We start from the raw sequence: 57671 nt of genomic DNA on the forward strand, positions 1-57671 counted from the left end.
GCTGAACGCCCGAGCGCCAGCCGTCAAAAGGCCTACCGGCGCGGCCATCGCGGCGAATGGCTGGCGGCGGCCGCGCTGATGCTGAAAGGCTACCGGATCCTGGCGCGCCGCCATCGCACCCGCTTCGGCGAGATCGATCTGATCGCCCGGCGCGGCGATCTGGTGCTGTTCGTCGAGGTCAAGGCGCGCCGCACGCTGATCGAGGCCATGGAGGCGATCGGCCACGAATCGGAGCGCCGCATCGAGGGCGCGGCCGACATCTGGCTGTCGCGCCAGCCGGACTATGGCAGGCTGTCGATGCGCTTCGACATGGTCGCAGTGCTGCCCTGGCGCTGGCCGGTGCATGTCCCGAATGCGTTTTATGGACGAAGCTAGGCTCGTTGCCGGAGGCAATCCATTCGTTGAAGTTAGTGCTGCCCCTCATCGCCCTGCCGGGCACTTCTCCCCCTATAGGGACGGGGAGAAGTGAGCTGGCCGCAGCGACGGCGACCTTCTTGCAACCGCAGTAGTTGGCGAAATCGCGGATGACAGCGCCCCTCTCCCCGTCCCTATACGGGGAGAGGATGCCGGCAGGCAGGTGAGGGGCAGCGCTAACGTTCGGCGGCTCCAACCGAACCGGTCGCTGCAATCAACCCCAGATCATCAGCGCCACCAACCCGACGACACCCACCACCAGCCGCCACCAGCCGAACAGCGAGTAGCCGTTGCGCGAGACGTAATCGAGCAGGAGGCGCACCACGAACAGCGCCGTGACGAAGGCGGCGACGAAGCCGATGGCGATGATCGGCAGGTCGGCCGAGGTCAGCACGTTGCGGTTCTTGAACAGGTCGAAGGCGAAGGCGCCGACCATGGTCGGGATGGCAAGGAAGAAGGAAAATTCCGCCGCCGCCCGCTTGTCGACGCCCAGAAGCAGCGCGCCGACGATGGTCGAACCCGAGCGCGAGGTGCCGGGGATCAGCGACAGGCACTGGAACAGCCCGATCTGCAGGTAAAGCCTGGTCGGAAACCGCTCGACGTCGCGATAGACCGGTTTGAGATTCATGCGGTCGACGACCAGTAGCACCACGCCGCCGATGATCAGCATGATGCAGATCAGTCGTGGCGATTCGAACAGCACCGTCTTGATGAAATCGTGCGCCAGCGCGCCGATGATCGCCGCCGGCAGGAAGGCGATGAGGATGCCGATGACGAAATGCCGCGTCAGCCGGTCATGCGGCAGGTCGAGCAGCATCTGCCACAGGCGGCGGAAATAGACGCTGAGGATCGCCAGGATGGCGCCGAGCTGGATCAGGATCTCGAAGGCCTTGCCGGTCGACTGGAAGCCGAGGAAATGGCCGGCGAGCAGGATATGGCCGGTCGAGGATACCGGTATGAATTCGGTCAACCCCTCCAGCAGGCCGAGCAGCAGGGCTTCGACGATGGTCTGGCTTTCCATTTCTACCTCGGCATTGGCGTGATGGCTAACGGAATGGCTTGCTTGTCATGGCGCCGAAGTGCCCCTATAGGTCGCAACACCCCTGACGGCCCGCAAACCGGGCGGCCAAGACTTACCGGTGCGCCCGGCGATTCGCCAGTCCACACTCGTGCGCTTTATCATCGCGGAACCATGCTGACGCTTTTCCACCATCCCATGTTCGCCACCTGCCGCTTCGTCCGCCTCGCCTTTGGCGAGTATGGCGAGGAGCTGGCGCTGATCGAGGAAAAGCCGTGGACGCGGCGCAAGGAGTTCCTGGCGCTGAACCCGGCCGGCACGCTGCCGATCCTGCTGGCCGAGGGCGACGTGCCGATCATCGGCGCGACGGTCATCTCGGAATATCTCGACGAGACGCGCGGTGTGCTGAAGCGCGACAAGCGGCTGTTCGCCGAGGATCCGATGCAGCGCGCCGAAATCCGCCGGCTGATCGACTGGTATCTCAACAAGGCCGAAAGCGAGGTCACCCGCCACCTGGTGCGCGAACGCGTGCTGAAGCCGGTGATGCCGGAAACCGCGGGCGGCGGCTCGCCCGATTCAGGCGCCATCCGCGCCGCGCGCGCCAACATCCGCCAGCACATGAAATACACCAACTGGCTGGCCGGCACCCGCCACTGGCTGGCCGGCGGCAGGGTCACCTATGCCGATCTCGCGGCTGCCGCGACGCTGTCCGTACTCGACTATCTCGGCGAGATCGACTGGCGCGAACATCCCGCTGCGCGCGAATGGTACACGCGGGTGAAGTCGCGGCCTTCGTTCCGGCCGCTCTTGACCGACCGCGTGCGCGGCCTGTCGCCGGTGTCGCACTATGCGGACCTCGACTTCTGACGCGGCAAAACTGCGTGCGCTGATCGACGCGGAGGCACGGCGCGCCGGCTTCGATGCCGTCGCCGTCACCACTCCCGATGCGATCCCGCTGGCGCCGGCGAGACTCGCCGAATTCGTCGCCGATGGCTTTCACGGCTCCATGGACTGGATCGCTGAGACGATTGCGCGCCGCAGCGAGCCCTCCACGCTTTGGCCCGACGTGCGCTCGATCGTCGTGCTGGCGATGAACTACGGGCCTGACCGTGACCCGCGCGACCTGTTGTCGAAGCACGACCGTGGCGCGATCTCGGTCTATGCGCAAAACCGCGACTATCACGAGGTGATGAAGGGCCGGCTGAAAGAAATCGCCGGCAAGATCGTCGCACGCGCCGGCGGCGACGTGAAGGTGTTCGTCGACACCGCACCCGTCATGGAAAAGCCGCTGGCCGAGGCAGCAGGGCTGGGCTGGCAGGGAAAACACACCAATCTGGTCAGCCGCGAGCACGGCTCCTGGCTGTTCCTCGGCACCATCTTCACCACGGCCGAACTGGCACCCGACGAGGCCGAGATCGACCATTGCGGCTCTTGCCGCGCCTGCCTCGACGCTTGCCCGACCGACGCGTTCCCGGCGCCTTATAGGCTCGATGCGCGGCGCTGCATCTCCTACCTCACCATCGAGAATAAGGGGCCGATCCCGCATGAATTCCGCGAGGCGATCGGCAACCGCATCTATGGCTGCGACGACTGCCTCGCCGCTTGCCCGTGGAACAAGTTCGCCAGTGCGGCTTCGGAGGCCAAGCTCGCCGCGCGCGACGATTTGCGCGAGCCTGCGCTCGCCGACCTTTTGACCCTCGACGATGCTGCCTTCCGTGCCTTCTTCTCCGGCTCGCCGATCAAGCGCATCGGCCGCGACCGCTTTGTCCGCAACGTGCTGATCGCCGTCGGCAATTCCGGCGAGGGCGCGCTTGCCGGCATCGTTCGGGATCTGCTCGGCGACGCCTCGCCGCTGGTGCGGGGCGCGGCAATTTGGGCGCTGGCGCGGCTGGTGCCGGAAACCGAATATGCCGAACGGGCCGCGAACGGCCTGGAAACCGAGGATGACGCTATGGTGCGCGACGAATGGCGCCTGGCGCGGCCAACCAGGACGCATGCATGAGCGAAAAGCGGATCTTTATCTTCGGCGCCGGCTATTCGGGCAAGGCTTTTGCCCGCGCCAACCCGGATGGTGCCAAGATCATCGGCACGACGCGATCGGCGGAGAAATTGGAGGCGCTGCGCCAGGCCGGCATCGCCCCGCTGCTGTTCGACGGCAAGTTGACGAGCGACATCGGCGAAGTGCTGGAGAAAACCACGCATCTGGTGATCTCGGTCGCCCCGGAAGACGCCGGCGATCCTGTGCTGAATGCCGCCCGCGAGGCAATCGCAGGGATGCCTGAGCTGGAGTGGATCGGCTATCTCTCGACCGTCGGCGTCTATGGCGATCATGGCGGCGCTTGGGTCGACGAAACGGCCGTGTGCCGGCCGGTATCAAAGCGTTCGGTCATGCGGGTCGAGGCCGAGCAAGCCTGGCAGAAGCTCGGCCGGGAAATCGACCGGCCGGTGGCGATCCTGCGGCTCTCCGGCATCTACGGTCCGGGCCGCAACGCGCTGGTCAATCTGGAGAACGGTACCGCGAGGCGGCTGGTCAAGCCGGACCAGGTGTTCAACCGCATCCATTGTAACGACATATCAGGCGCGCTCTGGCATCTGATCGCCGGCAATAGGGGTGGCATCTTCAACGTCACCGACGATGAGCCGGGACCGCCGCAGGATGTCGTCGCCTATGCCGCATCGCTGATGGGGATCGAGGCGCCGCCCGAAATTCCCTTCGAGACCGCCCAACTTTCGCCCATGGCGCGGTCCTTCTATGGCGAGAACAAGCGGGTCGCCAATGCAGCGCTCAAGGCGGCGGGCTATCGGTTTCGCTTTCCCGACTACCGAGCCGCTTTCGACCATTTGTGGGCAAGCGGCGACTGGCGCGACGGCGCGCCGCGCAGCCCGATGAAGGGACAAGCAATTCCAGGAAAAGTGTGAAACGGTTTTCCGTCCGGAATTGCGCCAAAAGGTTAGAGCGATCGAAGCGTCGCATGTTGCGTGCTATGATTCGGGCTTGGGGTTTGGTGGGATCCGATTTCATGAAGACAGCGACGCGGTCGTCTTTTGGCAAGAGATCACTGCTGGCGGCCGCCCTTGGCTTGCTTGCCCTGACCGGTCTCGCGCAGCCGGCAGCGGCCGAGGAGCGGGCGAAAGACCTGTTCGGTGCGGAGAAGCTGCCGACGGCCACCGCCCCGCAATCCTTCGGCTTCTATTCCAAGGGCTGTTTTGCCGGCGGCGTCGCCATTCCGATGGATGGCCCGACCTGGCAGGTGATGCGGCCTTCGCGCAACCGCCGCTGGGGCCATCCGGCGTTGATCGCGCTGATCGAGAAACTGTCGCGCGATGCCGTCGCCGATGGCTGGCCGGGCCTGCTGATCGGCGACATCGCGCAGCCGCGCGGCGGCCCGATGCTGACCGGCCATGCATCGCACCAGATCGGGCTCGATGCCGACATCTGGCTGACGCCGATGCCCGACCGCACGATGACCAGGGCGCAGCGCGAAAACATGAGCGCCACGCTGATGGTCGACGACAAGACTCATCTGGTGAAGGACGCGCTGTGGACGCCGGCGCACACGGCTTTGCTGAAGCGGGCCGCGAGCTACCCGCAAGTCGAGCGCATCCTGGTCAATCCGGGCATCAAGAAAAAGCTCTGCGACACGGTCAAGGGCGACCGTACCTGGCTGCGCAAGATCCGGCCGTTCTGGGGCCATGACTACCATTTCCACATGCGCATCGGCTGCCAGCCCGGTTCGCCCACTTGCAAGGGGCAGGAAGCGACGCCGGATGAGGACGGTTGCGGCAAGCCGCTGGCCTGGTGGTTCACGCAGGAGCCCTGGCGGCCCAACAAGAACCCCGATGCGCCCAAGGCCCGCGACCTGATGACGATGGCCAACCTGCCCAAGGAATGCCGCGCCGTGCTCGACGCGCCCGGGCCCGCCTCGGCCGAGGCGGCGACCTATAACGGTAGCGCTGTGCCGGTCGCGGTGGCGGCGCCCGAACCCGAAGCGCCGTCGCTGCCCGCCACCACGGCCAGCAGCACGGAAGGCCTGCCAAGCGCGTTGAACGCCTTCACCGCGACACCCGAAGTAGGCGTGCCGGTGCCGCGTCCACGGCCGCCGGGGAATTGACGATTGATTGCCGAGGTCGGTGCTGCCCCTCATCGCCCTGCCGGGCACTTCTCCCCGTATAGGGACGGGGAGAAGGAGGCTGGCCGCAGCCTTGGCGCCCTCCTTGCCACGTCAGCGATTGGCGAAACCATCGATGACAGCGCCCCTCTCCCCGTCGCTATACGGGGAGAGGGTGCCGGCAGGCAGGTGAGGGGCGGCGCCGACGGCGCAAGGATCGGATTCAAATTTGAAGCGATTGTCTGGAACTGAAAGCAAGCGCCTTTCCCTTTGCAAGGCCATGCGCTAGTCAACGGGCAAACAGCGGCACGTAGCCCGGACGGGGAACGGACGAGAGCATGCCAAGCACAGCCGATGACGACACCTTGCTGCGGTTTCCGATCCTGATCGGCGATATCGGCGGCACCAATGCGCGCTTTTCGATCGTGCTCGACGCCAATTCCGAGGCCGGCGAGCCGACCATCGTCCAGACCGCCAATTACAACACCATCGACGAAGCGATCCAGGCGGCCGTGCTCGACCGCTCCTCGGTCCGGCCCAATTCGGCGGTGCTGGCGGTTGCCGGTCCGGTCGACGGCGACGAGATCGAGCTCACCAACTGTCCCTGGGTCGTCAAGCCGAGGCAGATGTTCGCCAATCTGGGCTTGAGCGACATCGTCGTGCTCAACGATTTCGAGGCGCAGGCGCTGGCCGTCGTCGCGCTCGGCGAAGAGCATATGGAAAAGATCGGCGGCGGCACGCCCGAGCCCAATGCCGGCCGCGTGGTGCTGGGTCCGGGAACCGGTCTCGGCGTCGCCGGGCTGGTCCACGCGCTGCATCACTGGATTCCCGTACCCGGCGAAGGCGGCCATATGGACATCGGGCCGCGCACGCCGCGCGATTTCGAGGTCTTCCCGCATATAGAGAAGCTCGAGGGCCGCATTTCGGGCGAGCAGATCCTGTGCGGACGCGGCCTCGTCAACGTCTACCGCGCCGTGGCCAAGGCCGACGGCAAGCCATCGCCCTTCACCACGCCGGCCGAGGTCACCGCCGCGGCGCTGGCCAAGACCGATCCGGTGGCGCAGGAAGCGCTGGAGACCTTCGTTACCTGTCTCGGCCGTACCGCTGGCGACCTTGCCTTGGTGTTCATGAGCCGTGGTGGGGTGTTCCTCACCGGCGGCATCGCGCAAAAGATCGTGCCGGCGCTGAAGGAGGGCAATTTCCGCGCCGCCTTCGAGGACAAGGCGCCGCACAGCGCGCTGATGCGCACCATGCCGGTCTATGTCATCACCCATCCGCTGGCCGCCCTTCTCGGCCTCGCCGCCTATGCCAGGAACCCCTCGCTGTTCGGCGTCCAAACCTCGGGCCGGCGCTGGCAGGCCTAGCTCCTCGACGGGATGTGCCTATTGCCGCGTGGGCGCGCTTGAGCCGCCCGCGACGAAGTTAATCAGCCGCGGGCATAGGCAAGCCGGCCTCATGGCGCTAAGAGGAGTGCCGAATTGCAGCCCGGTCCCAGGCGGAAAACCCACGAAGCTCCCGATTTGACACTTCAAGCTCCAAACAAGCAGAAAGCCAGCATTGGCGAGGTCAACGCCGTGCTGCGCCGCATCCTCTCCGAAAATGGCCGCGATCATCGCTGGTCCTATGTCGTCGCCGTCACCTGCTTGCTGATTGTTTCCGGCACCACTGCCTTCACGGCGTGGATCATGGCCCCGATGATCAACCAGATATTCTACGAACGGCGCGGCGACATGATCGTCTGGATCTGCGCCGGTTTCATGGGAGCTTCCCTGCTGCGCGGCTTCGCCGGTTACGGCCAGGCCGTGGCGTTGGCCAAGATCGGCAACAATCTGGTCGCGCGCTACCAGAAGCGCAGCTTCGACCATCTGATGAAGCTCGGCGTCAACTTCTTCAACGATACGCGTTCCGGTCGGCTGGCGGCACAGGTCAACGAGAATGTCGGCGGCGTCCGCGATCTACTGTCGCTGACACTGACCTCCATCAGCCGCGATGCGGTCACGCTGGTCGCTCTCGTCGGCGTCATGATCTACCAGGATCCGGTGTTGTCGCTCAGCTCGCTGCTGATCGGCCCGCCGCTGATCTGGGCCGTCGTCTACATCACCCGCCGATTGCGGCGTATCAACCGGGAATCCGTGCTGATCAATTCGCGGCTGAACGGTTCCGTGCAGGAGGCCACGCAAGGCATCGCCATCGTCAAGGCCTTCACCCTGGAGCAGGAGCTGGCGCGCCGCATAGGCATCATGGCGGATACGGCCGAACAGCGTAACAACAAGATCGCCCGCGTCTCGGAGCGGCTGTCGCCGATTTCAGAGATTCTGGGCGGTCTCGCTATTACCGCCGTGCTTGCCTATTCCGGCTACCGGGCGCTGGTGCTTGGGCAACCACCGGGCGCGGTGTTTTCCTTCATCACCGCGCTGATCATGGCCTACGACCCGGCAAGACGCCTGGCGCGCACACAGGTGGGCATGGAACGTGCGCTGGTCAACGCGCGCATGATCTACGAGTTGCTCGACCTGGAACCGAAACAGGGCGACGCGCCCGATGCGGTCGAGGCCAGGATCACCACAGGCGAGGTGCGCTTCGAAAATGTGACGTTCGGCTACAACGCCGACATGCCGGTGCTGAGGGACCTGAGCTTTACCGCCGCCGCCGGCAAGGTGACGGCGATCGTGGGTGCGTCGGGCGCCGGCAAATCGACGCTGGTGGCGCTCTTGCAGCGCTTCTACGACGTCGACCAGGGCGGTATCGTGGTCGATGGCCTGGACATCTCGAAGGTGACCAAGCATTCGCTGCGGCAGTCGATCGCCTATGTAGCGCAGGCGCCCTATCTGTTCGAGGGCACGATCCGCGACAACATCCGCTACGGCCGCCTGTCGGCCACGGACGCCGAGATCGAGCAGGCGGCAAAACAGGCGGCAGCCGACGAGTTCATCCGCCAGCAGCCGCAAGGTTACGACACGCCGGTCGGCGAAGGTGGCTCGACCCTTTCCGGCGGCCAGCGCCAGCGCGTCTCGATCGCCCGCGCCATCGTGCGCCAGGCGCCGATCCTGCTGCTCGACGAGGCAACCTCGGCGCTTGACAACGAGGCCGAGGCGCGCGTCCAAGAGGCGCTGACGCATGTCATGGAAGGCCGCACGACGATCGTCATAGCGCATCGGCTGTCGACGGTGGTCAATGCCGACCACATCATCGTGCTGGAAGAGGGACGGCTGGTCGAGGAAGGCACGCATGCGACGCTGATGGCCGATCCGAACAGCATCTATGCCCGCTTCCACCGCATACAGGGCGTCAAGGGTCTGGGGCTTGTCGACGACAGCGCGCCGATCCAAACTTCGATTCAGGAATTAGAGACCCAGAACATCGCCGGGAGCACGGCATGAGCGAAACATCGGCAACATCAGGCGCGCCGGCAAGCGATATGGGCCTTGTGGTGGTCGGCGCGGCCGGCCGCATGGGCCAGACCTTGATCCGCGCCATCCACGCCATTCCGGGCGCCCGCGTCATCGGCGCGGTCGAGCGCGCGGATTCGCCCCATCTGGGCAAGGATGCGGGCGAACTGGCCGGCGTCGGCCGCATCGACGTGCCGATCGGCAGTGATCCGCTGCCGGTCTTCGCCAAGGCCGATGGCGTGCTCGATTTCACCACACCGGCCTCGACGGTTGCGTTCGCCGGCTACGCGGCGCAGGCGCGCATCGTCCATGTCATCGGCACGACCGGCTGTTCAGCCGACGACAATGCGAAAATCGCTGCGGCCGCGCGCCACGCGACCATCGTCAAGTCGGGCAATATGAGCCTCGGCGTCAACCTGCTGGCGGTGCTGGTCGAACAGGCGGCGCGCGCGCTCGACGCCGATGATTTCGACATCGAGATCCTCGAAATGCACCACAGGCACAAGGTCGACGCGCCTTCGGGCACGGCGCTTCTGCTCGGCGAGGCCGCAGCCGCCGGGCGCGGCATCGCGCTTGCCGGCAATGATGTGCGTTCACGCGACGGCCATACGGGTGTGCGAAAAACCGGCTCGATCGGCTTTGCCACGCTGCGCGGCGGTTCGGTGGTCGGTGACCACAGCGTGATCCTGGCCGGCACCGGCGAGCGCATCACGCTGTCCCACCATGCCGAGGACCGCGCCATCTTCGCCCGCGGCGCGGTCAAGGCCGCACTGTGGGCGCGGGGGAAAAAACCGGGCCTTTACTCAATGCGGGACGTGCTTGGGCTTGCCTGAAACGACCCTGAACCATCTTCGTCTTACGCAAGTCCTGCGGGAAAGCCGCTACGCACCTTTCCTGGAATTGCCCAGACCCCAGAGGAGCAAAAATGTCGAGAACCCTCGTGCTCGTGCGCCACGGCCAGAGCGAATGGAACCTGAAAAACCTGTTCACCGGCTGGCGTGACGTCGACCTGACCGAGCAGGGCCATGCCGAGGCCAAGGCCGCCGGCCAAAAACTCAAGGCGCGCGGCCTGAAATTCGACATCGCCTTCACCTCCGCGCTGGTCCGGGCGCAGAAGACGTGCCAGCACATTCTCGACGCGGTCGGCCAGAGCGACCTGCAGACCATCCGCGACCAAGCGCTGAACGAACGTGACTATGGCGACCTCTCCGGCCTCAACAAGGACGACGCGCGCCAGAAATGGGGCGAGGAGCAGGTGCATGTCTGGCGCCGCTCCTACGATGTGCCGCCGCCCGGCGGCGAAAGCCTGAAGGACACCGGAGCCCGCGTCTGGCCCTATTACCTGCACGATCTGCAGCCGCATGTGCTGCGCGGCGGCACGGTGCTGGTCGCCGCCCACGGCAATTCGCTGCGCGCGCTGATCATGGCGCTGGACGGCAAGTCGGGCGAGGAGATCGTCAAGCTGGAGCTCGGCACAGGTGTGCCGGTCATCTACACGCTCAACGCCGATTCGACGGTGGCGTCCAAGGAAGTGCTGGAAGGCTGAGAGCGTTCCTCTCCCCGTCACTATACGGGGAGAGGATGCCGGCAGGCAGGTGAGGGGCGGCGCCGACGCGCGAAACTGAGCCGGCGAGCATCAGCCCTCGAAAAAAGCGCGTTGACAGCAATCGCTTGCCCGCTTATTGAGCCCGCACCAGCCCAGATGGCGGAATTGGTAGACGCGCACGGTTCAGGTCCGTGTTCCGCAAGGAGTGGAGGTTCGAGTCCTCTTCTGGGCACCAAATTCCCGTTTCGAACCAAATGTTCGGTTCAGAAATTTTGAGAAAAGCCCGGTTCGCCCGGGCTTTTTTCTTGCGCGATGACCTCGCCTCCTGGCCAGTCCCGAACAAACCGCTTCAAACCGCGCGCCCGCTTCGCTACGTTCGCAACCATGTCTCAATCCAGCACCGCGATCTTCGGCGCCCGCCGTGACCAGGCCTTCCCAACGCTGGCCGAGGCGGACATCGATCGCATGCGTCGGTTCGGCGAGGCCAGCGCCTATGCCCCCGGCGAGCACATTTTCGAGGCCGGCAATGTGTCCCCGGGGCTGATCGTCATCCTGTCGGGCAAGGTTGACATCACCCAGGACGGCAAGCTCGGCAGACGCGAAACGATCGTCACCCATGGCCCTGGCAGCTTCGTCGGCGAGCTGGCGCAGCTTTCGGCCCGCCCCTCGCTGGTCAATGCCGAGGCCGCCGAGCCGGTCGAGGCGTTCGTCATTCCCTCGCAGAGGCTGCGCGACCTGATGGTGCAGGAGGCCAATCTCGGCGAGCGTATCATGCGGGCGCTGATCCTGCGCCGCGTCGGGCTGCTCGAGAGCGGCACGATCGGTCCCATCATCGTCGGGCCGGCCGACAATGGCGATGTCCTGCGCCTGCAGGGGTTTCTCGCCCGCAGCGGTCAGCCTCACCGCGTGCTCGATTCCAAAACCGATCCTTGCGCGAAGACCCTGTTCGAGCACTTCCATGTCGATCCGCACCACTTGCCGGTCGTGCTGTGCCCGAACGGCAGGCTGCTGCTCAATCCGGCGGAGAAGGACCTCGCCCGCTGCATTGGCCTGCTGCGGCCGGTTGACGCCAGCAAGGTCTATGACGTCGCCATCGTCGGCGCCGGCCCGGCCGGGCTGGCGGCGGCGGTCTACGCGGCCTCGGAAGGGCTGTCGACCATCGTGCTCGATTGCCGCGCCTTTGGCGGCCAGGCCGGCGCTTCCGCGCGCATCGAGAACTATCTCGGCTTCCCCACGGGCATCACCGGCATGGCGCTGATGGCGCGTGCCTACAACCAGGCGCAGAAATTCGGCGTCGAGATGGTCATCCCCGACGAGGTGAAGCTGCTCGGTGCCGCCACTGGCGGCGCGCGCTACCAGCTTGCGGTCGGCGACGGCGAGACGGTGCGCACGCGCTCGGTGGTGATCGCCAGCGGCGCGCGCTACCGCCGCCTCGATGTCGCCAACCTCGCCGAGTTCGAGGGCACGTGCGTGCATTATTGGGCCTCGCCCATCGAAGCACGGCTTTGCGGCGGCCAGGAGGTGGCGCTGGTCGGCGCCGGCAATTCGGCCGGCCAGGCGGCTGTCTACCTGGCCAGCCATGTCAGGAAGGTGGCGCTGCTGGCGCGTGGCGGCAGTCTCGAGGCCTCGATGTCGCGTTACCTCGTCGAGCGCATCAGGGCGCAGCCGAACATCGAGGTGTTGACCGGCGCCGAGGTCGAGGCGCTGGACGGCGAGGAAGGCAATCTCGCCACTGTCCGCTGGCGCGACCGCTCGAGCGGCGCGGTGACGACGCGCCCGATCCGCCATCTCTTCCTGTTCATCGGCGCCGATCCGAACACCGATTGGCTCGCTCAATCCGACGTGGCGCTGGATGCCAGGGGTTTCATCCGCACCGGATCGGACATAGCATCGGCGCATGGCGTGATGGAGACGAGCCGCAGCGGCGTGTTCGCCATCGGCGACGTGCGCTCCGGGTCGGTCAAACGCGTCGCAGCTGCCGTCGGCGAAGGCGCCCAGGTGGTGGCGGCATTGCATGCATTTCTCGCGCGGGAAGGCAGCTATGCCGACGCGCCTCAACCTATGGGAAGAGTGTGATGGCTGACGAGTGCAGACACGCGGCTGATGTCAAGGACGTGACGCCGAGCGCGCTTGGCTGCGAGGAATGCCTGAAGAGCGGCTCGTGGTGGGTGCATCTGCGGCTCTGCCGCACCTGCGGCCATGTCGGTTGCTGCGACGACTCGCCCAACCGCCACGCCACCAAGCATTTTCATGCCACCAGCCATCCCGTCATAGAGGGCTATGACCCGCCGGAAGGCTGGGGCTGGTGCTATGTCGACGAGATCTTTCTCGACCTCGGCGACCGTACCACGCCCCAGAACGGTCCGATCCCGCGCTTTTACTGAGCGCCCGGAGAGCTGGGAAAAAGCCGGTTCGGCCCGATTTACCGCACCGACCCGGTAACCGTTCGGTCGACGTCGGGAACCGACTTGCGATCGTTGCCGGCAAGCGCGGCGATGAGCAGCAGGCTGGCCACAACGGGGACAAACAGCACGGCAATACGGGCCTGCACGTGAAGAATGGCGCGCCATTCGCTGCGCTTGTCGGGGCTGTTGCTCATCATACTCACTTTGCCATGGACCCCCCGGAGGTCACATAGCGGCGAACGGTTAAGCAACTCCTTCCGGAAGCGTTAACGGGGGCCGCTCAAGCCTGAGATCAGCCGAGCCCGATCCGCCTGGCGCCTTGCCGGAACAGCGCCTCGGCGTCGGGCTCGAAGCGGAACGTGCCGATGAAGTCGTCGGCGCGGTAGTCCGGCAACGTCTTGCGGATGGCGGCGGCGAAGCCGCGTGCCTCGTCGAGCCGGCCGGCAAGCGCCAGGCAGTGCGCGGCGATCGCCAGGATGATGGTATGGGCATTGGGCCGCGCCGCCGCCTTCAGCGCCCATTCGGCCGCCTCCTCGAACTGGCCGAGCCGGACATGCGACATGGCGCGTGACCCCAGCATGCCGAACAGCAACGGGTCGAAGGGGCTGAGATGCCGCGAATGATCCGACGAGCTTATCGCCGCCCGCGGGTCGCCCGATTGCGAGTGGACGAAGGACAGCGCGTAATGGCCGAGCGCGAAATTCGGGCTGAGATCCACGGCCCGCCCCAATTCGGAGAGCGACCCGTCCTGTTCGCCGCGCAGCCACAGCGCCCGCCCCATCGCCCAGTGCGCGGCCGGATTGTGGTCGTCGACCAGCAGGCTCTGGCCGGCGCTCTCGAAGGCCAGCGCGCTTTCGCGGTCGCGGTCGCCCCAGCGCTGGAAGGCGTTCTGCCAGTGGGTGAAAGACAGGCCGGCATAGGCGCGGGCGAAGGTCGGATCGAGCTGCAAGGCCGTGGCAAAGAAATGCCGCGCCGTTTCGTTCTCGGCCTGGGTGAAGCGGTACATGTGCCAGAGGCCGCGGTGATAGGCCTCCCACGCATTGAGCGAGTTGGGCGCCTTCAGCAGGGCGCGGTTGCGCTCGACCGTTTCGATCTCGGCCGAGATCGACGACACGATGCTGTCGCTGATATCGTCGAGCACGGCGAAGGTGTCGTCCGGCCGGCGCTCGAAGGTCTCGGCCCAGACGATCCTTGCCGTGCGCACCTCGATGAGTTCGACGCTGACGATAAGACGGCCAGCGGGGCTGCGCACCGTGCCGGCGGCGACATAGTCGACCTTCAGCCGGCGGCCTGCCTCCTCGGGCGCGATACCCCTGTCGGCCAGCGCGAACACCGATCCGCGCGCGATGACGAAGAAATCCCGCAGCTTGGCGAGACGGGTGATGATGTCGTGGGTGAGGCCGTCGGCCAGCCCACCGCGCAGGCCGGATTCCTCGACGAACGGCATCACTGCCAGCGATGCATGGCTCGGCTCGACCGGGCCAGTGTCGCCGGGGGACGCCAGTTGCGCCGCCGTGGACCGGCAGGCCGGCTGTACCCGCGGCCAGGCAGCCGGCTGCTCGTCACGGATCATCCGCCAGGCTGACCGGAGCGGCGCGAAATCCAGGTCTTCCGATTCGAACAACCGTGCCGCCGCCGCCAGGTGCTTTTCGGCCGCGGCGATCTCGCCGCGCCTGGCGAGGCTCGCCAGCAGCCTCGCATGCGCGCGCCCGTCGAAAGGCGCGAGTTCCACCCATCTGTCGAGATGCGCGATCGCCTCGTCGCAGTCCGCTGGCAGGCTCGCCACGAGCTGTTCCAGCACCGCCGCGTGGGCGGACCGGAAGCGGCGGCGCTGGCCGATCAGCCAGCTGTTGAAGTGCGGGCTGCGTTCGAGCTCCAGCCCGTCGAGGAAATCGCCCGCGAAGAGTTTTGCCAGCGCTCGCAACCGCTCCGCATCCAGCGCGTCGATCCCCTGCGTGGCGGCATGGCCGATCTCCAGTACATCGACGAGGCAGCCGCTGAGATCGAGCGCGACAGTATCGTCTTGCGAGCGGACACGGCGCCGGTCCGGCGTGTCGAGAGCGCCGCGCAACTTGCTGAGGCACCAGCGCAACTCGCCGCGCGGATCGTTGGGCACATCCCACAGAAGCTCGCACAGGCGGCCGCGCCCTACCGGATGTGGCGCCAGCACCAGATAGGCAAGCAGCGCCCGCAGCTTGCGCGACGCCGGCAGTGCCATCGGCACGCCGTTATGCGTGATCGTCAGCGGTCCGAGCAGCCGCACCAACAGGCACGGCATGCCACCGTCCTGTCTCGATGGTGCGGATTCCACGTCCGTTTCCACGCCTGCTCCCACGCTGGCCTGTCGGCCCTTGCTCTATCACCAAACACGACATGGCGCATCCGGCGGCGAATTTCGCGCCAGCCGCGCTCATTGCCGCATCGCCGGCACGTCAGTCCTAGCGCGGCAAGGTCTCGAAACCTCGCCGCCCAACGCGCCGGTTTGTAACCGGCCCGTGAAGATGAACACGATCGAGGAGATCAACGATGTTGAACAAACAGAAAATCAGGACCACTGCCGGGCGCGGTCGCCTGTTCGACAGCATTCTCGACACGGTCGGCGACACGCCGGCGGTGCGCATCAACAATCTCGCGCCGGCCCATGCGACCATCTATGTCAAGGCCGAGTTCTTCAACCCCGCGGCCTCGGTGAAAGACCGGCTGGCGCTCAACATCATCGAGGAGGGCGAACGCAGCGGCGCGCTGAAGCCGCGCCAGACCGTGGTCGAGGCGACCAGCGGCAACACCGGGATTGGCCTTGCCATGGTCTGTGCGCAAAAAAACTATCCGCTGGTCGTCACCATGGCCGACAGCTTTTCCGTCGAGCGCCGCAAGCTGATGCGCATGCTCGGCGCCAAGGTGGTGCTGACGCCCCGCGCCGAAAAGGGTTTTGGCATGTACAAGAAGGCGGTCGAGCTGGCCGAGGCCAATGGCTGGTTCCTTGCCCGCCAGTTCGAGACGGCCGCCAATGCCGCCATCCACGAGGCGACGACCGCACGCGAAATCGTCAACGATTTCGCCGGCTCGCGGCTCGACTGTTTCGTCACCGGCTATGGCACCGGCGGCACCGTCGTCGGCGTGGCGCGCGTCTTGCGCCGCGAACGGCCCGATACACGCATCGTGCTCTCCGAGCCGGCCAACGCGCAACTGATCGGCAGCGGCAAGGCGCAGCCGCGCGGTGCCGATGGCGCTCCCGCCGCCAGCCATCCGGCCTTCGAGCCGCATCCCGTCCAGGGCTGGACGCCGGACTTCATCCCCAATGTCCTGCAGGAAGCGATCGACGCCAGCCTCTATGACGAGGTCATGCCGATCGCCGGACCGGAGGGCATCAAATGGGCGCGGGCGCTGGCCCAGAAGGAAGGCATCTTTACCGGCATTTCCGGCGGCGCCACCTTCGCCGTTGCGCGGCAGGTCGCGGAGAAGGCGCCGGTCGGGTCGGTGATCCTGTGCATGCTGCCCGACACTGGCGAGCGTTACATGTCGACACCATTGTTTGACGGCATCGAGGCCGAAATGGACGCCGGTGAGATGGCGCTGTCGCGCTCGACGCCCGGCTGCCAGTTCCCGGCGGCTTGACGGGGGGGTGTCATGGACGTCGCGCACGAACAACTCGACATGGTGGCCGAGGAAACGCTCGACCCCGCCGACTGGGCCGATGTCCAGGCCCTGTCGCATCGGGTCGTCGATGATGTCGTCGACTATCTGCGCGAGCTGCGCGACCGCCCCGTATGGCGGGAGATGCCCGGCCAGGTGCGGGACTTTTTCACCGCCCCGTTGCCGCGCTCGCCGGCACCGCTTGCCGCTGTCTACGAGGATGTCTCCCGCACCGTGATGTCCTACCCCATGGGCAACATCCACCCGCGCTTCTGGTCCTGGTACATGGGATCGAGCAACTTCACCGGCGCGCTCGGTGATTTCCTGGCGGCGATCCAGGGCTCCAATCTCGGCGGCGGCAACCATGCCGCCGGGCTGATGGACAGCCAGGTGGTGAACTGGTGCAAGGAGATGCTCGGCTTTCCGGCATCGGCCTCCGGCACGCTGGTCAGTGGCGGCTCGATGGCCAACATCATCGGCCTGACGGTGGCGCGCAACACCAAGGCGGGCATCGACGTGCGTGAGCACGGCGTCGCCGCGATCGAAAAACCGCTGCGCTTCTACGGCTCGGACCAGATCCATTCCTGCCACCGCAAGGCCATGGAAGCGCTCGGCTTGGGCAACCGGGCGCTGCGCCGGATTGCGACCGATGCCGGGCTGCGCATCGACATATCGGCCCTGCGCAGCGCGATATCGGAGGACCGGGCAGCCGGGTTCACGCCGGCCTGCGTCATCGGCAATGCCGGCACGGTCAACACCGGGGCGATCGACGACCTCAAGGCGCTGGCCAAACTCGCGCATGAGGAAGGCCTGTGGTTCCATGTCGACGGTTGCATCGGCGCGCTGATCGCCATCGCGCCTGACAACAAGCATCGCGTCGCTGGCGTCGAATGGGCCGATTCGATCGCGCTCGATCCGCACAAATGGCTGCATGCGCCCTTCGAGGTCGGCTGTGCGCTGGTCAGGGATGCCGCCGCGCACCGCCGGACCTTCGCGGTGACGCCCGAATATCTGGAATCGACGCCGCGCGGCCTGGCCTCCGGCGAGTGGCTGCACGACTATGGCCTGCAGACCTCGCGCGGCTTTCGCGCCCTGAAAGTGTGGATGGCGTTGAAAGAGCATGGCGTCGAAAAATTCGGCCGCCTGATCGACCAGAACATCGCGCAGGTCTCCTATCTGGCCGGGTTGATCGAAGCCGAGCCGTCGCTGGAGCTGGCGGCGGCGCCGACCATCAACATCGTCTGCTTCCGCTACCAGCCCGGTTTGGCGGGCGAAGCGCTCAAGGCGCTCAACATCGAGATCATGCTGCGGCTGCAGGAGCAAGGCATCGCGGCACTCTCCGACACCACCGTGCATGGTGGGCACTGGCTGCGCGTGGCGATCACCAACCATCGCACCCGACGTGACGATCTCGATCTGCTGGTGCGTGAAGTGGTGAGGCTCGGGCGTGAGATCACTACGCAGGGCCCGGTGTCTTCCTAGTTCCGGGCGGCCGTGCGAACCTGCGCGCGATGATTCGGGGAGGTCGGCGGTGACGCTGTTTCGCATGGTTGCGCTGGCGGCACTGGTCCTGGCCAATTCGGCCGAGGCCGCCGACATGGCCTTCTTCATCAAGAACCTGCGCAAGGAAGGGGTCGCGGTCGAGCTGTTCAGCCGCGACCGCGAGACCGTCTGGCCGGGCAACGACAAGGTGTTTCTCGTCGATCCGGGCTCGCAGAAATCAGTGCCGATCTCCTGCAATCAGGGCGAACGCATCTGCTATGGCGCCTGGGTCGAGGGCAATGACAAGATTTCCGCCGGCGTCGGGCCGGACAACGACCAGCCTTGCGATACCTGCTGCTTCATTTGCGTGGAACACACGACAGAGACGATCGACCTGGTGCCGTGATCAGGGATCTCGTGCAGGCGGTTATTCCGACGCGTCAGTCTGGAAGGCCGGCCTTGTGGAAGCCCTCGATGAAATGCGCGCGCGTCGCGTCGTCGCGGAAGGGCTCGGTCCAGACCCAATGGCTGGTGGTGAAATGCGGGTTGCCGACGAGGAACAGCTCGACCTCGGCGCGCGCCTCGTCGAGCCGGCCAAGTTGCGCAAGGCTCGCCGCCAGGAAGCGGCGTGAACTGGTGCGGTAGGTCTCGTCCCGGCGCAGCGTCTCGATGGCTGCTTCATAGTCACGCGCCGCATATTGCGCCTGGCCGAGCGTCAGATAGTACCAGCTCGCCGGAAACGGGTTCAACCGGAACGCCTTGCGAATGTGCTCAAGGCCTTGCTCGACCCGCCCGGCGAGCGTCGTTATATCGGACAATGTCGCCCAGGCGTCGGCCTCGTTGGGGTCGAGTTCGAAGGTCCTGGCGAATTCGGCATCCGCCTCGGTGAAATCATGCTCATAGGCAAGCAGATTGCCGAGCACCCAGTAGCAGCCGGCATCGTTGGGATCGATCGCGACCGCCTTGCGCGCCAGATCCAGGGCAATGCGGCGGTTGGGGTCGACCGGAGCGCCCCAATGCACCCATCCCATCCAGTGGTTCATGGCGAGCCAGCGATAGGCCTCGGCGTAGCCGGGATCGAGCGCCAGCGCACGCGTCAGCATCAGATGCGCTTCCCGCGCCGTCTGCGGCGAATCGTCGATCAGCTTGCGCGCCCGCACGCACAGATCGTAGGCGTCGAGATTGGTGGGCCGGTTGCGTGGCGGCGGCGCGCGCAGCCGGCCGAGCAGCGCTTCCACGATCTTGGCGGTCACCTCGTCCTGGACGGCAAAGATATCGTCCAGGCCGCGGTCGAAGCGCTCCGCCCACAGATGATCGCCGCTCGCCGCGTCGACCAGCTGCGCGTTGATGCGCACGCGCCCCGCATCGCGCCGCGCGCTGCCCTCCAACAGATAGCGGACGCCAAGCTCCCTGGCGATCTCGCGCACGTCCATCGCCTTTCCCTTGTAGGCAAAGGTTGAATTGCGCGCGATGACGAACAGGCCGGAGATCCTCGACAGGTCGGTGATCAGGTCTTCGGTCAAGCCGTCGCAGAAGGCGTCCTGCCCGGCATCGTTGCTGAAATTGACGAAGGGCAGCACCGCTATCGATGGCTTGTCAGGCAGCGGCAACGGCTTTCGCTTCGTGCCATTGAGGTGTTCGACGGCCGCCGTGAAACGATAGCCGACGCGTGGAACGGTGGCGATCCATTCGCCGCTCCCTTCACCCGCAATGCCGGGCGGGCCAAGCAGCTTGCGCAGCTGCGCGATCTGGACGGTGAGGTTGCCTTCCTCGACGGCCGTGCCGGGCCATGCCGCGTCCATCAGTTCGGCCTTCTCAAGGATTTCGCCGGATCTTGCGACCAGCGCCGCGAGCAGCTTCAGCCCGCGGTAGCCGATGGCCACGGGGACATCGTTCCGGAGCAGCGTTCCCGCACCGGCATCGAGCACGAACGGGCCAAAGGCAAAGCGCTCTCCCTGCATCGGCGCATCTATAGAGCAATTCGAGGCAAAACGCGAAGCGGAGAAGCGTGTAGCGCATTGCCAGGGAATTGCGTGAAAACAAAGCGTTAGACGCCGGTTTGGAACTTTTGAGAACTATTTGGGAGGGTTTAATTACGGCAGCGTTCGTATCCGGCAGAATTCAACCTCTTTCAGCTCGAGGGCCATCAAGTCCGGCCCCACGGAGGTTGTCATGAACCATATCCTTGCTTCGGTCCCGCAGGCACTGCGGCCGGGAATGCCCGCAAGTTCCACGCACGCGCCGCGTCGGCGCTACAGCCTGGCGAGCTTGCGAAACGCCATCGCTGCCTGGCGCGAGCAGGCACATTTTCGCTGGCAGCTGAAGCAGATGGCGCAAGCCAATCCGCATCTGATCGACGACATCGGCTTGACGACACGGCAGGTCGAGGAAGAGATCGCCAAGCTGCCCTTCTGGCAGCGATAAGGCGACCAAGCTGCCCTTTTGGCAGCGATAAGGCGAAATGCCGCGATGATTTGGCAGGGATTGCCGGCATCATCCCTTTAGCGCCGGCCCGCGTCATGCCATGATCCCCCCATCGGCCGTGGGGGCCGATTCAACATCGGGGGTTTCCATGTCTTTCACATCCGCGCGCCGGCTTGCCGCCGCGTTTTCGCTTGCCGTCCTGTTTGTCCCAGCCGCCCATGCCGGCGACGTCACCTTCGCCGTCAAGAACAGCCACCCCAATGCCATGCGCCTCGAGCTCTACAGCCAGGACCGCGACTATGTCTGGCCGGGCGATGGCAAGGATTTCTATCTCGACGACGGCGAGACCAAGCAGCTGCCGATTTCCTGCAACGAAGGCGAATCGATCTGCTATGGCGCCTGGGTCGACGGCGACGAAGGCACCTATTGGGGCGTCGGCCCCGGCAACAAGGAAAAATGCGAGGATTGCTGCTATACCTGCAGCGGCGGCGAGACCGAGGAGATCGATCTGGTCCCCTGACCGCTTTGCCAGCTTGACGGTTTTCCTGCTGGGAGCCATAGCCTGTCCAAATACCCAAGGCACGCCGCGTATTCAGGCGCGGCGTGCTCCAGGCAAACAGGGAGCACGCCAGTGGCCGGCACGGTCGAAAGCGACAAGATCGACGTCGGATTTTCCGGCAAGCGCTGCATCCATTCGCGCAATTGCGTGCTGGGCGACCCGCATGTCTTCGTGCCCAATGCGCCGGGCCAATGGATCCATCCCGAGGCGGCCAGCGTCGAAAAGATCGTCGCGCTGGCCGAGAACTGCCCCTCGGGCGCCATCACCTATGTGCGCAAGGATGGCGGGCCGCAGGAAAAGCCACCAGTGGTCAACACCGTGCGGCTACGAGAAAATGGTCCGCTGGCGGTGCATGCCGAGATCGTGCTTGGTGACGAGACTTTTTATCGCGCCACGCTCTGCCGCTGCGGCGCCTCGCAGAACAAGCCGTTCTGCGACAACAGCCACATCAAGGCGGGCTTTGCCGCCACCGGCGAACCGGCGCTGAAGGACACGCCCGCGCTGGAGACCCGTGACGGGCCGCTGAAGGCGACGCCGACCCCCAACGGTCCGCTCAAGCTCGAAGGCAATGTCGAGATCGTCACCGGCACCGGTCACACGGTCGACCGCACCACCAAGGTCTTCCTTTGCCGCTGCGGCCATTCCGCGAATAAGCCGTTCTGCGATGGCAGTCATAAGAAGGTGGGGTTTGTGGGATAGGTGAGTAGCCAATCTCCCCCCTCGTGGGGGAGATGTCCGGCAGGACAGAGGGGGGCGCCGTAGAGCGCTGCCTCCAACACGCAGCGAATAGTGCAACGCCTCATACGCCTTTGCCTCCAAGACATCGCGCAAACGCCAGATCGATGCGCAAGGTCATGACACCAGCTGAATTGAAGCTGTGGAACGAGCTTCGCGCACTGTTTGATGGGGCTTGGCTTCCGCCGGCAATTTCCAATCGCCGGCTACATTGTCGACTTTGCTTGTCCGGAGAAGAAACTTGTCGTCGAAGTCGATGGCTCCCAGCATGCGGACCCAATCACCGGCGACCAAGCCAGGACATTGCGCCTGGAGCAAGACGGCTGAATCGTTCTGCGCTTCTGGAACGACGACGTCATTCGCGACATCGATAATGTGTGCCAGCATATTGTTATGGCGGCCGGGCTCGGCTGATGCTGCCATAACCGCGGCAAGGTCGGCGGGACAGCGCCCCCCTCTGTCCTGCCGGACATCTCCCCCACGAGGGGGGAGATCGCTTGTGGCCCATCTCTCCCGGCTTTATCCGCAAGCCCGTATCCGCTAAGGGCAGGCAACCAAACAATCTGCCCGGACCCCGCCCCAAAATGACCAAGCCAAAACCTCTCTTCCTCGGCATCGACACCGGCGGCACCTACACCGATGCCGTGCTGTGGTCCGAGACCGAAGGTCCCCAGCAGGGAGCGAACAAGGGCAAGGTGCTGGCCAAGGCCAAGGCGCTGACCACGCGGCATGATCTGGCCGTCGGCATTTCTGGCGCCGTCGATGCGGTGCTGGAGAAAGCGGGCACCGATCCGGCTGACATCAAGCTGGTCTCGATGTCGACGACGCTCGCCACCAACGCACTGGTCGAGGGTCAGGGCGGCCGGGTGGCACTGGTCATGATCGGCTTTTCCGAGGCCGATCTTGCCCGCGATGGCTTGAAGACCGCACTTGGCACCGACCCGGTGGTGTTTTGTCCGGGCGGCCATGATGTGCATGGCAATGCGGCAAAGCTCGACCTGTCCGGGCTGGAGGCGATGCTGCCGGAACTCGGCGCCTCGGTGTCCGGCTTTGCCGTCTGCGCCTATTTCGCCACCCGCAATCCCGCGCATGAGATCGCGGCCCGCGAGCTGATCCGCGACAGGACCGGCCTGCCGGTCACGGCCAGCCATGAATTGTCGGCCAAGCTCGGCGGTCCGCGCCGGGCGCTCACCACGCTGCTCAACGCCAGGCTGATCTCGATGATCGACCGGCTGGTGGCGGCGACCGAGGGCTTTCTCGCGGCGCGCGACATCGCCGCGCCCCTGATGGTGGTGCGTGGCGATGGCGCGCTGGTTTCGGCGGCGTTTGCCCGCCAGCGGCCGATCGAGACGATCCTCTCGGGCCCCGCCGCCAGCCTCGTCGGCGCCCGCCACATGACCGGGCTCGACAATGCGGTGGTGTCCGACATTGGCGGTACCACCACCGACGTCGCCGTGCTCGATGGCGGCCGGCCGCGGCTCGATCCGGAAGGCGCCACCGTCGGTGGCTTCCGCACCATGGTCGAGGCGGTCGCCATGCGCACTTTCGGCCTCGGCGGCGATTCCGAGGTGACGCTGGAGGATGGCGCGCTCAACCCGAAAATCCTGCTCGGGCCGCGCCGCCTGGTGCCGCTGGCGCTGGCCGGCATGGCGCATGGCGAGGCGGTGACGGCGGAGCTCGAACGCCAGCTGCGCGCCCCCAACACCGGCCGCATGGATGGCCGCTTCGCGGTCCGCACCGGCGTGCCGGACCGGCTCGCGGCGGGGCTGACCGCGCCGGAGGCGAAGCTCTACGAGGCGATCGGCGCGACGCCGCTTGCCCTCGACAGGCTGCTGACCTCGAACGCCCAGAATGCCACCCTGAACCGGCTGGTCTCGCGCGGGCTGGTGCATATCTCGGGCTTTACGCCGTCGGATGCCGCGCATGTGCTCGGCAAGCAGGCGAACTGGGATGCCGCCGCCGCCCGCCTTGGCGCCGAACTGTTCGCCCGCAGGCGCGATGGCCGTGGCCAGCCGATCGCGGCCTCGCCGGAAGCGATTTCGGAGCGGGTGCTGGTGACGCTGACGCGCTGGTCGGCCGAATACATCCTGGAAACCGCCTTTGCCGAGGACGGGCTCGATGGTGCGGCCACGGTGGCGCACGCGCTGGTGCAGCGCGCCGTCGATGCGCATCCAGGCATCGCTCGCCTCAGCGTCGCGCTCGACCGTCCCGTCATTGGGCTGGGCGCTTCGGCCCCTCTGCATTACGCCGGTCTGGCGCCCTTGGTCGGCAATGACTGCGTGGTGCCCCGGGATACCGATGTCGCCAACGCGCTCGGCGCCGTCGTCGGCCAGGTCAGGGTTTCGGCCGAGGCCCGCGTCAGCCAGCCCAAGGAAGGCCTGTTCCGGCTTGCCTCGGGCGAAACGGTGCGCGACTTTCTCGACGAAGCGGCGGCGATCGCGGCCGCCGAGGCCGACGTGCGGGCGATTGTCGCCCAACGCGCCCGCGATGCCGGCACCGACAGCGCCGAGATCGAGGTCGCGACGGAGTTCCGTGTCTCGACCGTCGAAGCGCAGCGCATGTTCATCGAAGCGCATGTGGTGGCGGTGGCCTCGGGCAGGCCAAGGATCGCGGTTTAGATTCAGGTGAGGCCGGCCTGCAAATGGCGGCGTCCTGTGCTTCCGGTGCTCACGTCCCTTAAGTACGCTCCGCTCCGGTTCTCGGACGCCACCATTTTCGACTCGGCCTGACCTGAATCCTGCGCCTTCGTCATCCTAGGGCGGAGCGGGAGCGAAGCGACGTTGCGGAGACCCTAGGATCCATTCCGTGACGTTGGAGGTAGAGCGAACGGTTCAGAATGGCGCACGCAAACAGATGAAGAACACTCCGCACGGATGTGTCTTCAAAGAAGGCCTAAAATGCCCCACCTTCACCCTAAGCTGAATTGACCCTGCACCCCTGACATGCCAAACGCCCCGCAAAGCCTTTCATCTGGAGTAGCCTGATGACCGATCGCATCGAGATCGCCGGATTGCGCATTGCCCGCGAGCTACATGACTTCGTCGTCGACGAAGCGTTGCCCGGCACTGGCATCGAAGCGGCACGCTTCTGGAACGGCTTGTCCTCCATCGTCCATGATCTGGCGCCCAGGAACCGGGCGCTGCTGGCGAAACGCGATGCCATGCAGGAGAAGCTCGACGGCTGGTACCGCGACAAGGGCGCGCCGATCGACATGGGCGCCTACAAGGCGTTCCTGAAGGAGATCGGCTATCTCGTTCCCGAAGGTCCGGCCTTCAGCGTCTCGACCGAAAATGTCGATCCGGAAATCGCCGTCGTCGCCGGGCCGCAGCTCGTCGTGCCGGTAATGAACGCGCGCTATGCGCTCAACGCCGCCAATGCGCGCTGGGGTTCGCTCTACGATGCGCTGTACGGCACCGACGCCATTCCCGAGACCGGCGGCGCGCAGAAGGGCAAGGCCTTCAACCCCGCGCGCGGCGCCAAGGTGATTGCCTGGGCAAAGGACTTCCTCGACCAGTCGGCACCGCTGACCACGGGCAAATGGGCAGGCGTCAACGGGCTCTCGATCGCCAATGGCGCGCTGAAGCTCGGCGAGGGCGCCGGCGCCACCACCCTTGCCGACCCGAAACAGTTCGCCGGCTATCGCGGCGATGCCGAGAATCCGGAAGCCGTGCTTCTGGTCAAGAACGGCCTCCATATCGAAATCCTGATCGACCGCGCCAACCAGATCGGCCGCACCGACCCGGCTGGAATCGCCGACGTCATCCTGGAATCGGCTTTGACCACCATCCAGGACTGCGAGGACTCGGTCGCCGCTGTCGACGCTGAGGACAAGGTCGTCGTCTACCGCAACTGGCTCGGCCTGATGAAGGGCGACCTCGCCGAAGAAATCAGCAAGGGCGGCAAGAGCTTTGTCCGCAAGCTCAACCCCGACCGCGCCTACACTGGACCCGCCGGCGGCCAACTCACCGTGCCTGGCCGCTCGTTGATGCTGGTGCGCAATGTCGGCCACCTCATGACCAATCCGTCGATTCTGGACCGTGACGGCAACGAGGTGCCGGAAGGCATCATGGACGCGGCGATGACGGCGCTGATCGCGCTGCACGATGTCGGGCCGAAGGGGCGGCGGATGAACTCCCGCGCCGGTTCGATGTATGTGGTGAAGCCGAAGATGCACGGACCGGAGGAAGTCGCCTTCGCGGTCGAGATCTTCGACCGCGTCGAGGCGCTGCTCGGCATGGCGAAGAACACCATCAAGATGGGAATCATGGACGAGGAGCGGCGCACCACCATCAACCTCAAGGAAGCGATCCGCGCGGCACGCGAGCGCGTGGTGTTCATCAACACCGGCTTCCTCGACCGCACCGGCGACGAGATCCACACCTCGATGGAAGCCGGCCCGATGATCCGCAAGGGCGACATGAAGCAGGCCGCCTGGATTTCCGCCTACGAGGCCTGGAATGTCGACACCGGTCTCGAATGCGGGCTGGCCGGTCATGCCCAGATCGGCAAGGGCATGTGGGCGATGCCCGATCTGATGGCGGCGATGCTGGTCGAGAAGATCGCCCACCCCAAGGCCGGCGCCAACACTGCCTGGGTGCCGTCGCCGACGGCCGCGACGCTGCACGCCACGCACTATCACAAGGTCGATGTCCACGCCGTCCAGGCGGCGCTGAAGAGCCGGCCGAAGGCGAAACTCGACGATATCCTGTCGGTGCCGGTGGCCGTGCGGCCGAACTGGACACCCGACGAGATCCAGCGCGAACTCGACAACAACGCGCAAGGCATTCTGGGCTATGTCGTGCGCTGGATCGACCAGGGCGTCGGCTGCTCGAAAGTGCCCGACATCAACGATGTCGGCCTGATGGAAGATCGCGCCACGCTGCGCATCTCCTCGCAGCACATCGCCAACTGGCTGCGCCACAAGGTCTGCTCGGAAATCCAGGTCAGGGATTCGTTGCAGCGCATGGCGGCCATCGTCGATCTGCAGAATGTCGGCGATCCGCTCTACCGGCCGATGGCGCCGGATTTCGACAGTTCGATCGCCTTCCAGGCCGCCTGCGACCTGGTGTTCAAGGGAACCAGCCAGCCGAATGGCTACACCGAGCCGGTGCTGCATAAGCGGCGGCTGGAGTTGAAGGCGAAACAGGGCTGAGCTGGCGCAAGCTTGGACCGGAACCGGCCCACGGACCCTCCTGAATGGGCTCAGTTCAGCCCAAGCGCATCGCGCAGCTTCGAAACGTTATCTGCCAGCCGTCACCGGCCCGGCCGGTGCCTCGAGGTCGCCTCGCGAGCGTAGAGCCGGCAATGTTGTGCCCAGTGCTGCGGTCTCTACGCCGCCTGCGCCACACGCTCCGCGCTCATGCGATAGGAAATCGCCTCGGCCAGATGGATGCGGCCGACGGTTTCGCTGGCGTCGAGGTCGGCCAGCGTGCGCGCCACTTTCAACACCCGGTGGTAGGCGCGGGCGGAAAAGGCGAGTTTTTCGCTGGCGTCCTTGAGCAGCGACAGGCCGGCGGCATCGGGCATGGCGATCGCCTCGATGACAGCCGGCGCGCAATGCGCGTTGGTGGTGGCGCTGTTGACGCCGAGCCGTTCGAAGCGCTCGCGCTGGAGCGTGCGCGCGCGGCCGACGCGGAGTGCAACGTCAGCACTCTTCTCCGCCCTGTCGGGGCGGATCAGGTCGCTGGCCGAGACCGCCGGCACTTCAATACGAAGATCGATGCGGTCGAGCAGCGGTCCTGAGATGCGCGCTTGATAGTCGGTGCGGCAGCGTTCGCCGCGTACGCACCGATAACCCGGCTCGCCGGCCATGCCGCAGCGGCACGGGTTCATCGCCGCCACCAGCTGGATGCGTGCCGGATAGGTGACGCGGTGGTTGGCGCGCGCGATCATGCAGTCGCCGGTCTCAAGCGGCTGGCGCAGCGCATCGAGCGTCTGCGGCGTGAATTCGGGGAACTCGTCGAGGAACAGCACGCCGTGATGCGCTAGGGATACTTCGCCCGGCCGGGCGCGCATGCCGCCACCGACCATCGCCGCCATCGAGGCCGAGTGGTGCGGAGCGCGGAACGGTCGCCGGTCCGTCAGCTTGCCTTCGCCGAGCTCGCCGGCCACCGAGGCGATCATCGAGACCTCCAGGACTCCTTCGGCGCCAGCGGCGGCAGGATCGAAGGCAGCCGCTGCGCCAGCATCGATTTTCCAGAGCCGGGCGGACCGACCATCAGCAGGTTGTGGCCGCCGGCAGCCGCCACCTCCAGCGCCCGCTTGGCGGTCTCCTGGCCCTTGATGTCGGCGAGGTCGGGCAGGTCGCGCGGCGCGGCGCGGATGCCGGCCTCGGGCCGCGACAGCACCTGCGTGCCGCGGAAATGGTTGGCGATGGCAATCAGGCTGCGCGGCGCCAATATGTCGAAATCAGCGCCCGCCCAAGCAGCTTCCGGTCCGCAGGCGAACGGGCAGATCAGGCCCTTGCCCTCGGCATTGGCGCCGATCGCCGCCGGCAGCGCGCCGGCCACGGCGGTAATCGTGCCGTCGAGCGACAATTCGCCAAGCACGACATAGCCGGCCAGCATGTCGCCCGGAATGGCGCCAAGTGCTGCCATCAGGCCAAGCGCGATCGGCAGATCGTAGTGGCTGCCTTCCTTGGGCAGATCGGCCGGCGCCAAGTTAACGGTGACCTTCTTCGACGGCATCGACAGGCCCGACGCATGCAGCGCCGCCTGCACTCGCTCGCGGCTCTCGGCCACCGCCTTGTCGGGCAGTCCGACGATCTGGATGCCGACCTTGCCGGGCGCGATCATCACCTGCACGTCGACCGGCACGGCCTCGATGCCCTGGAAAGCGACCGTACGAACCCGCGCCACCATTCTTTGCCCCCGATGCCGTCTCTCCCCAGCCTTTGTGAGCCGGCCGCGAGCGACGTCAACGCGAGACAACCACAGATTTTAGCCCAAGGCAAGAACAATACAGGAACAAAGAGAGGCGTGCGCCTACCGTCGACGGGCTCGCAACAGCCTGCAAGGCGCCTCACCGAGCGCGTGACGATGCGAGCCGCGCAGGATGGAGGCGAATGTTCCGGGAAGATCACGACGGCTTCACCGCCAGAAAAGTGTTCCACCCTCGCTCCTTCCTGCCGACGCGGAAGCTGTGGCTGACAAGCTCCATGCCGGCGGCCTCGATGCGCGCCGCGAAGGCGTCCTTGCGCCAGTCGACCGTATGGTATCTGCCGCTCGTTTCGCCGCCGCCGTCGCGCATCGAGACGACAGAGGCACCACCGGGCCGCAACGCCCGCGCGATCTTCTCCAGAACCGGGTCGATCTGGTCGCGCGGCACATGGATCAGCACGGCAAGCGCCACCACCGCGTCATAGGGACCGCCAAGCTCGTCGGTGATCACATCGAGCAGATCGCCGGTCTTGCCGCGTGCTGCCTGCAGTTCGAGAAAGCGCCGCGTCGCGTCGGTCCGCCGGACCTTGACGCCGAGGCCCTCCAGGAAGTCCGCATCGCGGCCAGGTCCGGACCCGATCTCCAGGATTCGGCCGCCCGGCCCGGCGATCGCCGCGGCGCGCTTGAGCGCGGCCTGGTCGTTCGGGTGGGGAACATGTCCGACAATCTCGTCATAACGGACCGCGTAGTCCTCATACGACTCGACCGTCCGACGGCTCTGCGCCAGGGCTTTCGCGGGCACGGTCATCATTCTCTCTGTCTCCGTGCGCCAATCGTGTCTAGCGGATGCTGCCATAAGGCGCGTGGCCGTCGAGCAGGCCGATGTCGCGCTTGAAATGGTCGGACAGCGCGCGCTGATCGAGCAGGCGGCGCGACCGCGATCGGAAGGGAGCAACGAAGAGGTCCAGCATCGGATGACGGACTGTGAGGCGCCGCGTGGAAGTGTTCATGGCCATGTCCTTTCGGGTTCGGTCGATGGTTTGAGTGTGCGCTTGCCGGCTCTTGGCTTCCAATCGAACGTCGCTTATCATGCATCAACAGGATTGATGTGTGATGAGCTGGGACCTGCCGCCATTGGGCGCCATCAGGGTGTTTGAAGCCGCATCGCGGCTGGGCAGCTTTACCAAGGCGGCCGAAGAACTCGGCATGACCCAGTCGGCGGCGAGCTACCAGATCAAGGTGCTGGAGGAACGCGCCGGAACACCGCTTTTCATAAGAAAAACAAGGCAGATCGCCTTGACCGAGGCCGGCGAGCAGCTGGCGCCGCACGCATCGGGTGCCTTCTCGGCGCTGGCCGATGCGTGGGTGGCGACCAAGGGCGGCGCCACCGGCGTCTTGTCGGTCACCACGGTCCAGACCTTCGCATCGACCTGGCTGGCCGTGCGCCTTGGAGCATTCCAGCTGATGCATCCGGACCTTGCGGTGAAGGTCGACACATCGTCCCGGCTGGCCGATTTCGCTCGCGATGGCATGGATATCGGCATTCGCACCGGCACCGGGAAATGGCCGGGCCTGGCAGCCCACTATCTGTTCAAGGCGGATTACACGCCGATGCTCAGTCCGAGGCTGGTGCGGAGCGTGGGAGGCATCCGCCATCCCGAAGATCTCTACAAGCTGCCATTATGCTGTTCGACCGATCCCTGGTGGAAGATCTGGTTCGAAGCAGCCGGCGCCCGCTTCGAGCCCGATCGCATCATAGCCGGCCCGGAACTTGGCACGCAGGCCTACGACGCGATGGCGGCGCTGACCGATCAGGGCGTCGCCATCCTCACCCGCAACCTCTACAGCTCGTTGCTGGCGACAGGACAGCTCATTCAGCCGTTCGAGGCCATGGGGTCCGACGGCGACGGCTACTGGCTGGTGCATTCCGAAAGCCGCCGCAACACCCCGAAGATCAGGCTGTTCAGGGACTGGGTGCTGGCCGAGACGGCTGATGTCAGGGAGCGCGAACAGCGCCGGGTCGAAGAGCCTTGATCAAATCAGGAACATCAGGGGAACCGGTAACCGGACCGGTTGCGCCCCGGTTGTAGCCGGCTGCAAAAAGCGGAACATGGTTAACACAAAATGAAAACGGATTATGTCCGCTTCGCTTCGACCGCATCCCAGAACAGGGCGGCAATATCCGCCCCGCCGAAGCGATGCACTTCGCGCACGCCCGTCGGCGAGGTGACATTGATCTCGGTCATGTAGTCGCCGATGACATCGATGCCGACCAGGATGAAGCCGCGTTCCCTGAGCGACGGCCCGATGCGGGCGCAGATCTCGCGCTCGCGCGCCGTCAGCTCGGTTTTCTCGGCACGGCCGCCGACATGCATGTTGGAGCGGGAATCGTGCTCGGCCGGCACCCGGTTGATGGCGCCGACCGGCTCGCCGTCGATCAGGATGATGCGTTTGTCGCCCTTGCGCACATCTTTCAGGTAGCGCTGTACGATATAGGGCTCGTGGAACAGCTGGCCGAACATTTCGAGCAGCGAGGCGAGGTTGCGGTCGGCTTCCAGCAAATGGAAGATGCCGGCGCCGCCATTGCCGTAGAGCGGCTTGACGATGATGTCGCCGAATTCCTTGCGGAAGGCGGCCACCTCGAGCGGATCCTTGGTGATCAGCGTCTCCGGCATCAGATCGGAAAACTCGGTGACGAAGATCTTTTCCGGGCTGTTGCGCACCCAGGCCGGGTCGTTGACGACCAGCGTCTTCGGATGGATGCGCTCGAGGATATGCGTGGTGGTGATGTAGTTCATGTCGAAGGGAGGGTCCTGGCGCAGCAGGATGACGTCCATCTCCGATAGGTCGGTGCGAACCTTTTCGCCCAGCGAGTAGTGGCTGCCCTTTTCGTCGCGCACCTGCATCTCCTCGATGCGGGCAAACACCTTGCCGTCGCGCAGCGACAGCCGGTCGGGCGTGTAGTGGAACAATTGATGGCCGCGCCGCTGCGCTTCCAGCGACAGCGCGAACGAGGTGTCGCCGGCGATCGACACGGTCGAGACATGGTCCATCTGGACGGCGATTTTCAGCTTCATGGCGGATCCCCAGCGCAGTCAACGCAAGCGATATAAGGGTCCCTGCGCCTTCTGCCAATCGGGCCACGCCGTTAACGGTCGAAGACCAGCCGCGAGTAACCCAGGAAGGACAGCGTCATGGCCACCAGCGAAGCGATGGCAAGCGCCGCCAGTGGTGGCGCCGCCGGCAGCACCAGCAGGATGGCTGAGTAGACGGCATAGTTGACGATGCTGGTGGCGACGCCGACGCCGCCATAGCGGGCGCCTTCCTGTGTCACGCCTCTGCTCGACGGCGAGAAGGTCAGGTGCCGGTTGATCTGCCAGGTGACGAAGAGCGCGAAGCCGATCGACAGCATGCGGGCGACGAAGGGTCCGAGCGGCGTGACGGCGAGCAGCAGCCACAGCGCCGCCGCGTCGGCGACGAAGCCGATGCCGCCGGCGAAGACAAAGCGGACGATGCGTTGCATCGGTCAGGCCGCACGCGAGGCCTTGCCCGGTTGCGGCTTCCGAACCACGTCGCCGGTGCGGCGCTCGACACGGCCCGAAGGCATGGAGAGATAGAAGATCCGCTTCTGCTCGGCGCGCCCACGCGAGACCGAATCGAGGATCAGTCCGGTCACCGCCGCCAGCATGGACAGAAGCAGCAGGCCGACCGACAGCACCCAGGTCGGCATGCGCGGTACCAGGCCGGTCTCGGCGAATTCGACCAGCACCGGCGCCATCAGGAACAGGCTCGAGGCCAGGAAGAACAGCGAAAAGGCGCCGAAGAAGCGCAACGGCTGCGTCTCCTTCATCAGCATGGCGAACATCCACAGGATCCTGGCGCCGTCGCGGAAGGTCGACAGCTTCGACGACGAGCCTTCCGGCCGGCGGCCGTAGTCGAGCGCAATCTCGCTGACCGGCAATTTGAGCTGCGAGGCGTGCACCGACATTTCGGTCTCGATCTCGAAGCCGCCGGAGACGGCGGGGAAGCTCTTGACGAAACGCCTGGTGAAGACGCGGTAGCCGGAGAAAATGTCCGTGAAATCGCTGCCGAACAGCCATTTGTAGAGGCTGTTGAAGGCCCGGTTGCCGAAGGCATGGCCGGCCCTGCCGGCATCGTCGGTGACGCCGCGCCTGGTGCCCACCACCATATCGCAACGCTCGGTCAGGAGCGTGTTGATCAATTGCGGCGCGTCCTCGGGCGCGTAGGTGCCGTCGCCATCGGCCATCAGGTAGATGTCGGCGTCGATGTCGGCGAACATGCGCCGCACCACATTGCCCTTGCCCTGGCGCGGCTCGCGAACCACGATGGCGCCGGCCGCGCGGGCGCGCAGCGCCGTCAGATCCTTCGAATTGTTGTCGTAGACATAGATGGTTGCCGCGGGCAGCGTCTCGCGGAACCGCCGCACCACCTCGGCGATGGTCAGCTCCTCATTATAGCAGGGCAGGAGCACGGCGATGACGGGTTCATGGCTGATGTCTTGCGGCATTTTCGTCTCCGAATGCCTTGTCGACCATGCGGTCGCGCTCCGGAAACCGGCCGCGTTCAGGCGGTTTTACTATTTATTGAAGCCGTTAAGGCTAGGTTTAAGACCGACTTCACGAGTGTCGATTGGCCTGGAAAGGCCCGGCATTCCCGCCAAGGGCGATCGGCATGAGCACAGCAACGGGAACTTCCACAGGGAAGTCCGATATCGCGTTCGCGTTGCTTGCCGCCTTGCTGCTGCTCGGCCTCAATGCCCAGCAGGGATTCCCGCAACTGGCCAATCCGGCGGGCGACAATGACAGCCTGCTGCAACTGGTCGAAGTCCGCGACCTGCTGGCGGGCCAAGGCTGGTTCGACTTGCACCAATACAGAATGGGGCTGGAGGGCGGCTTCGTCATGCACTGGTCGCGGCTGCTCGACGCGCCGCTGGCGCTGAGCATCCTTGCCGTTTCGAGCCTGACTGGCAGCGCCGCCCTGGCCGAACAGATCGTGCAAATAGTCTGGCCGGCCCTGCAGTTCTTTATCGCCGTCTTCTTCATCATCCGCGCTGCGCGCGCCTTCGCCGGCCCGCCCGCTGTGCTGCCCGCCGCCGTCGTCGGCGGGGCGGCCTTGTATTACATCGGGATTTTTTCCCCAGGCGCGCTCGATCATCACAATGTCCAGCTGATGCTGACGCTGGCGAGCCTCGCCTTGCTGCTCGAGGCGCCCACGTATCGGCCGGCTGCCCTTGTCGCGGGCATCTGCGCCACGCTGACCCTGGCCATCGGCATGGAAAGCGCGCCCTATGCCGGGGCCCTCGGCGCCGTCGTCGCTCTGCTGTTTCTCGGCAATGGCGACGCCGAAAGGCTGATCGCCAGGGATTTCGGCCTCGGCGTCGCCGGCGTCTCGGCTCTGGTTTTCGCCGCCACCATTCCGGTGTCGTCCTGGGGCCAAGCCCAGTGCGACACGTTCTCGCTCGTGCAGTTCGCCGTTACCGCGCTTGCCGGCGCCGGTCTGGCAATCATTGCTTCGTGGAAGGCCGCCAACGCGACGGCCGCCCGGCGCCTGATGTCGCTTGGCCTGCTTGCCGTCGCTCTCGCACTGGTCGTGGTGCTCTTCTTCCCGCAATGCCTGGCGGCGCCCTATGCCCATCTCGACCCGCGCCTGCAGCAGATGTGGCTCGGCTATATCGAGGAGGCACAGTCGATCGTCCAGCTTGTCGCCGACGATCCGGCAAGGGCCGTGGCGCGTTTTGCGACGCCGCTGGTGGCGATCGTGCTGATGGCGCTCCATTTCAGCCATGGCGGCTGGCGGCGGCAGGACAGCCTCGTCGCCGCACTGCTGGTCGTGGCGGTCCTGGTCAGCGCCTGGGAAGTGCGCGGCTCGACCTTCTCCATCGCCTTCGCGGTGATCCCGCTTTCGGCCTGGATCGCCAAATGGCGGCAGCGAGCCGAAGCCAGCCCGTCCAGCGGCTCGGTACTCAGGATGGCGGCGGCCTGGCTGATCTCGGTCAATGCCATCTGGTCGGGTGCCGCCGAGGCCGCCTCGAGCGCCTTCGCAACCGCTGCACCCGCCAGGGACGCCAGCATCGATGCGCCCTGCAACAGCAAGGCCTCGTTCGCCGTGCTTGGCGCGATGGCCCCCACCACGGTGCTTGCCATCTCCAATCTTGGCTCGCCCATCCTCGCCTTTACCGGTCATCGCGTGTTCGCCGGGCCCTACCATCGCAACGTCGCCGGAAACCTGCTCGTGTTCGATGCCTTGCTGGGCTCGGCCACCGACGCCAAAGCCATCGTCGAAAGCCACCATGTCGGCCTTGTCGCGCTCTGCCGCGACAACCCTGAAAGCCGGCTGTTCGCTGCCAGGGCGCCGGACGGTTTTCTGGCCGGGCTGATGCGCGGCAGCGTGCCGGAATGGCTGGAGCCGGTGGCGGAGACCCGTGGCGCTCCTCTGGAACTGTACCGCGTCCGGCTCGGCGGCTGATCCAGCCGGCAGACGCTACTCCTTCCGATACAAGATCATGCCGCCGTGATGCAGCACGCCGTCGATGAACGTGCCATCGGCGGTGAATCCGGTATCGTCCCAATAGTCGATGTGATGCCCCCGGACTTCGTAACGCCCCCGATACGCGCTCTCCCGGGTTCCACGCGCTTCGTCGTACCGGCCATTTGGAAGCAGCTTGTGACGGACATGGCCATCGGCTGTCACCCACATGCCTGCATAGGGATGGCTTTGAGCAATGATTTGCTGGTCGGGATTCATCTGGGCGAGACCTTTCTGCACGGGGACCGCGCCAAAGAGAAGCATGAGCGATGCAAGCAGGGAAAACGACGACGTCATGGCCGCTACCTTGTGGCCGTCGGCCGAATGACGATCTCGTTGACATCGACGTCGTCGGGCTGCTCGATGGCGAAGCGCACCGCGCGGCCGATCGCGTCCGGCTGCAAGGCGATCGCCCGGTAGGTCTTCATGGCTTCGGCCGCCAGCGGATCGGTGATGGAATGGGCCAATTCACTCTCGACCACGCCGGGATGAATGCAGGTCACCCGAATGTCGTCGTTCTCCTGCCTGAGGCCGTCGGAAATCGCCCGCACCGCGTATTTGGTCGCGCAATAGACCGCTGCCGTTGGCGCGACCGAGAGCGCGCCGACCGAAGCGATGTTAATGATGTGGCCGGAGCCTCTCGCGGTCATCTCCGGCAGCACCGCGGCGATCCCGTGGAGCACGCCCTTGATGTTGACGTCGACCATGCGGTCCCATTCGTCGACCTTGAGGGAGGCCATCAGCGAAAGCGGCATCACGCCGGCATTGTTGACGATCACGTCGACGCGTCCCCAGGCTTGTCGCGCCGCCTCGGCAAAGGCAGCGACATCGTTACGGTCGGTGACGTCGAGGCCGCGGATCCTGGCCTCCCCACCGTGCGCGGTGATCTCCTCGGCGAGCGCCTCCAGCCGGTCTGTGCGCCGCGCGCCGAGCATGACTTTCGCCCCGGCGGCGCCGAGTTCGCGGGCAATCCCCGCGCCGATTCCGCTTGATGCGCCGGTAATGAGGACGGTCTTGTCGAGGGGCATGCTTGTCTCCTGTTCCTGGATTGACCGCCGCCTTGCGTCGGTTGCCAGGAAGATAGAATTGCCCCATTGTCGCGTTAAGACAGCCATTTCTTGACGCTATGGAAAGCCACGCTAACCAATGGATCTCAACGCGCTCTCCGTTTTTGCGCTTGTCGCCGAGGAGCGGAGTTTTCGCGCCGCCGCCGACCGGCTGGGTGTCACCCGCTCGGCCGTCAGCCAGACGATCAGGCGGCTGGAAGAGACCATCGGCATAGCGCTTGTGCGGCGCACGACGCGCAGCGTCAGCCTCACCGAGGCGGGGGAGCGGCTCCGCGCCGAAATCGCGCCGGCCATCGCGGACATGCGTGCCGCGGTCGAGGCCGCCGGCAGCTTGCGTGGGCGCCCGCGCGGGCAGTTGCGGCTCGCTGTTTCGTCGATCGCCGAGGGCTTCCTGTCAGGGCCGTTCCTGGCAGCCTTCGCCGAGGCCAATCCGGAGGTTCAGATCGACATCACGGTGACGGACGATGAATTCGATATCGTTGCCCAGGGATACGATGCCGGCGTCAGGCTGGGCGAAGTCATCGAGCAGGACATGATCGCGGTTCCCGTTGCCGGTGACGAGCGGCAGCTGGCTGTCTGCGCGCCAGCCTACCGCGATCGATTTGGTGAGCCTGCGCATCCGAGCGAGCTTGCGGCAAGTCGCTGCATTGGTTGGCGTCCCGCTCCCGGGGTTGCGCCCTACCGATGGGAATTCGCGGTCGACGGCAAGGAGTTCAGCGTCGCCGTCGCCCCGGAGATCACGACAAACGACATGACGTTGATGATCAGGCTCGCTGTCGCCGGCGCCGGCATCACCTTCGGCATGGAACGGAGCTTCCGTCCCTGGCTCGACCGGGGCGAGCTGGTGCCCATCCTGGAGTCCTACTGCCCACGCTTTGCCGGCTTCTATCTCTATTATCCCGGCCGCCGCAACTTGGCGCCGAAGCTGCGCGCGCTTGTCGATCACCTGCAGCGCTTCAGATAGCGTCGTGGGATCGTTGGCGGGTCTCGAAAAATCGATTCAAGCGATACGTTTCCTAAAGGGTTTGCTGCCAGTCTCGAAATAAATTCCGACGACAAAACAGGGACGAACAGGGACACCGATGCAAACTCCGTTTGGCACCGGTCAGGCAAACAGGGAAAGCACGGATCTGGCGTTCACCGATCCGTTGACCGGGCTTGGCAATCATCGCCGCTTCTTCGACAAGGTCGACCGCCTGATCAGCGACCGCGCCGACGATCCCGCGCCCTTCACCGTCGGCATTCTCGACCTCGACGGCTTCAAGCCGATCAACGATCTGTTCGGCCACAAGGCCGGCGACGACATCCTGATCCAGGTCGCCATGCGGCTGCGTGCCTCGATGGACGGCCATTCGACGGTCTGCCGCATCGGTGCCGACGAATTCGCCTTCCTCTACCCGCTGGTGTTCTCGGAGGATGCGGCGGCTGAAAAATCCCGCATGCTGATCGAGATCCTGTCGGCGCCCTATGATGTCGGCGAGCGCACCGCCAGGCTCTCGGCCTCGGTCGGCTGCTCGCTGTTCTATTCGGGCGACGAGACCACCGAGATCCTCATCAACAAGGCCGAAACGGCGCTCTACCATGCCAAGCGTTCCGGCCGCGGCCGCGTCGTCGTCTACACCCGTGAGATGGAAGAGGCCGCCAAGCGCGTCACCCGCATCGAGCAGGCGCTGCGCCGCGCCGTCTCCGCCGGGGAGGTGGAGCCGCATTTCCAGCCGATCGTCGACCTCACCACGCGCCGCACCATCGGCTTCGAGACGCTGGCGCGCTGGACCGATCGCGATCTCGGCGCGGTGCCGCCGACCGTCTTCATCCCCATCGCCGAGGAGCGCGGCATCATCGGTCCGCTGTCGCAGCTGGTGCTGCGCAAGGCGACCGAAGCCGCCAGGAGCTGGCCGAAGGACCTGTTCCTGTCCTTCAACCTGTCGCCCTCGCAGCTCGTCGACCAGAACACCGGCCTGCACATACTGGCGATCCTCGACCGCACCGGCTTCGATCCGCGCCGGCTGGAGATCGAGATCACCGAGACCGGCCTGATGAACGACCCTGCCTCGGCCGCGCAGATCGTCGAGGATCTGCGCCGCGTCGGCATCCGCGTCTCGCTCGACGATTTCGGCACCGGCCAGTCCTCGCTCGGCCGGCTGCGTGAATTCCATTTCGACAAGCTCAAGATCGACCGCGCCTTCGTCGCCTCCATTCTCGAAGACCGGCCATCCGAGCACATCATCCGCGCCATCCTCGCCATGTGCGAAGGGCTCGGCATGGACGTCGTCGCCGAAGGCATCGAAGAGGAAGCGCAGGCCGACCGGCTGGTCCAGTTCGGTTGCGCCGGCGGACAGGGCTATCTGTTCGGCAAACCGGCCGATGCCGATGCCACATTGGGCTACCTCCGTGATTCCTTCCGTGGCGCCTTGCGCGCCAAAGCGATCTGAGCCCAGGACTTCGGCGCCGCCCGCCATGTGGCGACGCCACTTCGCGGGTCGAGCATGGCACCATCGCCTTTTTGTCAGACATAAGCCCGAAAATGCGTCTTTTCGCCCTTGCCCGCCGGACGTGTCTGGCTAGGATGCGCGCCGGTTGACCCGGGAGACGAAAATCATGATGCCATCGGCGCGGTTTGCCGACCTCGAAGGCGCTTCGGTGCTGATCACCGGCGGCGGCTCCGGCATCGGTGCGGCGTTGACCGAAGGGTTCACGCGCCAGGGCGCCAAGGTCGCCTTCATCGACATCGCCGATGCGCCGAGCATCACGCTCGCCGACCGCGTTGAGAAAGAGCTCGGCCGGCGTCCGCTCTACCTCAAGACCGATCTGCGCGACGTCGAGGCCTTGCGCGCTGCAGCCGCCCGGGCCGCCGACGCGCATGGCGACGTCACCGTGCTGGTCAACAACGCCGCCTGGGACGAACGCCATGAAGTCGAGGACGTCACCGTCGAATTCTGGGACAACAATCTCTCCATCAATCTCAGGCCGCATTTCTTCACCGCGCAGGCGGTGGTGTCAGGCATGAAGCGGGCCGGCGGCGGCTCGATCATCAATTTCACCTCGACCTCCTACCTGATCAACCATCCCGACATGCCGGCCTATACCGCTGCCAAGGCGGGCATACTCGGCCTCACCAAGGGGCTGGCCGGCAAGCTCGGGCCCGATCGCATCCGCGTCAACGCCGTCGCGCCCGGCTGGGTGATCACCGAGCGGCAGCAGGAGCGCTGGGTGACCGAACAGGCGCTCGCCGCCCATGTCGCCAAGCAGTGCATCAGGGACGTCATGCGGCCGGACGACATGGTTGGCACGGTGCTGTTCCTGGCCTCGGACGCTTCGCGCATGTTGACCGCGCAGATGCTGATCGTCGATGGAGGCTTCCTGTGAGCCCAGCCAGCAACGTTCCGGCGGTTGCCGCGCTCGATTGGGGCACGACCCGGCTCCGGGCCTGGCTGATCGACGGCGCCGGCAAGGTGCTTGCCGAGCGTCGCGGCGACGACGGCCTGATCACCGCGCGCGAAAAGGGCTTCGCCAACGTTCTGGAGAGCCATCTGACGGCGATGGGTGCGCCGGAGGAATTGCCCGTCATCATCTGCGGCATGGCCGGTTCGCGCCAGGGTTGGCTCGAGGCGCCCTATGTCAGCGTGCCGTCGCCGCTCGGCGCCATTCTCGGCGGCGCCGCCCGTGTGCCTGATCAGAAACGTGACATCCGTATCGTTCCCGGCCTTGCCCAGCGCCTGGCCGACGCGCCCGACGTCATGCGCGGCGAGGAAACGCAGTTGGCCGGCGCCGGCCTGCCGGCCAAGGGCCGCCATCTCGTCTGCATGCCCGGTACCCATTCGAAATGGGTGCTGGTCGAGGACGGCGCCGTCACCGGCTTTGGCACCTGGCCGACGGGCGAGCTGTTTTCCGTGCTTGCCGCGCACTCGATCCTGCGCCATTCGCTGGGTGAGCATCCCAGCCCGGTTGCTGGTGACAATCCGTTCTTCCGCCGCTGGTGCGAAATCGCACTGGGCGAGGGTGGTGACGTCACCTCGCGGCTGTTTGCCATCCGCGCCGCCGGCCTGCTCCAGGATTTGAAGGCCGATGATGCGGCCGCCTGCCTGTCCGGCCTGCTGATCGGCGGCGAGATCGCCTCCGCCCGGCGCCGGCATGGCGCCGGCGCGACATCGGTGGTGCTGGTTGCCTCGGGCGCGCTGGCTGTGCTCTACCAGGCGGCGCTCGGCCTTGCCGGGCTTGGCCTGCGCACCGTCGACGCCGACGAAGCAGTACGCGCCGGGCTGATCGAAGCCGCGCGCGAGAACGGCATGATCGTCAGAACCGGAGCAGCCCTATGAGCCAGACCGCACCTTTTCCCAAACTCAAGCGCGGCCTGGTCGCCATCCTGCGCGGCCTGAAGCCCACCGAGGCGATCGCCATGGGCCAGGCGCTGTTCGACGCCGGCATCGAGGCGATCGAGGTGCCGCTCAACTCGCCCGAACCGTTCTCGTCGATCGCCAGGATTGTCGAAGTGCTGCCGAAAACGGCCCTGGTCGGCGCCGGCACCGTGCTGACGGCGGCCGATGTCGACAGCCTGCACCGGGCCGGCGGTCGATTGCTGGTCAGCCCCAACATCGATGCCGAGGTGATGGGCCGCGCCAAGACGTATGGCATGGTCACCATGCCTGGCGTGTTCACCCCTACGGAAGCTTTCCAGGCGATCCGGCTCGGCGCTTCGGCGCTGAAATTCTTTCCCGCCAGCGTGCTCGGCGCATCGGGCATTTCCGCGATCCGGGCCGTACTGCCGGCGCAGACGCTGGTCGGCGCGGTCGGCGGCGTTTCGGACAAGGATTTTGCCGGCTACAAGGCGGTTGGCGTGACGGTGTTCGGGCTTGGCTCCAGCCTGTTCAAGCCAGGCATGAGCGTCGACGACGTAGCGGCGCGCGCACACGCCGCCGTCGCTGCCTGGGACGCGGCATTCGGAGACGCATGATGAGCGAGGTTTCGGTTTTCTCCGACCATGTCTGCGAGCTCGGCGAAGGGCCAAGCTACGATCCCGCCACCGATGCGTTGTTCTGGTTCGATATCGTCAACGGTCGGCTCCTGGAGAAATCCGTGGCCGGCGGTGCGCTGAAGATCCACGAGCTTGGCCAGATGGCGAGCGCCATCGCCATCATCGACGACAAGCGTCAGCTGATCGCCACCGAGACCGGCCTCTTCGTCCGCGACGTCGCGACCGGCCGGATGACGCTGCATACGCCTGTCGAGGCCGACAACCCCCTTACCCGCTCCAACGATTCCCGTGTCCATCCCTGCGGCGCCTTGTGGATGGGGACGATGGGCAAGAGCGAGGCAAAGGGCGCCGGTTCGATCTACTGGTTTTTCAAGGGCGAACTGCGCAAGCTATTCTCCGGCATCACCGTGTCGAACTCGATCTGTTTCTCCGGGGATGGCGCGCTCGCCTATTACACCGACACCTCGACCGGCCTGCTGATGCGCGTCGCCTGTGATCCGGCGACCGGCCTGCCCGCTGGAGAACCAAATGTGTTCGTCGATCACCGCTCGTCCAAGGGCTATGTCGATGGGTCGGTCGTCGACCACGATGGCGTGCTGTGGAACGCCGTCTGGGGCGGCAAGGCGGTCAAGGCCTATTCGCCCGACGGCACATTGTTGCGCGAAATTGCGATGCCGGTGACGCAGCCTTCCTGCCCGGCTTTTGTCGGCGCGAAGGCGGACCGGCTGGCGGTGACGTCGGCCTGGAAAGGCAAGGACGAGAAGCAGCGCCAGCTCGACCCGCAGGCCGGCATGACGTTCGTCCTCGACATCAAGGTCAACGGCCGCTTCGAGCCACGCGTGCTGATCGCCTGAACGAAGGTGGCCGATAAACGTCCTCGCCGGCGTTGTCACGCAACCGTCCGGGACGGTCGGTTTCGCGAAAGCCCACGGCATGCGCCGTGCGATGCTGGGCGATCACATAGCCGGGATTCAATCATCGCATGTCCAGCCGCAGGCCAGAACTGATCCTCGTCCACGAGCCGGAGAAGGCTTGCTTCGAGCGCCTGGTCGCCGACGGCTATGCGCCGAAGCGTGCCGCCGAGATTTCGTCCTACCTGGCGCAGTCGACCGACCTCGCGCCCGAATTCGACACGCTCGCCGCAACCTGTGACAGCCGCGGCCTCGCCTTCGCCGCGGTGGAGTTGGACGGTGTCGCGCGCGCGCTCACCGGAGCCGATCCGGCCACGACGCTGGTCTGGACGCTGACCGACGGCATCGCCTATTTCCGTGGCGGCGCCGCACCCGCGCTGGCGCGGCTCAACGGCCTGAGAACGATCGGCGCGGACGATTCGCTGTTCGCGCTCTGCCAGGACAAGTTTCGCTCCGGCGCGGTGCTTGGCGCCCTCGGCCTGCCGGCGCCGCAGGCGGGACTTGCCCGCAATGGAAACTGGCTGGTCGAGCCGCCGGCCTCCGCTGCCGGCTGGTTCGTCAAGCCCAACAGGCTCGGCGCCAAGATCGGCATCTGGCCGGATTCGCGCGTAGCCGATCTCGGCCACGCGCTGGAGCTCAGCCGCCGTGTTTTCGCGGCCTATCGCGACGATGTCGTCGTCCAGCCCTATGTCGCCGGCCGCAATGTGCGCGCCAGCTTCCTCGGCCTGACGCCGGAAACCGGCGTCGAGGCGCTTGGCGTCGCCTTTGTCGAGTCAGGCGCGGACTTCCAGACCATGGCGGACAGCCTGGCGCTTTATGGTGACACCGGTGAGGCGGCGAAGACTGCCGGGCACTATGCCGAACCCGAACTCGCTCCAGTCGCGGACAGCCAGCCGGTGGCCGATGCGAGGATCAGGGTGATCGCCGAACGGCTGATCAGCGGGCTCGGCCTGCGCGACGTGTTTTCCATCGACCTGCGCGTCGAGGCAGATGACACGGTTCATCTCATCGAGTTCGAGGTCTGCCCCGGCCTGCCGTGCTTCGATTTCCGCGCCTACTGCCGCCAGCAATGGGCGCTGGGCCTGGCGGACGCGATGGCGGAAACCGCCGCAAGCCGGTTGCGCCCATGACGTCAGGGATGGCGGCGCGACACCCCCTCGCAATCGGCATCCGACGGCTAAGCAAGGAGCGACGCGGCGCGGACATGCCGTGACTTCGACACGTTGCGACGGTGCGGAATTCCGCTCGGCCGCCCCCGGACCTAAATGCCTTCGACCAGCACGATCTCGCCGTCGGCGACCTTCTGGCGGATGGCGACCGCGCGCTGATACTCCGGCGAGTGATAGCAGTCGTGCGCGGCGGCGAGTGATGGAAATTCGATGATGACATTGCGCGCGCGGCCCGGACCCTCGGCTTTTTCGTGTTCACCGCCGCGGGCGAGAAATGTCGCGCCGAAGCGCTCGAAGGCCGGCTTGGCGGCCGCGACATAGTCCTTGTAGCCTTCGGCGTCGCGCACATCGACACGTGCGATCCAGTATCCCTTGGGCATTCTCTTTTCTCCTATCGTGCTGGCTCGTCAGGCCGAGCGCATTTCTTCCAGAATGGCCTCGGCCGCCGCGCGCCGGTCGCTTGCCGCGACGATCGGCCGTCCGACGACCAGATGGCTGGCGCCGTTGCGGACCGCCTGCGCCGGCGTCACAACGCGCTTCTGGTCGCCATGGTCGCTGCCGGCCGGCCGGATGCCGGGCGTCACCACCGCCATGTCCGGGCCGACGATGCGGCGCACCGCTTCGGCTTCCGCGGCCGAGCAGACGATACCTCCCATGCCGGCATGCAGCGCCTGTTCCGAGCGCCTCAGCACCAGCGTGTGCGGGTCATATTCATAGCCGACATCGATCATGTCCTGCTCATCCATCGAGGTCAGCACGCTGACGGCGAGCAGGCAAAGCTCGCTGCCGCGCGCTGCCTCCACCGCCGCCTGCATCGCCTTGGGATAGGCATGGATGGTCAGCATGGTCATGCCCATCTTGACGATGTTCTCGACGCCCTTGGCCACCGTGTGGTCGATGTCGAGCAGCTTCATGTCGAGGAAGATTTTCGTTCCGCCGCTGGCCAGCTCCCTGGCAAAGTCGAGCCCGCCAGCAAAGGCCAGCTGATAGCCGATCTTGTAGAAGGAGACGACGCCGTCGAGCTCGCGCACCGCCTGCTCGGCCTCCTTGACGGTCGGCACGTCGAGGCCGACGATCAGTCGCTCTTGCATGGATTGGGCCTGCATGGAATGGGCCTGCATGGTTGCGGCGGTCACACCTCGACCCTGATCGACAGCATGCGCGAGGTCTCGATCAGCGTGCGGCATAGGTGCTCCATCGATTTGTGCAGTCTTTCGTCACGGAAATGGCCGTCCCCGTCGAAGGCGTCGCCACCCTCCGGCACCGAGCATTCGGGCGTCACCACCTCCATCTGGCAGCGCACCAGCACGGCGCGCAGATGGTTGATGCAGCGTATGCCGGCGAAGTGTCCGTTGGAGGACGAGCAGAGGCCCGCGACCTTGCCGGCTAGCGGCCTGACCGATCGGCCGCCATCCCGTCGCACCCGGCTCACCCAGTCGATCGTGTTCTTGAGCAACGGCGGGATCGAGCCGTTATATTCGGGCGTCGCGATCAGCAGCCCGTCATGAGCGGCGATCAGCCGCGCCAGCTTCTGGGCGTTTTCGGGGACGCCTCTTTCCATTTCCAGGTCTTCGTCGAGGATCGGCAAGGGATAGTCGGCGAGCGAAACGCGGGTGACCTCGGCGCCCTGCACCGCAAGTTCCTTCTGCGCCACGTCGGCGGTCCTGCCGCTATAAGCGCCTGTGCGCACCGAGCCGGCGAAGACGAGGATTTTCGGGATCACTGCCATTGGCCAACCTTGTTCTGGGACACGTACAGCCAAGGTTCGATCAAATCAACGCATCGGCGCCATAAAACGCTCGGTATTGGCCGAAGCCCCCGACTTCGTCATCCCTGGGCGAAGCAGGAGCGAAGCTCCGTCGCGGAGACCCTGGGATCCATTCCGTGACCTTGGACGTAGAGTGCAGCGGAGCAGAATTCTTCTTCGCCGCGGCACGTCGAGGTCGCGGCATGGATCCCTTGGGCTGCGAAGCAACTCCAGGGGTCTGCGCCGCGTCGCTGCGCTCCTTGCTCCGCCCGTGGATGACGAAATGAGGGATGTTTCGGCCAATCGCCAAGCTATGCAGCCAGCATCAGGAACCGCGAACGGCTCAGCGCGTCCGCTAATGCGCTTCGCGCCGGTAGATCCACAGCTGCGTCGGCGGGATGTTGCGGAAGATGAAGTCGAAATGCTTGACCGTGTAGTCGCCGCGGCCCGCCGGGATCGGCGACATCGGACCATAGGTCAGCTGGACGATCGGCCGTCCGGCCGGGATGCGATCGAGCAGGCTTTCGATATAGGCGATACGCTGGGCGACCGGGAAGTTGAGCAGCGGCACCCCGGAAACGACGCTATCGAAGATCATCCCGCGCCTCTCGCCAAGCGTGGCGTTGAGGTTGAAGGCATCGCCCTCGATGACGTTGACGCCGGGATAGAGCTGGCGCAGATGGCGCACGAAATCGGTGGAATATTCGACCGCGTAGAGGTTTTCGGGCCGCACGCCCTGGGCGAGGATGGCGCGGGTGATGACGCCGGTGCCGGGACCGACCTCGAGCACCGGCAGGCCGGACTTCGGGTTGACGATCGAGGCCATCTTGCGCGCGGTGATCGAACTGGTCGGAACGATGGAGCCGACAGTCTTCGGCTTGTCGATCCAGCCCTTGAAGAATTTGAGTTCGTCGTCGAACTTCTCGGCAAACGCCTTCCGCAGTCCGTGACCACGTACCATGCAAGCTCTCCTCAGCGCGCCCCTTGGAAGCTACTTAACATCTGGGTGACGCAAGGCAAGGCACGGCCATGCCTATGTCGTGGATAAGATAGCTTTGGTCGCGTCTCAACGTTCGCCGAAAGACTCGAAAAAGTCCTTCATGCGAGCGAAAAAGCCGCTCGATTGGGGCGAATTGTCCTGCGAGGAGAGTTGTTCGAACTCCTCCAGCAGCTCGCGCTGGCGGCGCGACAGGTTCTGTGGCGTCTCGACCGCGGTCTGGATGTAGAGGTCGCCGACATTGGGCTGGCGCAACACCGGCATGCCCTTGCCCTTGAGGCGGAACTGACGTCCGTTCTGCGTGCCTTCGGTGACCTTCACCTTGGTCTGTGTGCCGTCGAGCGTCGTCACCTCGAAGGAGCCGCCAAGGGCCGCCGTCGTCATCGAGATCGGCACCTTGCAATAGAGGTCGGCACCGTCGCGCTGGAAGAATTCGTGCGGCTTGACCGCCAGGAAAATATAGAGGTCGCCCGACGGCCCGCCGCGCAGGCCGGCCTCGCCTTCATTGGCCAGCCGGATGCGGGTGCCGTCCTCGATGCCGGCCGGGATGTTGACCGAGAGCGAGCGCTCCTCGGTGACGCGGCCCTGGCCGGCGCATTTCGGGCACGGGTCCTTGATCGTCTGGCCGCGGCCCTGGCATTGCGGGCAGGTCCGCTCGATCGAGAAGAAGCCTTGCGTGGCGCGCACCTTGCCGTGGCCGTTGCACATCGAGCAGGTAACCGGCTGGGTGCCGGGCTTGGCGCCGCTGCCGGAGCATTCCGTGCAGGATATCGAAGCCGGCACGCGGATTTGCGCGGTCTTGCCCGCGAAGGCTTCCTCCAGCGAGATTTCCATGTTGTAGCGCAGGTCGGCGCCGCGCTCGCGGCCACCGGAAGAGCGGCGCTGGCGGCCGCCCATCATGTCGCCGAAAATATCCTCGAAGATGTCGGCGAAGCCGCCGGCGCCAAAGCCTTGCGCGCCGCCATTCATGCCGCCCTGCTCGAAGGCGGCGTGACCGAAACGGTCATAGGCCGCGCGCTTCTGCGGGTCCTTCAGCGTCTCATAGGCTTCGTTGATTTCCTTGAACTTGTGCTCGCAGGAATGATCGCCGGGGTTGCGATCGGGATGGAACTGCATGGCGAGCTTGCGAAAAGCGCTCTTGAGCGCCTTCTCGTCGGCGCCCTTTTGCACGCCCAGCGTTTCGTAGAAATCAGCTTTCATTTTTTCCCGCAGTCCGGATCAACGTCTTGATGCATTGTTGCGTCGTTTGCCGGCATGTTGTCTCGATTTAGGATCGGTGCCGCCCGGATGCCAGTGCCGGTGTGTGCCTGTCCGGGTTTTTCTGTTATTTTTTCCGCGAGGGTTGCAAAAAAGCCCGGCCTGCGCCGGGCTTTTCGCATTATCTTGCCGTCAGGCCGTTCAGGCCGACTTCTTCTTGTCGTCGTCCTCGTCGATTTCCTCGAAATCGGCATCGACCACGTCGGAGTCCTTGGCCGCATCCGCCTTGGCGTCGGCTTCCGCCGCTTCCTTCTGCGAGGCCTCGTACATGGCCTGGCCAAGCTTCATGGAAGCTTCGGCGAGCGTCTGGCTCTTGGCCTCGATGTCGGCCGGGTCGTCGCCCTCCGCAGCGGTCTTGAGCGCCGCGATCGCTTCCGAAATCGCCGTGCGCTCGGCCTCGGAGACCTTATCGCCATATTCCTTCAGCGACTTCTCCGAGGAATGCACCAGCGCTTCGGCCTGGTTGCGGGCCTCGACAACGGCGCGACGCTTCTTGTCGGTGTCGGCATTGGCCTCGGCGTCCTTGACCATCTTCTCGATGTCGGCGTCCGAAAGACCACCCGAGGCCTGGATGCGGATCTGGTGCTCCTTGCCGGTGCCCTTGTCCTTGGCCGAGACGTTGACGATGCCGTTGGCGTCGATGTCGAACGTGACTTCGATCTGCGGCACGCCGCGCGGCGCCGGCGGAATGCCGACCAGGTCGAACTGGCCGAGCGCCTTGTTGTCGGCGGCCATTTCACGCTCGCCCTGGAAGACGCGGATGGTCACGGCCGACTGCGAATCCTCGGCCGTCGAGAACACCTGGCTCTTCTTGGTCGGGATCGTCGTGTTGCGCTCGATCAGCCTGGTGAACACGCCGCCCAGCGTCTCGATGCCGAGCGACAACGGCGTCACGTCGAGCAAAAGCACGTCCTTGACGTCGCCCTGCAGCACGCCGGCCTGGATGGCGGCGCCGAGTGCGACGACCTCATCCGGGTTGACGCCCTTGTGCGGCTCCTTGCCGAAGAACTGCTTCACGATCTCCTGGATCTTGGGCATGCGGGTCATGCCGCCGACCAGGACCACTTCGTCGATCTCGCCAGCCTTCAGGCCGGCATCCTTCAGCGCCGCCTTGCACGGTTCGATGGTGCGCTGGACGAGATCCTCGACCAGGCTTTCGAACTTGGCGCGGGTCAGCTTCAGCGTCAGGTGCTTCGGGCCGGTCGCGTCGGCGGTGATGAAGGGCAGGTTGATCTCGGTCTGCGTCGTCGACGACAGCTCGATCTTGGCCTTCTCGGCCGCCTCCTTGAGGCGCTGCAGGGCAAGCTTGTCGGCCTTGAGGTCGATGCCCTGTTCCTTCTTGAACTCGGCCGCCAGATACTCGACCAGGCGCATGTCGAAATCCTCGCCGCCGAGGAAGGTGTCGCCATTGGTCGACTTCACCTCGAACACGCCGTCGCCGATTTCCAGCACCGAAATGTCGAACGTGCCGCCGCCAAGGTCATAGACGGCGATGGTCTTGCCTTCCTTCTTGTCAAGGCCGTAGGCGAGTGCCGCGGCCGTCGGCTCATTGATGATGCGCAGCACTTCGAGGCCGGCGATCTTGCCGGCGTCCTTGGTGGCCTGGCGCTGGGCGTCGTTGAAATAGGCCGGAACGGTGATGACCGCCTTCTCGACCTTCTCGCCGAGATAGGCTTCCGCCGTTTCCTTCATCTTCTGCAGGATCATGGCCGAGATCTGGCTGGGCGACTGCTTCTTGCCGCCGGCCTCGACCCAGGCATCGCCATTGTCGCCCTTGACGATCTTGTAGGGGACAAGCTTCTTGTCCTTCTCCGTCACCGGATCGTCATAGCGGCGGCCGATCAGGCGCTTGACCGCGAAGATGGTGTTTTCAGGATTGGTGACCGCCTGGCGCTTGGCCGGCTGGCCGACGAGACGTTCGCCGTCGCCCGAGATGGCGACGATGGAAGGCGTCGTGCGCGCGCCTTCCGCATTCTCGATCACCTTCGGTTCCTTGCCATCCATGATGGCGATGCAGGAGTTGGTGGTGCCGAGATCGATACCGATTACTTTTGCCATTTTTCTAGTCTCTCCGCTAAGCAGGCTCTCAGGACCCGGTAAAGGCGTTCCGATGAAAGCCCCTGTTCACAAGAAATCCCGTCCGGCCACCGGTTGTCCGGCGCCGCACGGCTTGGCGCGTATATAAGAACAGGCGGCATCGCGCGCAAGCATTCTGCGCAAGGCTTCCATGAACCTTTCCACGCCGGCCAGCGACTGATGTCCAGGTGCCGCATGGTGCGGCCCCGGAAAGGAAGCCCCCATGACCAGCAACCCAGAGACTCCGCGGTCTCCGGGACCAACAGGAGCTCGGCGCGACCACCGCCTTCGGGACGGGGTCGATGCGCTGGGCTTTCCGCTGATTCCGTTGACCCTGCGCAGGAGCAGGCGTATCGTCACTATGAGGAAAGCAGACAATTCAATCAGGGAAGAACGAGCCGGACCGCCGCGACTTGCCCTGATTTGTGCGGCAAGTCCGGACGTCTCTCCCCTGGACTACGGGGGTAGTGTCATGTCTCGCATCCGCGGCTCGTTCGTGCCTTCTTCAGAGTTAGACGGCCGCTTGCGCGGTGCCTTGCAGGCCACAGGCTTGCTGGCTCTCGCGCTTGCCTCCAGCCTGTGGCTGGGCGGCGCGGCCAGGGCGCAGGAAACCCAGATCATTTATCCCGGCTCGATGGCGGTCACCGGCTTTCCCGGCACCATCATCCCCAATTTCGACGAGGGACTGCCGCCCGGCGTCGATCCGGTCGACGAGACCTTCATAGACACCTCGCGCGCCACCTTGCGCGTGTTCGACGTTTCGCATCTGGGCGGTCCGGCCTCCGGCCAGCTCGTCTTCACGCCGCCGCCTTTCGAGGTGACGGCAGGCCAGATCGGTGAGGTGTTCGGCCTCACCTACGATGACGGCGTGCGCGACGGTGTGCCGTCCGGCATTCCCAACCTCTATGCCGCCGCCACCTCGCTGCATGGCGTCGAGATCGTCACGCCGGACGCCGACAAGGACGGCAGGCCGGAGCGGCAGCGCCGCGGCACGGCGGGCGCCACCTTCATGAATGGCCAGTTCGGCACCGAAAACGGCGGCGGACCGGGCACCATCTGGAAGATCGACGGCATTACCGGCCAGGTCGCCAAATTCGCCGACATCGACACCAACAGCGGCCCCGGCATCGGCAATCTCACCTTCGATCCCGTCCACCGCCAGTTCTTCGCCTCCAATCTCGACACCGGCCTGATCCATCGCATCGACGCCAACGGCAGACTGATCGACACTTTCGACCATGGTGTCGCCGGCCGCCCGGCGCATGGGCTGGCCCCGGTCGCCGACGATGGCGCTATAATGGACATACAGGGCGCGGCCTTCGACACCGAAGACCCCGACAGCTGGGGCTACACCCAGGATGAGCGCCGCGTCTGGGCCGTCTCCTATCATGGCGGCCGGCTCTATTATTCGGTTGGCGAAAAGTCGGAAATCTGGTCGGTGGGCATCGCCCGCGACGGCACCTTCGCCGGCGATCCGCGCTGGGAACTGACGGTCAAGGCCGACAAGGACTACGCCGTCACCGACATCGCCTTCGACAACAGCGGCTTCATGTACCTCGCCCAGCGTGGCCCGGTCGAAAACCGCTACGACTACAGCCGCTTCGCCGATTCCGGCAAGGGCGAGGTGATCCGCTACTTCAGAGAGAATCCCGACGATCCCTCGACGGAATCGGTCTGGGTGGAAGCGCCGCAGGAATATGCTGTCGGCTTCCCGCAGGGGAACCGGCAGTCGGCCGGCGGTCTCGACCTGCAATATGGCTACGATGCCGACGGCAATCTCGACACCTCGGTCTGCACCCAGACCTTGGTCAACACCGGCGACAAATTGCGCGACAACCCCGAGCTTGCCGAAAAACTCGCGGCTGGCGGGCCGCTTGCGGTCCATGGCGTGCAGATCACGCCCAAGGACCTGGTCAAGCCGGCCAACGTGCCGCCCTTCGGCTCCTGGTTCGTCGATTTCGACGGCTATTTCGAGGATCCCGAAGTGGAAGGCCATGTCGGCGACGTCGCCGTCTGGCATCCCTGCGAGGGCCGTGCCGGCTATTACGAGGAAATACCGGGCGGCTATGAGCCTCCCTTCTACCCGCCGGACTTCCCACCGCCCGGCAATCTGCCTCCGTGTCTCGATGTCGAGGACGTGCAATTCTACTGCACGCCGCGCGGCCTCGAGGCCGATCTCTATCTCCATGACCATGCCGGCTTCGGCGGCGATTCGATCAAGGTCCAGTCCAGGACGCCAGGCGTCGGGGTGACATCACCCATGTCGCATGCGCCAGGCAAGCCGTACACGATCGACATCACCGGCCACTATCCGGGCGACAGAGTGGATGTCGGGCTGTGCTTCTACAGGAAGTCCGACAAGGACAAGGGTGGCTACTACCCTTGCTGCAAGATGACCTTGCCGCTCCGCACCCCAGCCGTCAGCTGCGAACGTTGAGGAGGCAAAGATGACCATTCTTGCCCCATCCCCGCTCGCGACCAAAACGCAAAAAACCGTCATGGAGACGATCATGAAACCCCTGTCATATGCCAGGCGCGGTGCGCGCTGGCTGATGGCGGCCGGTATCGCGGTCGCCCTTGCGCCCGCATTGCCGGCATCCGCCGCCCAGACCGTCCAGGCAGTCACCAGCCTGGATGTGCAGCCGCTGCAGCTCGACAATCCGCGCATCATCAACCCGGAACCCGGACGTGTCGTGCCGTTCTTCACCAAGACCGGTGGCCAGCGCAGCTGCGACTATGTCTTCTACACCTTGACCTTCGGGCTGCGCGGCAATCCGCAAGGTTTTGCCAATCCGGGCCTCGAGGCGGCGCTGAAGAAAGCCAAGCTCGACTTCAAGGACCAGCTTCCGCACGGTCTTTCGATCGTCAACGTGACGGTCTCCGGCGACGGCACCGATGCATCGGGCGGGGCCTTGCCGAGTGCTGTCATCAGCAATTCGGCCGGCCCCAACGACACCGCAACGGTTTCCGATTTCCGGATTTCCGCCAGCGATCTCGATGGCTCGGGCGCACCGAACGAACGCGTCATCACTTTCCGCATTACGGCCAAGATCGACCACGCCGCGTTTCCGGCGCCGGTCAATGTCGACAACCAGGGCCTTATCAAGGTTACCTCGGGCCCCGGCACGGGTACCTTCATCCCGTCGCAGGATCCGGGCAAGCCGGATGACGGCAACATCGCGACCGGCGAAAAGACCTCGATCCGGATCGACCTCACCAAATGCGACAGGCAACCTCCGCCTCCAACCGACCACGAATGCTTCAAGGTCGAGCGCGGCACGGTCGACTGCGTGCCCGGCGGCGGCGCCTTCATCTATCACATGCCTGTCGGCCCGGAGATGGGCGGCAAGTGGGTGCAGGTTTCGACGACCTCACCAGGCATCGCCATCATCCCCGACACCCAGAAGGTGCCGGTGGGCGGCGGGGTGCTCGACTGGAAGATCGTCGGCGCTTCACCCGGTGACGTCATCCATCTCATCGTCACCGGCATCGAGACCTATGCCGGACCAAAGGAAGGTTGGGGCCTGTGCTGCACGCAAACCATCGACATCATCATCCCGCGCGACCAGAGGTGCCCGCCCAAGGACAAGGAACCGGACCTCAAGGTTGAAAAGCATGCAGATGTCACACGTTGCACGATGGGTGGCGGCTGCGTCTTCACCATCCGGGTTACCAATGTCGGCACCGCGCCCTACAACGGCAAGATCGTGCTCGACGAGGTGACGCTGCCGGCCGGCTCGACGCTCGATTCAGGGCCCAATCCGCCCTGGGTCTGCGCGCCGGGTACCACCCCGATGACGTGCACCTATCCGGTGACCACGCTCAATCCGGGGGCCTTTGTCGACCTCAAGCTCGGCTTCAAGCCGGCCGGAGGCTGGCAAGGCAGCGTGCTGCGCAACTGCGCCACCTACAATTACGGCGCCAGCGGCAAGCCGCTGTTCGGCAGCCAGGCCAATGACCGTGGCTGTGCCTCGATCCCGATCTGCCGCCGCGGCGACCGCAACCCGGAGTGCCAGCCGCCGGTCGACAAGAAGGTCGACCTGATCCTCAAGAAGCGTGCCCGCACCGAAGTCTGCACCGCCGATGGCGTCTGCACCTTCATCATCGACATCATCAACAACGGCGCATCGACCTATAACGGGCCGCTGATGGTGATCGACAACTACCCAAGCGGCGCGCCGACATCCTCGACCTTCGGGCCGAGCCCACCCTGGACATGCGGCCCGAACGGCCCCGGCCAGTTCCGCTGCGACAATGCCGGCATATCGCTGCCGGCGGGCGCCTCGACGCCGATCTTCGTCAAGGCGGTCGTGCCGGCCGGCTACCGGTCCGACACGGTCGAGAACTGCGCCGAGGTCAAGGCCATCCCCGGTGAGGTCGACCTCACCAACAACAAGGCCTGCGCCAAGGAACGCATCCGCCATCCCAACGGCGGCCAGCCGACCTTGCGCATCACCAAGGTGTGCAGCGGCTCGCTCGCCGGTGCGGCCGCGGTTTCCTGCCGCATCACCGTCAGCAGCGTCGGCACCGCTGCCCCCACCGGTCCGGTGCGGGTCAACGATGCCACCACGCTGGTGTCGGGCGGAGCGCCCGTGCAGATCCAGACCGTCACCCCCGACGGCACGGAATGGGCGTGCGGGCCGGTTCCGGCCAACGCGTTGTCGTGCCAGATACCAGGCGCCGTCATGACGCCCGGAACCTCCAGGCACTTCGACGTGACGGTCTCGGCCAATGGCGAGTTCGAGAACTGCGCGCGCGGCTCCTACGGGCCGGCGCAGGGCGACGATGTCGTCTATCCGATCGGCCAGGCCTGCGCCAAGGGCGGCGGTCCTTCGACGATCCGTGTCGAAAAGACCGGCGACCGCGAATGCCGCGTCGGCAAGCCCTGCTCGTTCGACATCACCATCACAAATGACGGGACGAGCCCCTTCTCGGGTCCGGTCCGCATCGGCGATGCGATCGGCGTGGAAGGGCTTGGCCGGCTGGAAGGTGTTGCGATCACCTCGATCGACCCGCCTTTCGGCTGCTCGCCGGAGCCGACGACCTTGCCGGCCTCCTGCATCGCCAACCTGACGCTCGGCGCCGGCGAAAGCCAGTCGCACCGTGTGACGGTGGTCATCCCCGACGATGGGCGTCTTGCCAACCTGCAGGGCAACGTCAATGGCCAGAACTGCGTTGGCGTGCTCTCTCCCGACACACGTGTGCAGGGCGGCGGCGATGTGCTGTCCAAGGATGCGACCAACGTCCAGGGCGATCGCGGCAAGGCCTATGCGTGCCATCCCTTCATCATCACGCATGAGGTGAAGAACGAGTGCTCGCCGGGCTTTGTCATGAACGACGCCGGCCGCTGTGTCTGCCCGGAAGGCACCACCTTCCGCAACGGCCAGTGCACGGGCGGCGGCACCAACGTTCTTCCGTTGCCACCGCCACCGCGCTGCGTGCTGCTCGAAGGCCAGATCCGCACCGAGGACGGACGCTGCGTCTGTCCGCGCGGCACGAAGCTGGAGAACGGAAAATGCGTCAGGACCGACAGGCCCGAGCAGTGCACCATCCGTGGTCAGGTCCACGACGCCGACGGCTACTGCGTCTGCCCGCGCGGCACCGAGCTGCGGGACGGCGCCTGCCGTCAGATCCGGCCAAAACCGCAGCAGTGCCGCATCCCTGGCCAGTTCCGCAATGCCGATGGCGACTGTGTCTGCCCGCAAGGCACCGAGGTGCGCAACGGCGCCTGCCGCCCGGTCCGGCCGAAGCCCGAGCAGTGCACCATCCGTGGCCAGGTCCACAATGCGGACGGGGACTGCGTCTGCCCGCAAGGCACCGAGGTGCGCGACGGAGCCTGCCGCCCGGTCCGGCCGCAGCCTGACCAGTGCACCATCCGTGGCCAGGTCCACGACGCCAACGGCAATTGCGTCTGCCCGAGGGGGACCGAGGTGCAGGGCAACGCATGTCGTCGACCAGGTCCAGTGCTCCAGCAGTGCGACATACGCGGCCAAGTCCACAACAAGCGCGGCGAATGCGTCTGTCCGCGTGGGACCGAGGTGATCGACGGCGCATGCCGCAAGCCCAGGCAAGAGAGCGAATGCGCGCCGGGCTCGCAGATGGTCAACGGCCAGTGCCAGCCGATCTTCAGGCGACACTGTCCGGAAGGTACGATCGGGCGGTATCCGAACTGCCGGCCGATACGCGGGCAGCCGTCGCTGGAGCTCGATCCGGGCCAACTGCTGCAATTGCTGCCGCAGCGCAGGCAGCAGATCGACCAGCAACAGGATCCGGTTCCAAACAGGGTCCTGAAACTCCAGCAGCAATAGCCATCTGCGCGACGCCAAACGAGAACCCGCCGGAGCAATCCGGCGGGTTTTTCTTCACGACCCGCGCGGGCGGCGATTGGCGGCCCAGGACCAACGCGCGCCGCCACGTTACCCCTGCCTGTGGAACCGCCGTACTTGCGCCCTCGACAAGTCGCCAGGAGCGCTTTAGGCAGTCGGTTCGGAGCGCCCGTATGAAAAGGGCGCCCGGAAAGGCCGCGAGATGAGCAAAAAAACCTTGATCGCACCGTCGGTGCTGGCATCGGATTTCTCGAAGCTCGGCGACGAGGTCGAGGCGGTGGCGGCGGCAGGTGCCGACTGGATCCATCTCGACGTGATGGACGGACATTTCGTGCCCAACATCACCTTCGGCCCGCCTGTCATCAAGGCGATCCGCAACCGCACCAAGGCCTTTTTCGACTGCCACCTGATGATCGCGCCCGCCGATCCCTACCTCGCCGCCTTCGCCGAGGCCGGCTGCGACGGCATGACGGTGCATGCCGAGGCCGGGCCGCATCTCGACCGCTCGCTGCAGACCATCAGGAACCTCGGCAAGAAGGCCGGCGTCTCGCTCAATCCGGCGACGCCCGAAACAATGATCGAATATGTGCTCGACCGGCTCGATCTGATCCTGATCATGACCGTCAATCCGGGCTTCGGCGGCCAGGCCTTCATCCCGGGGATCGTCGACAAGGTGAGAAGGGTCAAGGCACTGATCGGCGACCGACCGATCCGCATCGAGATCGACGGCGGGGTCTCGCCGGAAACAGCCCCGTTGGTCACATCGGCCGGCGCCGACGTGCTGGTGGCGGGAGCTGCCATCTTCAAGGGCGGCAGCGTCGAGGCTTACCGCGCCAATATCGAAGCGATCAGGACCGCGGCCGACAAGGCTGCCGGCTAACACAGCGCGGTCATCCGGTTTCAATTCCAACACGCCGGCTTTGTGCGATCACCACCCTTCAGCGTAGGCACGCCCGAATCAGGCCGCCCGGGAGGCCTGATTCGGCGCGTTGTTCCTTGTCTTTGCGCGCGACAGAAAAGATGCTCGCACGGGCACAGGAGAAACAGATGTTTCTGCGTGCATACAAAACACGTTAAGTTTCCGCTGGTTGTAGAGATATTCGAATTCCCGCGATCGGCGTGCGGATTGGGTATATTTCTTTGTTCTAAAGTACAATAGCGCGATCTTCTGCTTGAGCGGCTGGAGCGTGGCGCTGTATGGTACTGGTACAGAAGGGGAATTTTCGGACTCGAATTGCCCAAGACGACAGTTGGGGACAAGGAGTCGCTTTTGACATACGGAGTTGCCAATCTGAACGACGACGGGCCCGGAGCCAAGAGTACGCTTGCCAGCACGGTCTATCATCAATTGCGTGATGATCTTCTCGCCGGCGCCCTGGAAACCGAAAGCAAGCTGCGCGTCGAGTGGGTCGTTTCCAAGTATGGCGCCGGCGCCTCTCCGGTTCGTGAAGCCCTCAATCGCCTTGCCTCCGAAGGTCTCCTCGGCCGCCATGACCAGCGCGGCTTCTTCATCATGCCGGTCACTGCGGCCGAACTCGAGGAGCTGACTCGCACCCGTTGCTGGCTCGAGGAGCGGGCGCTGCGCGAATCCATTGCCCACCGCACCGCCGAATGGGAAGAACAATTGGTGCTGGCGCTGCATCGCCTGGGGCGTGCCTCACGTCTTTTGCCGCAAAGCAGCTCGTCGCTCAATCCGGACTGGGAGAAATTGCACCGCACCTTCCACCGGGTGCTGATCTCGGCCTGCCGGTCGCACTGGCTGGTGGGCTTCTGCGACCAGCTTTCCGATCACGCCTACCGCTATCGCCAGATGGCCAATGACGGCGAGAGCGTCCAGCGCGACGATTTCGCCGAACACCGGCTCATTGCTGAAAATGCGCTGGACGGAAATGCGGACGGCGCCGTCCAGGCCCTGATCGATCACTACCAGCTGACCGCCGCCATGTGCATGGAACGCTTCAAGCAAGGCGAGACGCCAAAGGCCGCCGCCCGTCCGGGTCAGCGCGCCCAG

50 protein-coding genes, 1 tRNA gene and 2 pseudogenes (3 of these 53 cut by a window edge) are annotated in these 57671 nt (G+C 65.4%); 35 read left to right on the top strand and 18 right to left on the bottom strand.

Translation table 11 applies throughout. From position 1 onward, the window contains the following. Positions 1-5, top strand: partial view of a 16S rRNA (cytidine(1402)-2'-O)-methyltransferase gene (rsmI, locus tag EN804_RS27535; protein ID WP_127277904.1) — the end only. It extends 898 nt beyond the left edge of the window; 5 of the gene's 903 nt are visible here — the last part of the coding sequence; the start codon falls outside the window, past its left edge; the stop codon is at positions 3-5. Beyond that, positions 1-375: the 3' portion of a YraN family protein gene (locus EN804_RS27540; protein WP_015314716.1), read on the top strand. The gene continues 3 nt to the left of window position 1, outside the view; the window shows 375 of its 378 coding nt (coding positions 4-378); its start codon lies beyond the left edge, outside the window; it ends in the stop codon at positions 373-375. Before rsmI ends, EN804_RS27540 begins: the two co-directional genes overlap by 8 nt. Before the next feature lie 253 nt (positions 376-628). On the opposite strand, the gene EN804_RS27550 is transcribed toward EN804_RS27540, so the two are convergent. After that, positions 629-1435 (bottom strand): undecaprenyl-diphosphate phosphatase, encoded by an 807-nt coding sequence (locus tag EN804_RS27550; protein ID WP_135862880.1) that lies wholly within the window; start codon positions 1433-1435, stop codon positions 629-631. A gap of 171 nt (positions 1436-1606) precedes the next feature. On the opposite strand from EN804_RS27550, the gene EN804_RS27555 reads away from it, so the two are divergent. From EN804_RS27555 to EN804_RS27610, 11 genes are all read left to right on the top strand, one after another. Then, positions 1607-2299, top strand: a complete 693-nt coding sequence (locus EN804_RS27555; RefSeq protein ID WP_015314714.1) for a glutathione S-transferase family protein — start codon at positions 1607-1609, stop codon at positions 2297-2299. Further along, complete coding sequence (gene queG, locus EN804_RS27560) at positions 2280-3434, top strand: tRNA epoxyqueuosine(34) reductase QueG (RefSeq protein WP_135921778.1); 1155 nt, start codon at positions 2280-2282, stop codon at positions 3432-3434. The genes EN804_RS27555 and queG overlap by 20 nt, the downstream gene beginning before the upstream one ends. Next, positions 3431-4351, top strand: a complete 921-nt coding sequence (locus tag EN804_RS27565; RefSeq protein WP_127281237.1) for an SDR family NAD(P)-dependent oxidoreductase — start codon at positions 3431-3433, stop codon at positions 4349-4351. Before queG ends, EN804_RS27565 begins: the two co-directional genes overlap by 4 nt. A gap of 101 nt (positions 4352-4452) precedes the next feature. Beyond that, entirely contained in the window at positions 4453-5544 is a 1092-nt protein-coding gene (mepA, locus tag EN804_RS27570) for a penicillin-insensitive murein endopeptidase (protein ID WP_135921779.1), read from the top strand. A gap of 335 nt (positions 5545-5879) precedes the next feature. Then, positions 5880-6905, top strand: a complete 1026-nt coding sequence (locus tag EN804_RS27580) for a glucokinase (protein ID WP_135921780.1) — start codon at positions 5880-5882, stop codon at positions 6903-6905. 156 nt (positions 6906-7061) lie between these two features. Next, on the top strand, positions 7062-8921 hold the full coding sequence (locus tag EN804_RS27585; RefSeq protein WP_135921781.1) for an ABC transporter ATP-binding protein: 1860 nt from the start codon (positions 7062-7064) through the stop codon (positions 8919-8921). Further along, entirely contained in the window at positions 8918-9763 is an 846-nt protein-coding gene (gene dapB / locus EN804_RS27590; protein WP_127279289.1) for a 4-hydroxy-tetrahydrodipicolinate reductase, read from the top strand. Before EN804_RS27585 ends, dapB begins: the two co-directional genes overlap by 4 nt. Before the next feature lie 92 nt (positions 9764-9855). Further along, positions 9856-10476, top strand: a complete 621-nt coding sequence (locus EN804_RS27595; protein WP_127279288.1) for a 2,3-bisphosphoglycerate-dependent phosphoglycerate mutase — start codon at positions 9856-9858, stop codon at positions 10474-10476. A 150-nt stretch (positions 10477-10626) separates the two neighbouring features. Next, a tRNA-Leu gene (locus EN804_RS27600) sits at positions 10627-10711 on the top strand. Positions 10712-10860: 149 nt separating this feature from the next. Continuing rightward, a complete protein-coding gene (locus EN804_RS27605) occupies positions 10861-12552 on the top strand; it encodes a cyclic nucleotide-binding domain-containing thioredoxin-disulfide reductase (protein WP_135921782.1) in 1692 nt (563 codons plus the stop codon). Further along, entirely contained in the window at positions 12552-12860 is a 309-nt protein-coding gene (locus EN804_RS27610) for a UBP-type zinc finger domain-containing protein (protein ID WP_127871103.1), read from the top strand. Before EN804_RS27605 ends, EN804_RS27610 begins: the two co-directional genes overlap by 1 nt. A 38-nt stretch (positions 12861-12898) precedes the next feature. On the opposite strand, the gene EN804_RS27615 is transcribed toward EN804_RS27610, so the two are convergent. Beyond that, entirely contained in the window at positions 12899-13075 is a 177-nt protein-coding gene (locus tag EN804_RS27615) for a hypothetical protein (protein ID WP_168247798.1), read from the bottom strand. Positions 13076-13173: 98 nt separating this feature from the next. After that, a complete protein-coding gene (locus tag EN804_RS27620) occupies positions 13174-15159 on the bottom strand; it encodes a BTAD domain-containing putative transcriptional regulator (protein WP_135921810.1) in 1986 nt (661 codons plus the stop codon). A 248-nt stretch (positions 15160-15407) separates the two neighbouring features. Here EN804_RS27620 and EN804_RS27625 point away from each other — a divergent pair, with 248 nt between their 5' ends. The 3 genes from EN804_RS27625 to EN804_RS27635 are packed head-to-tail and all read left to right on the top strand — an operon-like array spanning position 15408 to position 18402. Continuing rightward, a complete protein-coding gene (locus EN804_RS27625; RefSeq protein WP_135921783.1) occupies positions 15408-16496 on the top strand; it encodes a pyridoxal-phosphate dependent enzyme in 1089 nt (362 codons plus the stop codon). A gap of 12 nt (positions 16497-16508) precedes the next feature. After that, positions 16509-17996 (top strand): aspartate aminotransferase family protein, encoded by a 1488-nt coding sequence (locus EN804_RS27630; protein WP_135921784.1) that lies wholly within the window; start codon positions 16509-16511, stop codon positions 17994-17996. 49 nt (positions 17997-18045) lie between these two features. Beyond that, entirely contained in the window at positions 18046-18402 is a 357-nt protein-coding gene (locus EN804_RS27635; RefSeq protein ID WP_135883849.1) for a hypothetical protein, read from the top strand. Between the two features lie 34 nt (positions 18403-18436). Here the strand turns inward: EN804_RS27635 and EN804_RS27640 are convergent, their stop codons facing one another. Continuing rightward, complete coding sequence (locus tag EN804_RS27640; RefSeq protein WP_135921785.1) at positions 18437-19957, bottom strand: winged helix-turn-helix domain-containing tetratricopeptide repeat protein; 1521 nt, start codon at positions 19955-19957, stop codon at positions 18437-18439. A gap of 211 nt (positions 19958-20168) precedes the next feature. On the opposite strand from EN804_RS27640, the gene EN804_RS27645 reads away from it, so the two are divergent. The 6 genes and pseudogenes from EN804_RS27645 (at position 20169) to EN804_RS27670 (ending at position 26866) form a co-directional block, all read left to right on the top strand. Beyond that, entirely contained in the window at positions 20169-20420 is a 252-nt protein-coding gene (locus tag EN804_RS27645; protein ID WP_135862849.1) for a DUF1127 domain-containing protein, read from the top strand. 148 nt (positions 20421-20568) lie between these two features. Next, entirely contained in the window at positions 20569-20940 is a 372-nt protein-coding gene (locus EN804_RS27650) for a hypothetical protein (RefSeq protein ID WP_127279667.1), read from the top strand. Positions 20941-21051: 111 nt separating this feature from the next. Beyond that, positions 21052-21678 carry a CDGSH iron-sulfur domain-containing protein gene (locus EN804_RS27655; RefSeq protein WP_135883846.1) on the top strand — a complete coding sequence of 209 codons (627 nt, stop codon included), beginning with the start codon at positions 21052-21054 and terminating at the stop codon, positions 21676-21678. 143 nt (positions 21679-21821) lie between these two features. Next, positions 21822-22128 (top strand): annotated as a pseudogene (locus EN804_RS27660) (endonuclease domain-containing protein). 170 nt (positions 22129-22298) lie between these two features. After that, complete coding sequence (locus tag EN804_RS27665; RefSeq protein WP_135921786.1) at positions 22299-24332, top strand: hydantoinase/oxoprolinase family protein; 2034 nt, start codon at positions 22299-22301, stop codon at positions 24330-24332. A 365-nt stretch (positions 24333-24697) separates the two neighbouring features. Beyond that, on the top strand, positions 24698-26866 hold the full coding sequence (locus EN804_RS27670) for a malate synthase G (RefSeq protein WP_135921787.1): 2169 nt from the start codon (positions 24698-24700) through the stop codon (positions 26864-26866). Between the two features lie 176 nt (positions 26867-27042). On the opposite strand, the pseudogene EN804_RS27675 reads toward EN804_RS27670, so the two are convergent. The 3 genes and pseudogenes from EN804_RS27675 to EN804_RS37370 all read right to left on the bottom strand — a co-directional run bounded on the left by EN804_RS27675 (position 27043) and on the right by EN804_RS37370 (position 29602). Then, positions 27043-28574 (bottom strand): annotated as a pseudogene (locus EN804_RS27675) (YifB family Mg chelatase-like AAA ATPase). Positions 28575-28791: 217 nt separating this feature from the next. Continuing rightward, complete coding sequence (locus tag EN804_RS27680) at positions 28792-29400, bottom strand: class I SAM-dependent methyltransferase (RefSeq protein WP_135921811.1); 609 nt, start codon at positions 29398-29400, stop codon at positions 28792-28794. A 31-nt stretch (positions 29401-29431) separates the two neighbouring features. Beyond that, on the bottom strand, positions 29432-29602 hold the full coding sequence (locus EN804_RS37370) for a hypothetical protein (RefSeq protein ID WP_189343562.1): 171 nt from the start codon (positions 29600-29602) through the stop codon (positions 29432-29434). A 103-nt stretch (positions 29603-29705) separates the two neighbouring features. Here EN804_RS37370 and EN804_RS27685 point away from each other — a divergent pair, with 103 nt between their 5' ends. Beyond that, positions 29706-30626, top strand: coding sequence for a LysR substrate-binding domain-containing protein (locus EN804_RS27685; RefSeq protein WP_135921788.1), 921 nt, complete (start codon positions 29706-29708; stop codon positions 30624-30626). Positions 30627-30727: 101 nt separating this feature from the next. Here EN804_RS27685 and gshB read toward each other — a convergent pair whose 3' ends face one another. The 3 genes from gshB to EN804_RS27700 all read right to left on the bottom strand — a co-directional run bounded on the left by gshB (position 30728) and on the right by EN804_RS27700 (position 33120). Further along, a complete protein-coding gene (gene gshB, locus EN804_RS27690; RefSeq protein ID WP_135921789.1) occupies positions 30728-31669 on the bottom strand; it encodes a glutathione synthase in 942 nt (313 codons plus the stop codon). 71 nt (positions 31670-31740) lie between these two features. Next, on the bottom strand, positions 31741-32115 hold the full coding sequence (locus tag EN804_RS27695) for a GtrA family protein (RefSeq protein WP_127277975.1): 375 nt from the start codon (positions 32113-32115) through the stop codon (positions 31741-31743). Positions 32116-32118: 3 nt separating this feature from the next. Then, positions 32119-33120: a glycosyltransferase gene (locus EN804_RS27700; RefSeq protein WP_127871116.1), complete on the bottom strand. Its 1002-nt coding sequence runs from the start codon at positions 33118-33120 to the stop codon at positions 32119-32121. 164 nt (positions 33121-33284) lie between these two features. On the opposite strand from EN804_RS27700, the gene EN804_RS27705 reads away from it, so the two are divergent. Further along, positions 33285-35078 carry a GtrA family protein gene (locus tag EN804_RS27705; protein WP_135921790.1) on the top strand — a complete coding sequence of 598 codons (1794 nt, stop codon included), beginning with the start codon at positions 33285-33287 and terminating at the stop codon, positions 35076-35078. 15 nt (positions 35079-35093) lie between these two features. On the opposite strand, the gene EN804_RS27710 is transcribed toward EN804_RS27705, so the two are convergent. Next, positions 35094-35435 carry an Atu4866 domain-containing protein gene (locus tag EN804_RS27710; protein WP_127871118.1) on the bottom strand — a complete coding sequence of 114 codons (342 nt, stop codon included), beginning with the start codon at positions 35433-35435 and terminating at the stop codon, positions 35094-35096. Between the two features lie 5 nt (positions 35436-35440). Next, complete coding sequence (locus EN804_RS27715; protein WP_127871119.1) at positions 35441-36166, bottom strand: SDR family oxidoreductase; 726 nt, start codon at positions 36164-36166, stop codon at positions 35441-35443. A gap of 118 nt (positions 36167-36284) precedes the next feature. Here EN804_RS27715 and EN804_RS27720 point away from each other — a divergent pair, with 118 nt between their 5' ends. The 7 genes from EN804_RS27720 to EN804_RS27750 all read left to right on the top strand — a co-directional run bounded on the left by EN804_RS27720 (position 36285) and on the right by EN804_RS27750 (position 43218). Next, a complete protein-coding gene (locus EN804_RS27720) occupies positions 36285-37169 on the top strand; it encodes a LysR family transcriptional regulator (RefSeq protein ID WP_135921791.1) in 885 nt (294 codons plus the stop codon). Between the two features lie 118 nt (positions 37170-37287). Beyond that, positions 37288-38637, top strand: coding sequence for an EAL domain-containing protein (locus EN804_RS27725; RefSeq protein ID WP_135883834.1), 1350 nt, complete (start codon positions 37288-37290; stop codon positions 38635-38637). A 166-nt stretch (positions 38638-38803) separates the two neighbouring features. Beyond that, positions 38804-39571 carry an SDR family oxidoreductase gene (locus EN804_RS27730; protein WP_127277982.1) on the top strand — a complete coding sequence of 256 codons (768 nt, stop codon included), beginning with the start codon at positions 38804-38806 and terminating at the stop codon, positions 39569-39571. Beyond that, positions 39568-40521 carry a 2-dehydro-3-deoxygalactonokinase gene (locus EN804_RS27735; protein ID WP_135921792.1) on the top strand — a complete coding sequence of 318 codons (954 nt, stop codon included), beginning with the start codon at positions 39568-39570 and terminating at the stop codon, positions 40519-40521. Before EN804_RS27730 ends, EN804_RS27735 begins: the two co-directional genes overlap by 4 nt. After that, a complete protein-coding gene (locus EN804_RS27740) occupies positions 40518-41156 on the top strand; it encodes a 2-dehydro-3-deoxy-6-phosphogalactonate aldolase (protein WP_135883831.1) in 639 nt (212 codons plus the stop codon). The genes EN804_RS27735 and EN804_RS27740 overlap by 4 nt, the downstream gene beginning before the upstream one ends. Beyond that, entirely contained in the window at positions 41156-42031 is an 876-nt protein-coding gene (locus tag EN804_RS27745) for an SMP-30/gluconolactonase/LRE family protein (protein WP_135921793.1), read from the top strand. The genes EN804_RS27740 and EN804_RS27745 overlap by 1 nt, the downstream gene beginning before the upstream one ends. A 128-nt stretch (positions 42032-42159) precedes the next feature. Next, positions 42160-43218, top strand: coding sequence for a D-alanine:D-lactate ligase-like protein (locus EN804_RS27750; protein WP_135921794.1), 1059 nt, complete (start codon positions 42160-42162; stop codon positions 43216-43218). Positions 43219-43349: 131 nt separating this feature from the next. On the opposite strand, the gene EN804_RS27755 is transcribed toward EN804_RS27750, so the two are convergent. The 6 genes from EN804_RS27755 to dnaK form a co-directional block, all read right to left on the bottom strand. After that, positions 43350-43637: a DUF1330 domain-containing protein gene (locus EN804_RS27755; protein ID WP_120017644.1), complete on the bottom strand. Its 288-nt coding sequence runs from the start codon at positions 43635-43637 to the stop codon at positions 43350-43352. Positions 43638-43664: 27 nt separating this feature from the next. Next, a complete protein-coding gene (pyrF, locus tag EN804_RS27760) occupies positions 43665-44378 on the bottom strand; it encodes an orotidine-5'-phosphate decarboxylase (RefSeq protein ID WP_167531400.1) in 714 nt (237 codons plus the stop codon). Between the two features lie 11 nt (positions 44379-44389). Continuing rightward, positions 44390-44986, bottom strand: coding sequence for an NADPH-dependent FMN reductase (locus EN804_RS27765; protein WP_135921795.1), 597 nt, complete (start codon positions 44984-44986; stop codon positions 44390-44392). Positions 44987-45359: 373 nt separating this feature from the next. Then, on the bottom strand, positions 45360-45965 hold the full coding sequence (pmtA, locus tag EN804_RS27770) for a phospholipid N-methyltransferase PmtA (protein ID WP_135921796.1): 606 nt from the start codon (positions 45963-45965) through the stop codon (positions 45360-45362). Between the two features lie 105 nt (positions 45966-46070). Continuing rightward, complete coding sequence (gene dnaJ, locus EN804_RS27775; RefSeq protein WP_127871124.1) at positions 46071-47201, bottom strand: molecular chaperone DnaJ; 1131 nt, start codon at positions 47199-47201, stop codon at positions 46071-46073. Between the two features lie 198 nt (positions 47202-47399). Continuing rightward, a complete protein-coding gene (gene dnaK, locus EN804_RS27780) occupies positions 47400-49316 on the bottom strand; it encodes a molecular chaperone DnaK (RefSeq protein ID WP_135921797.1) in 1917 nt (638 codons plus the stop codon). A gap of 490 nt (positions 49317-49806) precedes the next feature. Between dnaK and EN804_RS27785 the strand changes: the two genes are divergently transcribed. From EN804_RS27785 to EN804_RS27800, 4 genes are all read left to right on the top strand, one after another. Next, on the top strand, positions 49807-51771 hold the full coding sequence (locus tag EN804_RS27785) for a hypothetical protein (protein WP_135921798.1): 1965 nt from the start codon (positions 49807-49809) through the stop codon (positions 51769-51771). A gap of 10 nt (positions 51772-51781) precedes the next feature. Continuing rightward, entirely contained in the window at positions 51782-55642 is a 3861-nt protein-coding gene (locus EN804_RS27790) for a hypothetical protein (RefSeq protein ID WP_135921799.1), read from the top strand. Positions 55643-55862: 220 nt separating this feature from the next. Beyond that, positions 55863-56540: a ribulose-phosphate 3-epimerase gene (rpe, locus tag EN804_RS27795; RefSeq protein WP_027040962.1), complete on the top strand. Its 678-nt coding sequence runs from the start codon at positions 55863-55865 to the stop codon at positions 56538-56540. Between the two features lie 390 nt (positions 56541-56930). Beyond that, positions 56931-57671, top strand: partial view of a GntR family transcriptional regulator gene (locus tag EN804_RS27800; RefSeq protein WP_135921812.1) — the 5' portion only. 6 nt of this gene lie beyond the right edge of the window; the window shows 741 of its 747 coding nt (coding positions 1-741); its start codon is at positions 56931-56933; its stop codon lies off the right edge, out of view.

The sequence above is a fragment of the Mesorhizobium sp. M8A.F.Ca.ET.161.01.1.1 genome, assembly GCF_004792105.1.
Taxonomy (GTDB): domain Bacteria; phylum Pseudomonadota; class Alphaproteobacteria; order Rhizobiales; family Rhizobiaceae; genus Mesorhizobium.

What these genes read in the sequence shown, in the direction of transcription:
- EN804_RS27720 (WP_135921791.1), top strand. Translation starts at nt 36,285, where the DNA reads ATGGATCTCAACGCGCTCTCCGTTTTTGCGCTTGTCGCCGAGGAGCGG.
- EN804_RS27550 (WP_135862880.1), bottom strand. Translation starts at nt 1,435, where the DNA reads ATGGAAAGCCAGACCATCGTCGAAGCCCTGCTGCTCGGCCTGCTGGAG.
- rpe (WP_027040962.1), top strand. Translation starts at nt 55,863, where the DNA reads ATGAGCAAAAAAACCTTGATCGCACCGTCGGTGCTGGCATCGGATTTC.
- EN804_RS27705 (WP_135921790.1), top strand. Translation starts at nt 33,285, where the DNA reads ATGAGCACAGCAACGGGAACTTCCACAGGGAAGTCCGATATCGCGTTC.
- EN804_RS27750 (WP_135921794.1), top strand. Translation starts at nt 42,160, where the DNA reads ATGTCCAGCCGCAGGCCAGAACTGATCCTCGTCCACGAGCCGGAGAAG.
- EN804_RS27625 (WP_135921783.1), top strand. Translation starts at nt 15,408, where the DNA reads ATGTTGAACAAACAGAAAATCAGGACCACTGCCGGGCGCGGTCGCCTG.
- EN804_RS27595 (WP_127279288.1), top strand. Translation starts at nt 9,856, where the DNA reads ATGTCGAGAACCCTCGTGCTCGTGCGCCACGGCCAGAGCGAATGGAAC.
- dnaK (WP_135921797.1), bottom strand. Translation starts at nt 49,316, where the DNA reads ATGGCAAAAGTAATCGGTATCGATCTCGGCACCACCAACTCCTGCATC.
- EN804_RS37370 (WP_189343562.1), bottom strand. Translation starts at nt 29,602, where the DNA reads ATGAACACTTCCACGCGGCGCCTCACAGTCCGTCATCCGATGCTGGAC.
- EN804_RS27645 (WP_135862849.1), top strand. Translation starts at nt 20,169, where the DNA reads ATGAACCATATCCTTGCTTCGGTCCCGCAGGCACTGCGGCCGGGAATG.
- EN804_RS27765 (WP_135921795.1), bottom strand. Translation starts at nt 44,986, where the DNA reads ATGGCAGTGATCCCGAAAATCCTCGTCTTCGCCGGCTCGGTGCGCACA.
- EN804_RS27640 (WP_135921785.1), bottom strand. Translation starts at nt 19,957, where the DNA reads ATGCAGGGAGAGCGCTTTGCCTTTGGCCCGTTCGTGCTCGATGCCGGT.
- EN804_RS27755 (WP_120017644.1), bottom strand. Translation starts at nt 43,637, where the DNA reads ATGCCCAAGGGATACTGGATCGCACGTGTCGATGTGCGCGACGCCGAA.
- dnaJ (WP_127871124.1), bottom strand. Translation starts at nt 47,201, where the DNA reads ATGAAAGCTGATTTCTACGAAACGCTGGGCGTGCAAAAGGGCGCCGAC.
- queG (WP_135921778.1), top strand. Translation starts at nt 2,280, where the DNA reads ATGCGGACCTCGACTTCTGACGCGGCAAAACTGCGTGCGCTGATCGAC.
- EN804_RS27580 (WP_135921780.1), top strand. Translation starts at nt 5,880, where the DNA reads ATGCCAAGCACAGCCGATGACGACACCTTGCTGCGGTTTCCGATCCTG.
- EN804_RS27615 (WP_168247798.1), bottom strand. Translation starts at nt 13,075, where the DNA reads ATGAGCAACAGCCCCGACAAGCGCAGCGAATGGCGCGCCATTCTTCAC.
- mepA (WP_135921779.1), top strand. Translation starts at nt 4,453, where the DNA reads ATGAAGACAGCGACGCGGTCGTCTTTTGGCAAGAGATCACTGCTGGCG.
- EN804_RS27725 (WP_135883834.1), top strand. Translation starts at nt 37,288, where the DNA reads ATGCAAACTCCGTTTGGCACCGGTCAGGCAAACAGGGAAAGCACGGAT.
- EN804_RS27565 (WP_127281237.1), top strand. Translation starts at nt 3,431, where the DNA reads ATGAGCGAAAAGCGGATCTTTATCTTCGGCGCCGGCTATTCGGGCAAG.
- pyrF (WP_167531400.1), bottom strand. Translation starts at nt 44,378, where the DNA reads ATGCAGGCCCATTCCATGCAGGCCCAATCCATGCAAGAGCGACTGATC.
- EN804_RS27610 (WP_127871103.1), top strand. Translation starts at nt 12,552, where the DNA reads ATGGCTGACGAGTGCAGACACGCGGCTGATGTCAAGGACGTGACGCCG.
- EN804_RS27785 (WP_135921798.1), top strand. Translation starts at nt 49,807, where the DNA reads ATGTCTCGCATCCGCGGCTCGTTCGTGCCTTCTTCAGAGTTAGACGGC.
- EN804_RS27605 (WP_135921782.1), top strand. Translation starts at nt 10,861, where the DNA reads ATGTCTCAATCCAGCACCGCGATCTTCGGCGCCCGCCGTGACCAGGCC.
- EN804_RS27650 (WP_127279667.1), top strand. Translation starts at nt 20,569, where the DNA reads ATGTCTTTCACATCCGCGCGCCGGCTTGCCGCCGCGTTTTCGCTTGCC.
- EN804_RS27685 (WP_135921788.1), top strand. Translation starts at nt 29,706, where the DNA reads ATGAGCTGGGACCTGCCGCCATTGGGCGCCATCAGGGTGTTTGAAGCC.
- EN804_RS27620 (WP_135921810.1), bottom strand. Translation starts at nt 15,159, where the DNA reads ATGCCGTGCCTGTTGGTGCGGCTGCTCGGACCGCTGACGATCACGCAT.
- gshB (WP_135921789.1), bottom strand. Translation starts at nt 31,669, where the DNA reads ATGAAGCTGAAAATCGCCGTCCAGATGGACCATGTCTCGACCGTGTCG.
- EN804_RS27670 (WP_135921787.1), top strand. Translation starts at nt 24,698, where the DNA reads ATGACCGATCGCATCGAGATCGCCGGATTGCGCATTGCCCGCGAGCTA.
- EN804_RS27665 (WP_135921786.1), top strand. Translation starts at nt 22,299, where the DNA reads ATGACCAAGCCAAAACCTCTCTTCCTCGGCATCGACACCGGCGGCACC.
- EN804_RS27715 (WP_127871119.1), bottom strand. Translation starts at nt 36,166, where the DNA reads ATGCCCCTCGACAAGACCGTCCTCATTACCGGCGCATCAAGCGGAATC.
- EN804_RS27555 (WP_015314714.1), top strand. Translation starts at nt 1,607, where the DNA reads ATGCTGACGCTTTTCCACCATCCCATGTTCGCCACCTGCCGCTTCGTC.
- EN804_RS27695 (WP_127277975.1), bottom strand. Translation starts at nt 32,115, where the DNA reads ATGCAACGCATCGTCCGCTTTGTCTTCGCCGGCGGCATCGGCTTCGTC.
- EN804_RS27790 (WP_135921799.1), top strand. Translation starts at nt 51,782, where the DNA reads ATGACCATTCTTGCCCCATCCCCGCTCGCGACCAAAACGCAAAAAACC.
- EN804_RS27710 (WP_127871118.1), bottom strand. Translation starts at nt 35,435, where the DNA reads ATGACGTCGTCGTTTTCCCTGCTTGCATCGCTCATGCTTCTCTTTGGC.
- EN804_RS27730 (WP_127277982.1), top strand. Translation starts at nt 38,804, where the DNA reads ATGATGCCATCGGCGCGGTTTGCCGACCTCGAAGGCGCTTCGGTGCTG.
- EN804_RS27630 (WP_135921784.1), top strand. Translation starts at nt 16,509, where the DNA reads ATGGACGTCGCGCACGAACAACTCGACATGGTGGCCGAGGAAACGCTC.
- EN804_RS27680 (WP_135921811.1), bottom strand. Translation starts at nt 29,400, where the DNA reads ATGACCGTGCCCGCGAAAGCCCTGGCGCAGAGCCGTCGGACGGTCGAG.
- EN804_RS27700 (WP_127871116.1), bottom strand. Translation starts at nt 33,120, where the DNA reads ATGCCGCAAGACATCAGCCATGAACCCGTCATCGCCGTGCTCCTGCCC.
- EN804_RS27745 (WP_135921793.1), top strand. Translation starts at nt 41,156, where the DNA reads ATGAGCGAGGTTTCGGTTTTCTCCGACCATGTCTGCGAGCTCGGCGAA.
- pmtA (WP_135921796.1), bottom strand. Translation starts at nt 45,965, where the DNA reads ATGGTACGTGGTCACGGACTGCGGAAGGCGTTTGCCGAGAAGTTCGAC.
- EN804_RS27740 (WP_135883831.1), top strand. Translation starts at nt 40,518, where the DNA reads ATGAGCCAGACCGCACCTTTTCCCAAACTCAAGCGCGGCCTGGTCGCC.
- dapB (WP_127279289.1), top strand. Translation starts at nt 8,918, where the DNA reads ATGAGCGAAACATCGGCAACATCAGGCGCGCCGGCAAGCGATATGGGC.